At 51.8% G+C, this 57671-nt stretch carries 47 protein-coding genes; 21 read left to right on the forward strand and 26 right to left on the reverse strand.

Annotated features, from left to right (window positions below; genetic code table 11):
* Nucleotides 1-131: 131 nt before the first annotated feature.
* Complete coding sequence (gene hemA, locus GJJ30_RS06590) at nt 132-1445, reverse strand: glutamyl-tRNA reductase (protein WP_154174344.1); 1314 nt, start codon at nt 1443-1445, stop codon at nt 132-134.
* A 324-nt stretch (nt 1446-1769) separates the two neighbouring features.
* Here hemA and GJJ30_RS06595 point away from each other — a divergent pair, with 324 nt between their 5' ends.
* Nucleotides 1770-3008 carry a sensor histidine kinase gene (locus tag GJJ30_RS06595; RefSeq protein WP_154174345.1) on the forward strand — a complete coding sequence of 413 codons (1239 nt, stop codon included), beginning with the start codon at nt 1770-1772 and terminating at the stop codon, nt 3006-3008.
* 30 nt (nt 3009-3038) lie between these two features.
* On the opposite strand, the gene GJJ30_RS06600 is transcribed toward GJJ30_RS06595, so the two are convergent.
* Nucleotides 3039-3563, reverse strand: coding sequence for a hypothetical protein (locus GJJ30_RS06600; RefSeq protein ID WP_154174346.1), 525 nt, complete (start codon nt 3561-3563; stop codon nt 3039-3041).
* A gap of 47 nt (nt 3564-3610) precedes the next feature.
* Between GJJ30_RS06600 and GJJ30_RS06605 the strand changes: the two genes are divergently transcribed.
* The gene (locus GJJ30_RS06605) at nt 3611-4729 is read left to right on the forward strand and encodes a LuxE/PaaK family acyltransferase (RefSeq protein WP_154174347.1); all 1119 of its coding nucleotides are present in this window, start codon (nt 3611-3613) and stop codon (nt 4727-4729) included.
* Here GJJ30_RS06605 and GJJ30_RS06610 read toward each other — a convergent pair.
* Complete coding sequence (locus GJJ30_RS06610; protein WP_154174348.1) at nt 4726-5877, reverse strand: sigma-54-dependent transcriptional regulator; 1152 nt, start codon at nt 5875-5877, stop codon at nt 4726-4728. The genes GJJ30_RS06605 and GJJ30_RS06610 overlap by 4 nt on opposite strands.
* A 402-nt stretch (nt 5878-6279) precedes the next feature.
* On the opposite strand from GJJ30_RS06610, the gene GJJ30_RS06615 reads away from it, so the two are divergent.
* The gene (locus tag GJJ30_RS06615) at nt 6280-9459 is read left to right on the forward strand and encodes a SusC/RagA family TonB-linked outer membrane protein (RefSeq protein WP_154174349.1); all 3180 of its coding nucleotides are present in this window, start codon (nt 6280-6282) and stop codon (nt 9457-9459) included.
* Nucleotides 9460-9499: 40 nt separating this feature from the next.
* Nucleotides 9500-11032, forward strand: coding sequence for a SusD/RagB family nutrient-binding outer membrane lipoprotein (locus tag GJJ30_RS06620; protein WP_154174350.1), 1533 nt, complete (start codon nt 9500-9502; stop codon nt 11030-11032).
* Between the two features lie 63 nt (nt 11033-11095).
* On the opposite strand, the gene GJJ30_RS06625 is transcribed toward GJJ30_RS06620, so the two are convergent.
* Both GJJ30_RS06625 and GJJ30_RS06630 read right to left on the reverse strand, forming a co-directional pair.
* Nucleotides 11096-12094 carry a pyruvate dehydrogenase complex E1 component subunit beta gene (locus tag GJJ30_RS06625; protein WP_310588207.1) on the reverse strand — a complete coding sequence of 333 codons (999 nt, stop codon included), beginning with the start codon at nt 12092-12094 and terminating at the stop codon, nt 11096-11098.
* A 58-nt stretch (nt 12095-12152) separates the two neighbouring features.
* Complete coding sequence (locus GJJ30_RS06630) at nt 12153-13550, reverse strand: cytochrome P450 (protein WP_154174352.1); 1398 nt, start codon at nt 13548-13550, stop codon at nt 12153-12155.
* A gap of 146 nt (nt 13551-13696) precedes the next feature.
* Here GJJ30_RS06630 and purH point away from each other — a divergent pair, with 146 nt between their 5' ends.
* The 4 genes from purH (at nt 13697) to GJJ30_RS06650 (ending at nt 16872) form a co-directional block, all read left to right on the forward strand.
* On the forward strand, nt 13697-15211 hold the full coding sequence (gene purH, locus GJJ30_RS06635; protein WP_154174353.1) for a bifunctional phosphoribosylaminoimidazolecarboxamide formyltransferase/IMP cyclohydrolase: 1515 nt from the start codon (nt 13697-13699) through the stop codon (nt 15209-15211).
* Nucleotide 15212: 1 nt separating this feature from the next.
* Entirely contained in the window at nt 15213-15947 is a 735-nt protein-coding gene (locus GJJ30_RS06640; RefSeq protein WP_154174354.1) for a lysophospholipid acyltransferase family protein, read from the forward strand.
* A gap of 8 nt (nt 15948-15955) precedes the next feature.
* Complete coding sequence (gene gatC, locus GJJ30_RS06645; protein WP_154174355.1) at nt 15956-16243, forward strand: Asp-tRNA(Asn)/Glu-tRNA(Gln) amidotransferase subunit GatC; 288 nt, start codon at nt 15956-15958, stop codon at nt 16241-16243.
* A gap of 101 nt (nt 16244-16344) precedes the next feature.
* Nucleotides 16345-16872, forward strand: coding sequence for an SRPBCC family protein (locus GJJ30_RS06650; protein WP_154174356.1), 528 nt, complete (start codon nt 16345-16347; stop codon nt 16870-16872).
* A 24-nt stretch (nt 16873-16896) separates the two neighbouring features.
* Here the strand turns inward: GJJ30_RS06650 and folK are convergent, their stop codons facing one another.
* From folK to GJJ30_RS06670, 4 genes are all read right to left on the reverse strand, one after another.
* Entirely contained in the window at nt 16897-17382 is a 486-nt protein-coding gene (gene folK, locus GJJ30_RS06655; protein ID WP_154174357.1) for a 2-amino-4-hydroxy-6-hydroxymethyldihydropteridine diphosphokinase, read from the reverse strand.
* A 9-nt stretch (nt 17383-17391) separates the two neighbouring features.
* The gene (locus tag GJJ30_RS06660; RefSeq protein WP_154174358.1) at nt 17392-18438 is read right to left on the reverse strand and encodes an AAA family ATPase; all 1047 of its coding nucleotides are present in this window, start codon (nt 18436-18438) and stop codon (nt 17392-17394) included.
* Nucleotides 18439-18541: 103 nt separating this feature from the next.
* Nucleotides 18542-19324, reverse strand: coding sequence for a TspO-related membrane protein (locus GJJ30_RS06665; RefSeq protein WP_154174359.1), 783 nt, complete (start codon nt 19322-19324; stop codon nt 18542-18544).
* 138 nt (nt 19325-19462) lie between these two features.
* On the reverse strand, nt 19463-21451 hold the full coding sequence (locus tag GJJ30_RS06670) for a CHU_0125 family OmpA-like outer membrane integrity protein (RefSeq protein ID WP_205880537.1): 1989 nt from the start codon (nt 21449-21451) through the stop codon (nt 19463-19465).
* A gap of 388 nt (nt 21452-21839) precedes the next feature.
* Between GJJ30_RS06670 and GJJ30_RS06675 the strand changes: the two genes are divergently transcribed.
* Complete coding sequence (locus GJJ30_RS06675) at nt 21840-23366, forward strand: oligosaccharide flippase family protein (protein WP_154174360.1); 1527 nt, start codon at nt 21840-21842, stop codon at nt 23364-23366.
* A gap of 252 nt (nt 23367-23618) precedes the next feature.
* Here the strand turns inward: GJJ30_RS06675 and GJJ30_RS06680 are convergent, their stop codons facing one another.
* The 3 genes from GJJ30_RS06680 to GJJ30_RS06690 all read right to left on the reverse strand — a co-directional run bounded on the left by GJJ30_RS06680 (nt 23619) and on the right by GJJ30_RS06690 (nt 27491).
* Nucleotides 23619-25862 carry a sensor histidine kinase gene (locus GJJ30_RS06680; RefSeq protein ID WP_154174361.1) on the reverse strand — a complete coding sequence of 748 codons (2244 nt, stop codon included), beginning with the start codon at nt 25860-25862 and terminating at the stop codon, nt 23619-23621.
* Between the two features lie 27 nt (nt 25863-25889).
* The gene (locus GJJ30_RS06685; protein WP_154174362.1) at nt 25890-26636 is read right to left on the reverse strand and encodes an ABC transporter ATP-binding protein; all 747 of its coding nucleotides are present in this window, start codon (nt 26634-26636) and stop codon (nt 25890-25892) included.
* A 126-nt stretch (nt 26637-26762) separates the two neighbouring features.
* Nucleotides 26763-27491, reverse strand: a complete 729-nt coding sequence (locus GJJ30_RS06690; RefSeq protein ID WP_154174363.1) for an MlaE family ABC transporter permease — start codon at nt 27489-27491, stop codon at nt 26763-26765.
* Nucleotides 27492-27637: 146 nt separating this feature from the next.
* Between GJJ30_RS06690 and GJJ30_RS06695 the strand changes: the two genes are divergently transcribed.
* A complete protein-coding gene (locus tag GJJ30_RS06695) occupies nt 27638-28378 on the forward strand; it encodes an SDR family oxidoreductase (protein ID WP_154174364.1) in 741 nt (246 codons plus the stop codon).
* 146 nt (nt 28379-28524) lie between these two features.
* Nucleotides 28525-29439: an ROK family protein gene (locus GJJ30_RS06700; RefSeq protein ID WP_154174365.1), complete on the forward strand. Its 915-nt coding sequence runs from the start codon at nt 28525-28527 to the stop codon at nt 29437-29439.
* Between the two features lie 112 nt (nt 29440-29551).
* On the opposite strand, the gene murB is transcribed toward GJJ30_RS06700, so the two are convergent.
* Nucleotides 29552-30577 carry a UDP-N-acetylmuramate dehydrogenase gene (murB, locus tag GJJ30_RS06705; RefSeq protein WP_154174366.1) on the reverse strand — a complete coding sequence of 342 codons (1026 nt, stop codon included), beginning with the start codon at nt 30575-30577 and terminating at the stop codon, nt 29552-29554.
* A 132-nt stretch (nt 30578-30709) separates the two neighbouring features.
* Here murB and GJJ30_RS06710 point away from each other — a divergent pair, with 132 nt between their 5' ends.
* Together GJJ30_RS06710 and gmd are read left to right on the forward strand one after the other, a co-directional pair.
* Nucleotides 30710-31309, forward strand: coding sequence for an SPOR domain-containing protein (locus GJJ30_RS06710; RefSeq protein WP_154174367.1), 600 nt, complete (start codon nt 30710-30712; stop codon nt 31307-31309).
* Between the two features lie 42 nt (nt 31310-31351).
* Nucleotides 31352-32464: a GDP-mannose 4,6-dehydratase gene (gmd, locus tag GJJ30_RS06715; protein ID WP_154174368.1), complete on the forward strand. Its 1113-nt coding sequence runs from the start codon at nt 31352-31354 to the stop codon at nt 32462-32464.
* Between the two features lie 146 nt (nt 32465-32610).
* Here gmd and GJJ30_RS06720 read toward each other — a convergent pair whose 3' ends face one another.
* The 5 genes from GJJ30_RS06720 to GJJ30_RS06740 form a co-directional block, all read right to left on the reverse strand.
* Nucleotides 32611-34140 (reverse strand): Do family serine endopeptidase, encoded by a 1530-nt coding sequence (locus GJJ30_RS06720; protein ID WP_154174369.1) that lies wholly within the window; start codon nt 34138-34140, stop codon nt 32611-32613.
* A 386-nt stretch (nt 34141-34526) separates the two neighbouring features.
* Complete coding sequence (locus tag GJJ30_RS06725; RefSeq protein WP_154174370.1) at nt 34527-37178, reverse strand: ABC transporter permease; 2652 nt, start codon at nt 37176-37178, stop codon at nt 34527-34529.
* A gap of 181 nt (nt 37179-37359) precedes the next feature.
* Nucleotides 37360-38136 (reverse strand): ribonuclease III, encoded by a 777-nt coding sequence (rnc, locus tag GJJ30_RS06730; protein ID WP_124874953.1) that lies wholly within the window; start codon nt 38134-38136, stop codon nt 37360-37362.
* A gap of 9 nt (nt 38137-38145) precedes the next feature.
* Complete coding sequence (gene fabF / locus GJJ30_RS06735; RefSeq protein ID WP_154174371.1) at nt 38146-39399, reverse strand: beta-ketoacyl-ACP synthase II; 1254 nt, start codon at nt 39397-39399, stop codon at nt 38146-38148.
* Nucleotides 39400-39422: 23 nt separating this feature from the next.
* On the reverse strand, nt 39423-39659 hold the full coding sequence (locus GJJ30_RS06740; protein ID WP_038121612.1) for an acyl carrier protein: 237 nt from the start codon (nt 39657-39659) through the stop codon (nt 39423-39425).
* Nucleotides 39660-40061: 402 nt separating this feature from the next.
* Between GJJ30_RS06740 and kdsA the strand changes: the two genes are divergently transcribed.
* The 3 genes from kdsA (at nt 40062) to GJJ30_RS06755 (ending at nt 43010) form a co-directional block, all read left to right on the forward strand.
* Complete coding sequence (gene kdsA, locus GJJ30_RS06745) at nt 40062-40871, forward strand: 3-deoxy-8-phosphooctulonate synthase (protein WP_310588201.1); 810 nt, start codon at nt 40062-40064, stop codon at nt 40869-40871.
* A gap of 58 nt (nt 40872-40929) precedes the next feature.
* A complete protein-coding gene (kduI, locus tag GJJ30_RS06750; protein WP_154174373.1) occupies nt 40930-41760 on the forward strand; it encodes a 5-dehydro-4-deoxy-D-glucuronate isomerase in 831 nt (276 codons plus the stop codon).
* A 227-nt stretch (nt 41761-41987) separates the two neighbouring features.
* Nucleotides 41988-43010 carry a phytanoyl-CoA dioxygenase family protein gene (locus tag GJJ30_RS06755; protein ID WP_154174374.1) on the forward strand — a complete coding sequence of 341 codons (1023 nt, stop codon included), beginning with the start codon at nt 41988-41990 and terminating at the stop codon, nt 43008-43010.
* 93 nt (nt 43011-43103) lie between these two features.
* Here GJJ30_RS06755 and GJJ30_RS06760 read toward each other — a convergent pair whose 3' ends face one another.
* From GJJ30_RS06760 to GJJ30_RS06770, 3 genes are all read right to left on the reverse strand, one after another.
* Nucleotides 43104-43859, reverse strand: a complete 756-nt coding sequence (locus tag GJJ30_RS06760) for a head GIN domain-containing protein (RefSeq protein WP_154174375.1) — start codon at nt 43857-43859, stop codon at nt 43104-43106.
* A gap of 161 nt (nt 43860-44020) precedes the next feature.
* Nucleotides 44021-46579: a PspC domain-containing protein gene (locus tag GJJ30_RS06765; protein WP_154174376.1), complete on the reverse strand. Its 2559-nt coding sequence runs from the start codon at nt 46577-46579 to the stop codon at nt 44021-44023.
* A 38-nt stretch (nt 46580-46617) separates the two neighbouring features.
* Entirely contained in the window at nt 46618-47040 is a 423-nt protein-coding gene (locus GJJ30_RS06770; protein WP_229312994.1) for a PadR family transcriptional regulator, read from the reverse strand.
* 295 nt (nt 47041-47335) lie between these two features.
* Between GJJ30_RS06770 and porU2 the strand changes: the two genes are divergently transcribed.
* The gene (porU2, locus tag GJJ30_RS06775; protein ID WP_154174377.1) at nt 47336-50728 is read left to right on the forward strand and encodes a putative type IX secretion system sortase PorU2; all 3393 of its coding nucleotides are present in this window, start codon (nt 47336-47338) and stop codon (nt 50726-50728) included.
* Here porU2 and GJJ30_RS06780 read toward each other — a convergent pair whose 3' ends face one another.
* The 4 genes from GJJ30_RS06780 to GJJ30_RS06795 all read right to left on the reverse strand — a co-directional run bounded on the left by GJJ30_RS06780 (nt 50729) and on the right by GJJ30_RS06795 (nt 53177).
* Nucleotides 50729-51391 carry a thiamine diphosphokinase gene (locus GJJ30_RS06780; protein ID WP_154174378.1) on the reverse strand — a complete coding sequence of 221 codons (663 nt, stop codon included), beginning with the start codon at nt 51389-51391 and terminating at the stop codon, nt 50729-50731.
* A gap of 42 nt (nt 51392-51433) precedes the next feature.
* Complete coding sequence (locus GJJ30_RS06785) at nt 51434-52063, reverse strand: NTP transferase domain-containing protein (RefSeq protein ID WP_154174379.1); 630 nt, start codon at nt 52061-52063, stop codon at nt 51434-51436.
* Nucleotides 52041-52511 carry a cyclic pyranopterin monophosphate synthase MoaC gene (gene moaC, locus GJJ30_RS06790; RefSeq protein WP_154174380.1) on the reverse strand — a complete coding sequence of 157 codons (471 nt, stop codon included), beginning with the start codon at nt 52509-52511 and terminating at the stop codon, nt 52041-52043. Before moaC ends, GJJ30_RS06785 begins: the two co-directional genes overlap by 23 nt.
* A 78-nt stretch (nt 52512-52589) precedes the next feature.
* Nucleotides 52590-53177 (reverse strand): Maf family protein, encoded by a 588-nt coding sequence (locus GJJ30_RS06795; RefSeq protein ID WP_154174381.1) that lies wholly within the window; start codon nt 53175-53177, stop codon nt 52590-52592.
* 85 nt (nt 53178-53262) lie between these two features.
* Between GJJ30_RS06795 and GJJ30_RS06800 the strand changes: the two genes are divergently transcribed.
* From GJJ30_RS06800 to GJJ30_RS06815, 4 genes are all read left to right on the forward strand, one after another.
* Nucleotides 53263-53790 carry a GNAT family N-acetyltransferase gene (locus tag GJJ30_RS06800; RefSeq protein ID WP_154174382.1) on the forward strand — a complete coding sequence of 176 codons (528 nt, stop codon included), beginning with the start codon at nt 53263-53265 and terminating at the stop codon, nt 53788-53790.
* Nucleotides 53791-53848: 58 nt separating this feature from the next.
* Entirely contained in the window at nt 53849-55753 is a 1905-nt protein-coding gene (locus tag GJJ30_RS06805) for a BamA/TamA family outer membrane protein (RefSeq protein ID WP_154174383.1), read from the forward strand.
* A gap of 139 nt (nt 55754-55892) precedes the next feature.
* Nucleotides 55893-56354 (forward strand): MarR family winged helix-turn-helix transcriptional regulator, encoded by a 462-nt coding sequence (locus GJJ30_RS06810; protein ID WP_154174384.1) that lies wholly within the window; start codon nt 55893-55895, stop codon nt 56352-56354.
* A gap of 68 nt (nt 56355-56422) precedes the next feature.
* Nucleotides 56423-57100, forward strand: coding sequence for a YceI family protein (locus GJJ30_RS06815; RefSeq protein WP_154174385.1), 678 nt, complete (start codon nt 56423-56425; stop codon nt 57098-57100).
* A gap of 60 nt (nt 57101-57160) precedes the next feature.
* Here GJJ30_RS06815 and GJJ30_RS06820 read toward each other — a convergent pair whose 3' ends face one another.
* Nucleotides 57161-57604, reverse strand: a complete 444-nt coding sequence (locus GJJ30_RS06820; protein WP_154174386.1) for a type I restriction enzyme HsdR N-terminal domain-containing protein — start codon at nt 57602-57604, stop codon at nt 57161-57163.
* Nucleotides 57605-57671: the final 67 nt, after the last annotated feature.

Consider the following 57671-nt stretch of genomic DNA (forward strand, 5'->3'; position numbering starts at 1 on the left):
TCGGGGGCTCACGCTTCAATACACCGCTTGCTACACCCACCCAAAACCGTAAACTGAAAACCATACCCTATAAACGAAAAATCCCAAACCAATTGCTTAGTCTGGGACTCTGGCAAACTATTCATCATAGGTTAGTGAAAATTCTGGGATGCGTCGGTTGGCTGTTTTTCCAGATCAAACAAATCCGTCAGCACGTCGATCAGCGTATCGGCTTCTCCGCGTTTACAGGCAGCTTTAAGTTGCAAAACCGGTGCTTTCATAATTTTCTGCATGATGCTGCGCGTGATTTTTTCCACTTTTTCGGATTCTTCGGCAGTCATGTTTTTCAAATGGCGGGCAATTTCTTCTTTCCGAATCTGCTCCAGCGCATTTTTAAATTTATTGATCGTGGGCGACACGATCATCTCCCGCGACCAGTCGTTAAAATCGTCGATGGATTGATCGATGATCGCTTCAACCTGCGGAATGGACGCCATCCGGCGGCTCAGCGCTTCGTCGGCGCGCGTCCGGATGTGGTCGATGTTATAGAGGAGTAAGCCCGGAACCTGCTCGACGTTGACATCGACGCTCCGGGGAACCGACAAATCAAAGAAATACTTGAACGTCAGGGAGTTCAGGCCCGATAACAGGTCGGCGGTAATGAGCGGTTTTTCAACCAGTACCGACGAGATAATCACATCTGCTTTGGCGATCTCTTCCGTCAGATTGGCAAAATCCGCCACCCGGAATCCGTGTTTTTCCGCCAGCGCATCGGCTTTCGAGCGGGTGCGGTTGCAGAGCGTGATCCGGTTTAGCTTGCGGGCGGCCAGGTTTTCGCAGATATCCGCCCCAATTTCTCCCAAACCAATCACCAACACCGACGGACTGGATGCACCGGCTGCCGCCATATACGGACAACCGCTGGAGCCAACCAGTTCTTCGATCAATTCAACGGCGGCATACGAAACCGAAGCGGCTCCGTCGCGGAAACTGGTTTCCTGGGCAACGCGTTTGTTGGTGAAGAAAATGGTGTGCATCAGGCGGTGCAGAAAAGGCCCCGCCATATCGAGGTCGGCCGACCACTGGTAGGCCTGTTTCACCTGATTCGGAATCTGCATGTCGCCCACCACCTGGGAGTGCAAACCGGTACAGACTTCGAAGAGATGCCGGACGGAATCGGCCTGGGTATCAAAAAAGTGAAAATAGGGAAGGTAATCTTCCGTGGAAGTAATTCCTTTTTCGGCGAGCAACAAACGGGCAATTTCCCGGTTCAGATTCTGCGGAGACGAATAATAAACCTCCGTCCGGTTGCAGGTCGAGATAACCAGCGATTCCGACGCGCCGAAAAACTCCCGGAGCTTGATCAGGAATTGCCTGGATTCGTCTTCGTTTAATGCAATTAACTCACGAACCGCCAGGGGAGCGGTTTTATGTGAAAGGCTAATTGATTTAAAGAACTCGTGCATTGTTACTAATCAAAATATGCCCAAAATTACGATACAATTCTCTTACAGAAAACACTGTTGGCACAGATTCAGTTTATCGGATACTTATTTAGAACCGCTATAAACTATTGCAAAGTTCTCTTCTTAATATCCTATTTACAATAATATTCCGTTGAGACGGGATATTAGGACATTGAATTGCGGAAATCGAGCGTTATGACGTAAATTAGATGCGAAGTTACCACCGCAAACGGTCGTGCCGGGATGAGGATTCTCAGCCCGTAACGTGATAATTTTCAGGAGATACGCGAAAAACCGCCGTTGGGTTGCTTCAAACCGGAGTCTATGTTAAAATCACTGGATATATATGGTCAGCGGAACACGCTGAAGATTGTCGTTGCGCTAAATCTGTTGCTGGTGGGTACGGCTTCGTTGCTGTATACCAATCGGTTGGTTGAAAAGCTGGAAGCGCGTGAGGAAAGCAGTGTGAAATTGTACGCGAAGGCCCTGTTTAATGTGTATGAAGTCAATGTCAACGACGACATGACCTTCATGACCGACGAAATTATTTTTGCCAACAAAAAGCACCAGGTTCCGGCGATTGTCGTTGATCAGAACAACAAAATCGTTTTCAGCAATATTGAGTTTCCGAAGGGCACGCCGGATGAAGAAATCCGGCGGGTGGAAGAACTGGAACTGGCCGAAATGAAAAAGGAACACCAGCCGATTGTCGTCGAGAAAGATGGCAAAAGGCAGGGCTACGTGTATTACCACAATTCTTCCATTCTGCTGCAACTGCGGTTTTTTCCGTACGTCCAGCTGGCGGTGATGTTTACCCTCGGTTTTCTGGCGTATCTGGCGTTCAGTTCGGCGCGTCGGGCGGAGCAAAACCGGGTTTGGGTCGGTTTGGCGAAGGAGACCGCTCACCAGTTGGGCACACCGCTGTCGTCGCTGATGGCCTGGGTCGACTATTTCCGCTCCGATCCCGCTATTGATCAGTCCATTGCTGACGAAATCGAGAAAGATGTAAACCGCCTGGAAACCATTGCCACCCGGTTTTCCAGCATCGGTTCCATTCCGACCCTGAAGAATGAAGACCTGGCCGAAACCGTTCAGCTTTTTGTTTCTTACCTGGAAAAGCGGATTTCTACCAAAGTAAGCATGCGGGTTGAAAGTCTCATTCCGGAAGGCAAACAGGTGATGATCAATAAATTATTGTTTGAGTGGGTGATTGAGAATATCTGCAAGAATGCCGTTGACGCCATGAAAGGGGTGGGGAAACTCACCATCCGAATCCTGCCGCTGCCGCGTAATGAGATCGCCATCGACATCACCGATACGGGCAAAGGCATCGGAAAAGCGAATTTACAGCAGGTGTTTAATCCGGGTTACAGTACGAAAAAACGGGGTTGGGGCCTGGGACTGACGCTGGCGAAGCGGATTATTGAAGAATACCACGACGGGCGGCTTTTTGTCAAAAGCTCCGAAGTGGGTAAGGGAACCACATTCCGGATTTTGCTGCGGGATACGGTCGTAAGCGAAGAACCGGTTCTGGAAGAGAATAAAACCGTAAAAAGTGCCTGATCCGCGCGGATGAGGCACTTTTTACAACGATTAGTTCAGTGGTATTGAAATGGTATCGGTTTCCACCACGTTGCTGACGTTCAGTTTCCGGTCGCGGATGCGAACCGCAAATTTGACGGGAACCATCTTGGTGTTGCGTGAACGCAGAAAGCTTTGGGAAAAGTCCAGCTTTCCCTCCAGCGGACTATTCTTGTTGTCAGTTTTCAGTCGCGGAAAAAACAGTTTATTCAAAACCACCAGGTCCACAAACTCGAATTTACCGTTAACAAATTTGTAGGTCTTCAACTCGTAGTTTCCCCATTGGCGATAGCTTGCCGAGTCTTTTGTCCGTTCCTCCACCGACAAACCCAGGTCACCGTCGCCGTCCTGAAACCGCACCGAAATGACGACCGAATCCTTGGGAATCTGGGAAAAATCGTCGAAAGCCGGATACGACGTAACCGTGGGTGAACTGATGGCGGGCGTATTATTAAAATCCGGGGGCTCAATACACCCAATCACCAGGGCTGAAATCCCGAAAAAAAACAACCCTTGCTGAATAAATCGCGTAGACATTGTGTTAACAGACTATCGTTACTAAGGTATTTATTCGGCTTACGTTCATGAATAAGCCCATTTTTTCAATCCATTTGTCGCCTTCAATCATTCGCAATGACCTCCGGAACCGTATTGTCCGGTTACAATCAGAAAACCGCTTCGCGTTTGATGCGATCGCGCTGGATGTTTTCCGGTATCAGGCCCATTTCAATCCCATTTATCGGGAATACCTGCGGCACCTGAAGGTTGAGCCTGAAAAGATACGAACCATCGATCAAATTCCGTTTCTGCCGATCGGTTTTTTCAAGCAGCACCCGATTCTGACGCATTCGTCCGAAACTGAAAAACCGCTTACGGATCGATTGTTAACCTTCGAAAGTAGTGGTACGACCGGGGCTGTCACCAGCCGCCATTTCGTTCCGGACCCGGCCTGGTACGATGTCATCAGTCAGCAAATCTTTGAGCAGATTTACGGACCACTCGACCGTTTCCACGTTCTGGCCTTGTTACCGTCTTACCTTGAACGAAATAACTCGTCGTTGGTGTATATGGTTCAGCGGTTTATTGAAAAATCGGGCTCCGATTTGTCCGGTTTTTTCCTGCACAATACCGACGATCTGACGGCCACGCTGCAACGGCTGGCGGCCCATCCCGAACCCGATCGCAAGGTGCTCCTGATCGGCGTTACGTTTGCGCTGCTCGACTGGGCCGAGTCCGATACCGACTTTTCGTTTCTGAAGCAACTGCCGGAACTGATCGTCATGGAAACCGGTGGGATGAAAGGACGGCGGCAGGAATTGCTCCGCGAAGAAGTGCACGAGTTGCTGATTAACCGCCTGGGTGTTGCCGCCATTCATTCGGAATATGGGATGACCGAATTGCTTTCCCAGGCTTACTCAACCGGCGCGGGGATTTTCCAGACCTCACCTACGCTCCGCATTCGGCTCCGCGATGTGAATGACCCGTTCTACATGTATCCACTTCCCGATAAAACCGCCTTTTCGGAGCGGCCGGTGCGGTTGACGGGGGGCATCAACGTCATCGATCTGGCCAATCTGGATTCCTGTAGCTTCATTGAAACGCAGGATTTGGGGCAATACGAAAAAGGTACGCCCGATGCCTTTCGGGTCATCGGGCGGTTTGATAACTCAGATATTCGAGGATGTAACCTAATGGTGCTTTAAGCGTACAATTCTACATCATTCCGATTTATTTCGTCCCCACAAAGAATAACCAATCGTTCGACCACGTTCCGGAGTTCGCGGACATTACCGGTCCAGGGCAACGACTGGAGATAGTTCATCGCATCCGGCGTAATTTCTTTGGATTGCGCCCCGTATTCCTCCGCAATGTCGTGGAGAAACTTTTCCGCCAGCAGCGGAATGTCTTCGCGCCGGTCGGCCAGCGGTGGTACGTGGATGCGGATTACGCTCAGCCGGTGGAACAAATCTTCCCGGAAGGTACCTTCCTGAATCTCTTTGCGCAGGTCTTTGTTGGTTGCCGCAATGACCCGGACGTTGATTTTTATCTCTTTGTCACCGCCCACGCGGGTAATTTTACTTTCCTGCAAAGCCCGCAATACCTTGGCCTGAGCCGACAAACTCATGTCGCCGATTTCGTCCAGAAACAGCGTACCGCCATCGGCTTGTTCAAACTTGCCGGATCGCCGGGCTGCGGCACCCGTAAAGGCCCCCTTTTCGTGGCCAAACAACTCACTTTCAATTAATTCGCTCGGAATAGCGGCACAGTTGACTTCGATCAGCGGCATGGCGGCCCGGCTTCCTTTTTCGTGGATCTGTTTGGCAACCATCTCTTTTCCCGACCCGTTGGCGCCTGTAATCAGAACGCGGGCTTCGGTGGGGGCAACACGATCGATCGTATCCTTCACCCGACGGATCGGGTCGGAATCGCCTACGATCTCGTTGAGCTTGTAGATCCGCCGTTTCAGGGTTTTGGTTTCCATCACCAGCTTTGCCTTTTCGATGGCGTTGCGAACCGTAACCAGCAGCCGGTTCAGGTCGGGCGGTTTGATAATAAAGTCAAAGGCGCCCCGTTTGGTGGCTTCTACGGCATTTTCAACATTTCCGTAGGCCGAAATCATGATGAACTGGGTTCCCCGACCGACCTCGGCCGCTTTCAGAAGCAGCTCCAGGCCGTCCATCTTGGGCATTTTGATGTCACAAAGCGCTACATCATAGCTGTACTGTTTGATCAGTTCCAGCCCTTCTTCACCATCCTTGGCTTCATCAACTTCATAGCCTTCATATTCCAGAATATCGCGAAGCGCATCCCGGATACTTTTTTCATCATCAATGATGATTAATCTCGCCATAAACCAGTGTTACTTAATCAATAATTCCGGTTACATGTCCGGAAAACAACTCATATAAACCTGAATTTTAATGGAAAGTAATAGAAAGACATTTCAATAAGCAAGGTTATGTCTTTTTTTTTAAATGAATTAGACAAACTTTCATATAAATGTATTTCGGAAGGGGTTTTACGGTAAAAAATGCCTATAGGAGCCAGCAAAAAAATTATACTATAAGAATGAATAAAATCACAAAATGAATGGTTTAGTGAAAAATATATAAAAATTGCCTTGTAATATCCTAAAAGTTAGTGCATCTTAGGAAAGTTGATAATTTGGGAGTGATTCCGGGTATATTCAATAATATCTTACTCTTTTACCATTTTACTCTTTTACCATCTTTATTTTTTAATCCATCTCTTTATGCAGTATTCTACTTTTCTACGTAGTTTCCTGGCCGTGTGGCTTGTCGCTTTTCTGGCTGTGGGGGCTCAGGCACAAGACCGAAAGGTTACTGGAACTGTCCTTTCGGGTAAAGATCAAATACCCATTGCCGGGGCTTCTGTTCTGATCAAAAACACCACGCTGGGAACCAACACCGATGCGAATGGTAAATTCAGTATCAACGCTCCGGCCAACGCCGTCCTGATTTTTAGCTCCATCGGTTTTCAGGGCCGGGAAGTGCCCATTGGCAACCAAACCGTCCTGAACGTCACGCTGGATGAAGGTTCGCAGAGCCTGAACGAAGTGGTTGTAACCGCACTCGGGATCAAAAAAGAAGCCAAACGGCTGGGCTACGCAACGGCCAACGTCAGCTCCGAACAAATCACGACCAACCGGACCGTCAATTTTGTGAATGCACTACAGGGCAAGATCGCCGGGGTGAACATTACCAGTCTGGGGACGGGCGCGGCCGGAACGAGTAAAATCCGGATTCGGGGTCAATCCTCTTTTTCCGGACAAAACAACCCGCTGATTGTGGTCAATGGCGTGCCGATTGATAACACCAACTTTGGTCAGAACAACGGGAACACGGGGAGCGACGGTTCGATTGGAAACCGGGGCTCCAATTATTCCGACGGCGGTGACGGTCTTTCGTCCATCAACCCGGACGATATCGAAGGGATGACGGTTTTGAAAGGAGGAACAGCAGCGGCTCTTTACGGCTCGCGGGCGAAAGACGGTGTCATCATGATTACGACCAAAACCAAAGGCAGCGGCCAGGGAATTGGCGTGGTGTACAACACCAATTTTACGACCGATTCCCCGCTGGACTTTACGGATTACCAGTACGAATACGGTCAGGGCGAATACGGTGTTCGGCCTACGGCTCCCAACCCAACGTCGGGCGTATGGAGTTTCGGTGAGAAGTTTCAGCCGGGTATGACGCAGGTCCTTTTTGGCGGAATTACGGTTCCGTACCAGCCGGTTCGCAACCGGATTAAAGGGTTTTACCGCACCGGCTCGACCTGGACCAACTCCGTATCGATGTCGTCGGGAAGCGACAGGGGCGGTTTTAACCTGTCGGTTTCCAACACGGATAACAAAGGCATTACGCCGAATAACAGCTTCAACCGGAAAACCATCAACCTCGGCTTTAGCTACAACCTTTCGTCCAAACTGACGGTGACGGGAACCCTCAACTACTCCAACGAGTACAATAAAAATCCGCCCCAGATTGCGCAGCAGGACAACAGTACGCCGACGGTTATTTACACTCTGGCGAACTCGATGCCGCTCGATGTGCTGGAAGCCAACCAGATCAATCCGGCCACCGGCAACGAGTTTCTGTGGTCACGGTTTCAGAACCGGACGAATCCGTACTTCGTCATGACCCAGAAATTTGAAAACATCCGGCGCGACCGGCTGTTTGGCAACCTGACGGCCCGCTACAATTTTACGGATTGGCTGTATCTGCAAGGCCGGGTAGGGCAGGACTTCTGGGCGCGTGACCAGGATTATAACTTCCCGACGGGTCAGGCTTCGCTGGCAGCGGCTCCGGCCGGTTTTGTCAACGGGAACTACGTGCAGGAAGCCCGCCGTTTTCGCGAGCTCAACACCGATTTCCTGATTGGGGTGAACCGCACGTTTGGCAAATTCGGAATCGACGTAACTGCGGGTGGAAACCAGTTGTATCGCCGGAGCGACCTGAACAGTGTACTGGTAACGGATTTCATCGTGCGCGGGCTTTATATCCCGCAAAACGGCCGCGTGAAAGATCCGACCTACGGCTTGAGCGAACGGAAAGTGAACTCGCTGTATGGAGCCGCCGAATTTTCGTTCAACAACTTCCTCTACCTGAACGTGACGGCCCGGAACGACTGGTTCTCGACCCTGGCGCCGGGCAACCGCAGCGTGTTGTATCCGTCCATTACGGGTAGCTTTGTTTTCTCCCAGGCTTTCGATAACCTGCCGACCTGGCTGAATTTTGGTAAACTGCGGGGTGCCTACGCCGAAGTCGGTAGCGATGGCGACGTAGCGCCGTATTCCAACAACCTGTTCTACAGTGTCGGTGCGAACCTGTTCCCGAACCCGGCGGGTCTGGGCCAGCCGGTTGGTAACATCACGTCGAATACCGTTCCCAGTGCGACCCTGAAACCCAGCCGCACGGCGGAAGCCGAAGTGGGTCTGGAGTTGAAAATGTTCAATAACCGGGTGGGGCTGGATCTGGCGTTCTACAATAAGATAACCAGCGACCAGATTGTGGCGGCCCAGTCGTCCGATGCATCCGGTTATACCAATACCCTGATTAACAGTGGACAAAGTCGCAACCGGGGCCTTGAAGCCCTGATCAAAGTATCGCCTTTCCGCACGAAAGACTTCTCCTGGGACATTACCCTGAACGGTTCGTATAACCAGACCAAACTGCTCCGGTTGCTGACCGACGTTGCCGGCGAACAGATTGTGGTCGGGAACGGGATTTACGTTGGAGACCTCCGTCATGTGGTTGGGCAGCCGCTGGCCCAGTTATACACCTTCGGGTACGTACGAGATGCGCAGGGACGGACGGTTTACGGGGGCGATGGCCTGCCGATCCGGACGCCGGCACCCGTTGCTTTCGGATCAGCGTTGCCGAAATACATGGGCGGTATTACCAACTCGTTCACCTACAAAGGCATCAATGTATCGTTCCTGATCGACTTTAAACTGGGTGGCAAGATGATTTCGGGTACGAACCTCAATGCGTTCCGCCACGGCTTACAGAAAGAAACGCTGGTGGGTCGGGGAGAAGCCGATAACAAAATGGTGGGCGTGGGCGTGAATGAAAAAGGCGAAGTCAACACCGTCCGGGCGTTCGTGCAGGATTACTACTCGGTCGGACGCTCCAAGAGTCTGGGTGAGCAGGTGGTTTACGATGCCGGTTTCTGGAAACTGCGTCAGATCTCGATTGGTTACGATTTTACAAAAATGCTCCCGGGCAATCTGTTTATCAAAGGCATTCGGCTGAACGCGGTGGCTAACAACGTCGCCATTCTGAAGAAATGGGTACCCAATATCGATCCTGAACAATTCGGATTTAGTTCCGACAACCTGGTTGGTCTGGAATCGACGGGCTTGCCCACGACGCGCAGTATTGGTTTCAACCTCAATGTTCGATTCTAAAAACCGTAGGCGGTTTACGGTATACCATAAATTGAAATTCATGAAAAAGATTCTCTTATATATTCCGCTGATTGCCCTATTGATCGGTGTCAGCAGTTGCGAAAAAGGGTTCGACGAGATTAACATCAACCCCACGGCAGCAACCTCCCTGAATCCGCTTTTTACGTTCAATAACGCCATGATCAATACCACCTTCCCCGGTTCGACGATGGTATTTGAGCATCCGATTGTGCAACAGGTGTTTTCGCCGAACTCCGGGGTACTGGCGGGCGGAAACTTTAACGTCGACAACCGGGGGCCCACCGGCCCCAACACGGGAATCTGGCAGCGATATTACCGGGATGCCATCCGGTACCTGGTGGATGTGGTGGCCAAGACGAAAGATGATCCCAACCGCACGAACCTGTACCACATGGCCCGGATCTGGAAAGCGTATGCGTTTATGGTGTTGACCGACACTTACGGCGACATTCCGTATAAAGAAGCCGGTCAGGGTTTTCTGGCCGCCAATGTGACGCCCAAATACGACACCCAGCAGAGCATTTACGATGACATCATCAAGGAGTTGACGGAAGCATCGGCGGCTCTGGATGCCGCTAAACCGACCGAAGCCGGAGATATCATCTACGGCGGTAACATCGCGAAATGGAAGAAATTTGGCTACTCGATTCTGTTACGGGCCGGTATGCGGCTGACCAAAGTAAATCCAACGCTGGCGCAGGCTACGGTGGTGAAAGCTGTCGCGGGCGGGGTGATTACCACGAATGCTGACAACGGAATGGTTCGCAACAACGCCAATTTCCAGAACCCGGTCGGAACGATGCTGAACTCGACGGAAGCGGCTAACTTATATCTGACCCGGTATTTTGTAAACTATCTCACAACGAATGCCGATCCCCGGCTGGCGTCGATTGCGGTCCGGTATGTGGGGGCCAAAAGTGGAGCCGAGCAAACGGCCGCCAAAGCCAACCGCGATCCGGCCGTTCAGATCGGAATGCCGATGGGCTTCGACAATGGCACCATCCCGGCGCAGGCCACTGCGGATAAATTGGCGAGCTTCTACGATTATTCCCAACTGGATCGGACGCGTCTGGCGAAACTGGATGCGCCAACGTTTATGGTGACGGCGGCTCAGACGAATCTGCTCCTGGCCGAAGCCGTACAACGGGGCTGGATCACGGGGAGTGCGGCCGACTATTACGCAGCGGGGGTAACGGCTCATATGCAGCAATTGGGCGATGTCGACGCAGCGTCGGCGGTTCCGGCGGCCGCAATCACGGCTTATCTGCAGAAAAATCCCTATGTGGCCGCCAACGGGCTGGAAATGATCAATACGCAGTACTGGGTAGCGTCGCTGCTGAATGGCCCGGAGGTTTTCGCCAATTTCCGGCGGAGCGGTTTTCCGAAACTGACGCCGAACCCGTATCCCGGCAAAGAAATCAAGGGGAATTTTATCAACCGGATTACTTACCCGGATTCTGAACTGTCGGTCAATAAGGCCAACCAGGCAGAAGCACTCAGTCGACAAGGGCCTGACAATCAGGATACCCGCGTCTGGTGGGACAAACAGTAACTCAATTCAATAAAAAAACCGGGAGGAAGCTCCCGGTTTTTTTATGCCTTAATAAATCTGAACTTATTTTTTGTACATCACCGCATCTACAGCCTGCAGGGTCCGTTTTACGTTCGGCAGAATAACCTCAATCAGCGTCGGGGCGTAGGGCAGCGGCAAATCCAGGCTGTTGACCCGAATCACCGGCGCATCCAGGTAATCGAACGCGTTGCGCTGAATGTTGTACGTCAGTTCCGACGAAATAGCGGCCAGCGGCCAGGCTTCCTCGACCACTACACAGCGGTTGGTTTTCTTCACGGAATTGATGATCGTCGCGTAATCGATTGGACGAACCGAACGCAGGTCGATCACCTCCGCCGAAATGCCTTTCTGGGCCAGTTCATCAGCGGCTTGCAGCGCCACTTTCATGAATTTACCGAATGACACAATCGTTACATCGTTGCCTTCGCGCTTGATATCGGCTTTGCCAATCGGAATCAGGTATTCTTCTTCCGGAACCTGGCCTTTGTCGCCGTACATCAATTCCGATTCCATGAAAATAACCGGATCGTCGTCGCGGATCGCTGATTTCAGCAAACCTTTGGCATCATACGGGTTCGATGGAACGACCACTTTCAGACCGGATGTGTTGGCAAACCAGTTTTCGAAGTTTTGCGAGTGTTGCGACGACAGCATCCCGGCGTTTCCCGTTGGCCCCCGAAACACAATCGGGTTGGAATATTGCCCGCCCGACATCGACATAATTTTGGCCGAACCGTTGATAATCTGGTCAATGGCCACCAGCGAAAAGTTAAACGTCATGAATTCGACGATGGGCCGCAAACCGTTCATGGCTGCGCCAACGCCAATACCCCCAAAACCCAATTCGGCAATGGGCGTATCGATCACCCGCTCCGGGCCAAACTCGTCGAGCATACCCTGACTGACTTTGTACGCTCCATTATATTCAGCCACTTCTTCGCCCATCAGAAAGACCTTCTCGTCCCGGCGCATTTCTTCAACCATGGCTTCGCGTAGGGCCTCGCGGAATTGTATTTCTCTCATCGTGTGTGAGTTAGTTATTGTCTGCTTATAAAAACGGTCAAAAATAGGCAAAACAGGCTAAAAGTACAATTCGATCTCACGACACGGGCGATCCGGCCTTCCGACGCGCCTGAACCCGCAACCGTAAACCGCCTTTCGGACGCAGCGTAATGCCCGGTTCCGGTTCCACGGTTTTCGAATCGGCGGGCCGAAAATCAAATTCCCGGATCAGGAGCGTCAGCACGATCTGCATTTCCATCATCGCAAAATTATTGCCGATACACAGCCTTGGCCCGCCCCCAAACGGCAGGTACGCGTACGTCGGCCGGTTTTTAACCCGCTCAGGCAGAAAATGTTCGGGATCGAACGCTTCCGGTTTTTCCCAGTAACGCGGGTCGCGGTGGAGCAGATACGGGCAAATCAGCATGCCATCGGCTTTCGGAACCTCGACGCGGTAGTCACCAAACTGGTCGGAATGCAGCGGCTGGCGACCAAAAATCCACGCGGGCGGATACAGCCGCATCGTTTCCTGAATCACCTGGGTTGTATACGTCAGTTCGCGCAGCGTCTCCATCGTCGGCAGATCGGTCGGCCCCAGCACCCGGTTTATTTCTTCCCTAAGTTTTTCGGTAACATTTGGATGATTGGCCAGCAGGTAAAACGCCCACGACAGCGCGTTGGCGGTGGTTTCGTGGCCCGCCATAAAAATGGTCGTCACCTCGTCGCGCAGTTGCTGATTAGTCATCTGCTCACCGGTTTCGTCGTCGCGGGTTTCCATCAGCATGCCCAGCAAATCGTCGTGCCGGGTTTCGGCCGGTTCGCGCCGACGCTGTTCGATGATTTCATAAATGATTGCCTCCGTTTTCCGAACCGCCCGGCGGTAGCGGATGGTGCGGGGCGTGGGCCAGTTCCGCGTTGCCGGGAAGAAATTAAAAATCTCCTTGTAAGCGGTTTGAATAATGATCGTGATGGCCTCCGAAACGTTCTCCAGGTGGTTTTTCACGTCCGAACTGAACAGCGAGCGCGTCACGACGGCCAGCGCCAGTTGCATCATTTCTTCCGAAATCAGCAGCGGTTCGCTCAGGTCCCGGTTTTTCCAGTTGGCCATTAATCCGGCGGTTTCGCGGTTCATGCCCTCTACGAGCAAGGCCAGTCGTTGTTTATGAAAAGCCGGTTGGGCCAGTCGGCGCTGGCGTCGCCAGAAATCGCCTTCGCTGTTGAGCAACCCATTACCCAAAAACATCTTCAGGACGTCGTAAGCTGCGCTTTTGACGTAATTCCTGTTATTTTCCTGAAGAATGTGTTTGGCGTCTTCGGGCGTCAATGTCAGTGTGATCAACCGACCCACGGCGTCGAACTGCACCAGCCGGTCGTAGTTTTTCTGCAATCCGGTCAGAAACGCCAGCGGGTCGCGGGCGAAATCGAGCGTGCTTCCGAGGAAAGGAAGCCCTTTCAGTTTCGGAATGGGTTTCGTGGGTTTTTCATCCGTAACCATACCTCATATTGGAAAGAATTTTATAAAGTTACAAACTGATTCCCAATCAAAACTCTCCGTTCTGAACCTTTCGGTTATCTTTGCAGGCAATTCATCTAATCTGCCAAACCTGCAAGGTCTTTAAGACCTTACAGGTTTTAATCACTATGTCGAAGACCATTCAATCTGCGCTTATTTCAGTTTTTTACAAAGACGGGCTGGAGCCGCTGGTTCGTCTCCTGCACCAGAACGGTGTTTTGTTGTATTCAACGGGTGGAACCCAGACGTTTATCGAGCAACTGGGCATTCCGGTGACGGCCGTGGAAGACATAACCGGTTATCCGTCCATTTTTGGGGGGCGCGTTAAAACGCTGCATCCGGTGGTTTTTGGCGGAATTCTCTACCGCCGGAATCTGGCCGAAGACGTGGCCCAGGCCAGCCGCCACGACATCAACCCGATCGACCTGGTCGTCGTTGATCTGTATCCGTTTGAAGAAACCGTCGCTTCGGGCGCTTCCGACGAAGACATTATCGAGAAGATTGACATTGGCGGTATTTCGCTCATCCGGGCGGCTGCCAAAAATTACGAAGACGTCCTGATCGTTTCATCGCGCGGCCAATATGCCGATGTGGTGAATTTGTTGACGGAAAAAGAAGGCGCTACGGATCTGGAAGACCGTCGGCGGTTTGCCAAAGAAGCCTTCGCCATGACGTCGTCCTACGACACGGCCATTCATAATTATTTTGCGGGATCGGTTGCGAGCGATGATTTCCGCCAGCTTCCGGCCCAATCGCTGCGGTACGGCGAAAATCCGCACCAGCAGGCGACTTTCTACGGCGACCTCAACGCCCTGTTCGATCAGTTAAACGGCAAAGAATTATCCTACAACAACCTGGTCGATGTCGACGCCTGCGTCAGCCTGATCGACGAGTTTACGGATACGACATTTGCCATCATCAAACACACGAATGCCTGCGGAGTGGCCACGGCCCCCACGGCGAAGGACGCATACCTGAACGCGCTGGCCTGCGACCCGGTTTCGGCCTTTGGCGGGGTGATTATTACCAACGCAACGGTCGATCTGTCAACCGCCGAAGAACTCAATAAATTGTTCATGGAAATCCTGATTGCGCCGGATTTTGATGAAGATGCGCTGAGCTTACTCAGCTCGAAGAAAAACCGGATCCTGCTGAGACGCAAACCGGTCGAATTCAGCCCGAAAATGTTCAAAACACTGCTGAACGGGGTGCTGGAACAGGATAAAGACAATCAGGTCGAAACCGTCGAACAATTCAAAACCGTTACGGAAAAAGCGCCCACCGAAGGCGAATTACGGGCGTTGGAATTTGCGCTCAAGATCTGCAAACACACCAAATCGAACACGATTGTGCTGGCGAACGACGGTCAGTTGCTGGCGAGTGGTGTCGGGCAGACCAGCCGCGTCGATGCGCTGAAGCAGGCCATTGAAAAAGCCCGGACGTTCGGCTTCGATCTGAAAGGCGCAGTGATGGCGTCGGATGCGTTTTTCCCGTTCTCCGACTGCGTGGAAATCGCGGGCGAAGCGGGCATTTCGGCAGTGGTGCAACCCGGCGGTTCCATCCGCGACAAAGACAGTATCGACGCGTGTAACCAGCGCGGGATGGCTATGGTGACCACCGGCGTCCGGCATTTCAAACATTAATATGCTCTACACAATCTGGTGCGGTTTCTGGTTTCTGGCACTTTTCATTGTGCTGTTTCCCTTTATGTTCATTTTTCTGCAACGGGAAGAATGGAAACCCTACGCGCACAAGGTCAACTACGTCTGGGGCCGGTTATTTTTCTGGATCATTGGCATGCCGATTCGGGTCGACTACCGGTTTCGGCCCGATCCGAAGCAGACGTACGTCTTTTGCGCGAACCACTTTTCGTATCTCGATATCGCCGTGATGGGCGTCATTATCCGGAATTATTACGCCTTTGTGGGCAAGAGCGAAGTGAAACGCGCGCCGTTGTTCGGGTATATGTTTGCCAAACTGCACATTCAGGTGGACCGGAGCCAGGCCAATAGCCGGGCCTACTCGCTCTCGAAAGGAATCCGGACGTTGAAAGGCGGACGGAGCATCATGATTTTCCCGGAGGGCGGCATCAAGGCCAAACAGCCGCCCAAAATGTTCCATCCGTTCAAAGATGGCGCTTTTACGATGGCAGTTCAGCAACAGGTGCCGATTGTGCCGATTTCGCTGCTGAATAATTACCAGATTTTTCCGGACAAGAAGAAACTTCGGATGTACTGGCGCCCCATTCGGGCGGTGGTACATCCGCCCATCGAAACAAAGGGACTGACACAGGCCGACATCGAACGGCTGAAAGACGAAACGTACCGGACCATCGACGAAACGCTGATGAACCAGCCGAGCCGCGTTGCCATGAATTAATTGAGCCTATGAAAGTCGATCACGAAACCTTACATAAAATAGCGCACCTCGCCCGGCTGGAAGTGCGGCCCGAGGAGGAACAGCCGCTGATTGAGAGCCTGAACGAAGTGCTGACGTGGATGGAGCAGCTCAACGAAATCGATACCACCGGCGTGGAGCCGCTGACCCACATTTCGGCGGAACTCAACGCGCTGCGCGAGGACGTTGTCGGGCATCAGCTCCCGCGCGATCAGGCGCTGGAAAACGCGCCGGAAAAAACCGATGCGTATTTTCAGGTACCCAAAGTTATCGAGTAAAACCGCCAAAACCGTTGCCGAAAATTTAGGTCGGAGATCGTCTTTTCCTACGGACTAATGCTTACATTAGGTACCGAAACTCACCTTCCTTTTTGGCAACTATGAAAATCCTGAAAATCGTCGGTATCGTCCTGATGGCACTGATACTGATCGTCTTAGGCCTTGGCCTCGTCATCTCCAAAGAGTACGCCGTCGAACGTTCGGTGGTCATCAACAAACCCCGCACCGAAGTCTTCCCGCTGGTCAGCACACTCCGCAATCAGGAAAAATGGTCGCCCTGGCTTGACTACGATCCGCAGGCCAAAGTGACCTACGCCGGTACCGATGGCGCGGTGGGTTCAACCTATGCCTGGGACGGCAACGATGACATTGGTAAGGGTGAGCAGGAAATCAAGGAGATTGCCCCGGGCGAAATGGTGCACAACGAAGTGCGTTTTGAAAAACCGTTTGCGTCGGTCGGGCAGGTTTATTTCGTATTGGCCGATGAAGGAGATGCGACAAAAGTAACCTGGAAAATGACGGGCGAACAGGTTTATCCGATGAATGTCATGTCGCTTTTCATGGACGGAATGCTCGGCAAAGAGTTTGACAAAGGCTTAATTAAATTGAAAACACTGGCCGAAAAATAACACAAATCCCATCGCAAAAACCGCTTAAGGAGCCAGCTTCCTCACCGCGCCCAGATCCGGGCATTCGGCCAATAATTGGCGGTTGGTTTTGTGAAAAACCGGATGCACGAACTCCGGCGCAATTTCCGCCAGCGGAACCAGCGTAAACCGCCGTTCGTGGAGAAACGGATGTGGAACCGTCAGCGTTTCGCTGTTCAGGACGGTTTCATCGACGTAAAGCAGGTCAATGTCGATCACGCGGCTGCCCCATTTTTCGCGCCGAACGCGGCCCAGGCGGTTTTCGATGGCCTGCGTTTTTTCCAGCATTTCTTCCGCCGGAAAAACGCTCAGCACTTTCAACACCTGATTCAGAAATGCCGGTTGATCCGTCACACCCCAGGCTGCGGTTTCGTAGAGCGCTGACTGCTGTAAAACCGGTCCCAGATCGACCTGAATCGCTTCGAGTGCGCGTTGCAGCGTAGCTTCCCGATCGCCCAGATTGGCCCCCAGCAGCAGATAAACCGTGTGCATCGTCATGGATTAGAAACCAATCGTGCGGTTTTCTTTTTTGGCAAAATGAACCTCTTCCTCCAGGTGATAAATGTCGGCCAGCGTCATCGGTTTTTCCGTGCGGAATTCGAGTTGGCGTTCGTCGAGCAGGCGATTGGCTTTCTCGACGGCCAGTTCGCCAAATTCGTAGCGTGCGATCAGCCGACCTTTCCGGAGCAAAGCCGGGTCGAGTCGTTTGATGTCGGTATTGAATGTGCAGATAATCTGGATGGCCAGGCAGTCGGCCAGCAAACCGTCGGTCAGGTTTAGCAGGTTCGAAACGGCGGCATTTCGAACGTCGGTTTCGCGATCCATCAACACCTGCTCGGCTTCTTCAATGACCAGAATCGAGTTGCGCTGTTCGAGCAGAAACGGAATAAAACCGGGCTGCGTCATCACTTCCACCAACTGGGGCGGCAACACCAGCACCTGCTTGGAAAGCTGCGTGGTCAGGTGACGAATGAGATTGGTTTTGCCCGTTCCCGGTTTGCCGTGCAGAATGATCAAGCCTTTTTCGCCGTTGGTATTCAGGCGGTTAATCAATTTGTCGTAGACCGGCAGCAGATCGTCGTTGTAATGTTTTTCCAGCTCAAGGGGCAGTAACTTCAACTGGGTTTCTTCCACCACCAGCTCGTTATACTGTTGCGTAATGAGTCCGACCTTGCCCAGCGAATTATCCGGGTCCGGAATTTTATAGGCATCTAGCCCCGCTAAAACCCGCTCGAGAATTTCACGACTGGCATACCCGCCCACCAGCGAATACGCCTTCATGGCGGGCAAATAATGCAGCCGGAGCAGAACGCCCGCCGGATGCGACCAGAACGAGTGTTCCTCCTGTTTGGTAAACAATTCCGTGCGCTCGTGAACCTTGACAAATTGCTGGTTGAGCAGGAAATCAGGTAGGGTTAATTCAAACTGATGGCGGCAGATGAGCTGATTCGGGAAGACGCCAAACTGTTGAACAAAATAATAAACGTTGGGAAAATCGTCGTCGTCGGGCGAAAATTTAAAGAGGTCGGCTGGCAGTTTCCAAGACATTCCGTAAAAATCGGTGAATGCCCGCAAACGAACAAAAAAACCGGTACGATTTATTAACTGAGCCCTGTCAGGTTTTCAAAACCTGACAGGGCTTTGGCAGTTCTTAGTTAAACGAAGGAGTCGGATGGGAAGGTGATTGAGGCCGTTGAAAAAAGCTGACGAGCCACACAATGGCCGCTATAATCGCACCAATTGTTGCCACGAGCGATACCGACCCGTTGCCCTGTTGCCCGACGGCGATGGCGGCATACGCCCAGACGAATACCAGTAAATACGAAAAAATTCGCATCCGGCTAAAGACGAATAAGCCGATGGCCAGCCCAACGGCAATCAAAATTTGCGCCCAGACCGGCCCGCTGATGCCCCAGCCATTCCAGCCACTCGATTCCAGCCAGACGCAAACGTTGGCAATCGTGGCTACGGTTACCCAGCCAAAATACAAGCCAAACGGAACACGGGCCAGCCATTTTTCGGCGGCTGGCACTTCCGGCGCATTCAACCGAAGGCCAAGATTAATGCTGTACAACGTATATAAAATACCGGAAATGAACAGGACGGAAACAAAAAGCCATTCATTCTGGAAAATCGGTAACCACAAACTGTTGAACAAACCGTTCAGCATCACCAGCGGGCCAACCGCCCGAAAACGCGGATTGGTTCGCTGCGACGGCAGCGCCTGATACACTGCAAAACCGAGTAAGCCCAGGTAAATGACACCCCAGATCGAAAAGGCAAAACCGGCCGGGGTGAAGTCGGTGAAGTGTTTGTCGGACACCTGCGCATTGGTCTGTCCGCCGAACGGCAGGGCGTTCGACAGGTAATTCATCACAATGGTCGAAACGATGGTGAAAACGACGAGAAATTGCCGGAGTTTATCGCTTTTCATACGTTAAAAAAGTTTACGGTTTACGGATTTCCGTTTACGGTGGCTGGCGCAAGCAAAAAACGAATGCGTCAGCCACCGTAAACGGAAAACTGTAAACCGTAAACTTAAATTTTAACCCGTTGTTCGAAATGCCCGGTTCTAGAAACTCAGAATCTTGAACTCCGTTCGGCGGTTGCGCTGGTGCTCGTCTTCGGTTTTGGCGTTTTTAACAATGAGCTGCGTTTCGCCGTAGCCTTTGGCAATCATGCGCTCGGCGTCAATGCCTTTGGAAACGATGTAATCGACGGCGGCTTTGGCCCGGTTTTGCGACAGGCGCATGTTGTAGGCGTCGGCAGCCCGGACGTCGGTATGCGAACTGAGCTCAATTTTCAGGGTCGGATTGTCTTTCAGGATCGTCACGAGCTTGTCCAGTTCCTCCGCAGCGTCGGGGCGGATGGCGTATTTATCCAGGTCGTAATAGATATTCTCGAGTACGAACGTTTTGCCCAGCGAAACTTTGTCGAGCAAAACCGGTACGTCGAACGTCGTATCCGTTTCGGCTTTTTTCAGGAAAATTGGCGGAATACTCCGGCCCTGCATCGTAAACTGCTCACGTTTGGTCAGATAGCCGGGGCGTTCCACCAAAACCGTGTAATCTTTTCCTTCCTTCAGCGGGTATTTCCCGAACGTGCCCGGTTTGCCCGTCACGGCTTCCGCAATCGGCACTTCTACGCCATCTTCGATAATCCGCACCTTCGCGGAATCCAGCGGAGCCTGCGGTGACGCATTTTCCGAAACCGTACCGGCGATAAAATACCGCACGCGCTTGGGCGCTTCGGCGGGGGGCGTCGAGGCCAGTGGCGGTTTGTTGGGGTTCGATTCGGAATCGTCGAAGAAGTAAATATCGTCGTCGCCCTTGCCGCCTTCGCGGTTCGACGCAAAATAACCTTTCTCGTTATCGATCAGCACCAGTCCGAAATCATCCGCCGGGGAGTTGATCGGAACGCCGAGGTTTTCGACGGAAATAATGCCCTGCGAACGGGTAGCCACGAAAATATCGAGCTTGCCCAAACCCGGATGGCCGTCGGAAGCAAAATAGAGTTTCCCATCTTCGGCCACGTACGGGAACATTTCGTCGCCCGGCGTGTTGATGTCGCGGCCCATATTGACCGGGCGGCTAAACCGGCCCGATGCGTCCATGTTGGTGCGGTAGAGGTCGATGCCGCCCACACTTCCGGCGCGGTTTGACGCAAAATAGAGCGTTTTACCGTCGGCCGAAAAAGCCGGGCTGCCGTCCCAAGCCGTCGAATCGCTGATGGGCAGACGCAGCGGATCGCTCCAGGTATTGCCGTTTAACCGGCTGATATACAGATCGACGTCCAAACCGCCTTTGCGTTTGCCGTTGTTTCCGCGGGCGAAAATCATGATTTTTCCATCTTTCGAAAACGCGGGCGTTCCTTCGTTGGCGTCTTCCTTGAAGATGTTCGGGCTGAATTTCTCCGGATTATTACCGGTTTCGTCGGGCTTCTGCGCCAGCTTGATTTTATAAATACCGGTCATCGGCTGACCGTTGTTCTTGTAGACTTTCTCTTTGCGCGATGAGGTGAAAATCAGTTCGTCTCCGCGCAAAACCGGGGCGTATTCCGAACCCGGCGAGTTGAGCGCGCCGATGTTTTTGGGTTGAAACGCAATTTTCTTCTGGCTGATCAGGTCAATCGCCCGCAGCGTTTCGGCTTCGCGCCGGGCTTTTTCCAGATTGACTTTGCTGGATGGTTTGGTGGCAACGTACTGATCCAGTTGCGCCAGCGCTTCGGGGTATTTGCCCTGGGCTTTCAGTGCGTAGGCGTAATACATTTTAGCATTAACCTCCGTAATACCGGCTTCAATGGCTTTCTGGTAAAAGGGTGCCGCTTGCGGAAACCGGTTCGACAGGCGGTAGGATTCGGCCAGCAAATAGTTCAGGCGGGCCACATCGGTGACGCCTTTGCCATTGGCGGCTTTCTGTAAATTCTCGATGGCCAGGTTGTATTCGCCTTGTTCGAACTGTCGAACGCCTTTTTTATATACCTGCATGGCAGAGTTGCATCCAGCCAGCCCGATGGCCAACCCCAGCGCCACCAGCAGGGAATAGGAGGTACTGATTTTCATATACTTACTATAACAGTAGACTGTGTTCGTTGCCAAGTTAACGATTTATCGCTTGGCTATGTATTTTAACGAAGAGAAGTTGATTTTATTGGCGGAAAACCGGACCCAAAAACCGGCTGGACGGAAACGAAAAAATCCCGCCGGTGGTCGGCAGGATTTTGTTGAAAGACGCAATTGAATAGTAAACGCCCGGGCTTGGCAAAAAGTTTACGACCTGAAAAATTATGGTATTATTTTTCAGAATAATCGCTGGTCTCATTTTCCTCGTGGAACAAACGCCAGAAAGCCGGTTTTTCGCCAAAAAAACGCTTCGAACCAAATCAGTCAGTCACTACAAAAACTCGGAAGGGTATTGTCGGAAAACCTATCTTTGCGGGAACGAAATCGTATGAGTGCATTTAAAAAATTGGCGAGCGATACCGCGCTGTATGGGATCAGTACCATTCTGGGGCGGATGTTGTATTGGTTGATGGTGCCTTTGCACACCCGGGTTTTTCCACGCCCGGAAGAATTGTCCTCGAATGTGGAGTTGTTTTCGTACGTACCGGTTTTGCTGCTGCTGTATACGTTCAGCCTGGAGACGGCCTTTTTTCGGTATGCGGCCCGGCAAAAAGAAGACCGGCAAAAGGTCTTTAATGAAACCTTAAGCATTGTTCTCACCGCGAGTATTCTGGTAACGGCTTTGATTGCGGTTTTGTCGCCCCAGCTTGCAGACTGGCTGGATTATCCCGGTCAGCAGAAATTCATTACCTGGGTTGCATTGATTGTAGCGACGGATGCCATCGTGTCGATTCCGTTTGCGCGGCTGCGGATCGAGAACAAGGCCCGGCAGTTCGTGAAAGCCAAATTGATCAACATTTCCGTCAATGTGCTTTTGAACGTCTTTTTTCTAATCATCTGCCCGCAGATTTACAACGGCGAATACCTGCTGTTTCTGCAACCCGTCGTGGATTTGTTCTACGATCCGACCATTGGCCCCGGCTACATTTTTCTCGCGAATCTGATTTCCAATCTGGTGTATTTCCCACTGCTGCTGAAAACGTTTGCGGGCTTCCGGTTTCAACTCGACAAACCGCAGGTACGGCTGTTGCTGGCGTATTCGTTTCCGCTGATGCTGACGGCGCTGGCGGGCAACGTCAATATGCTGACCGACCGCTGGTTTCTGCGCCCGCTGTTGCCGGAAGGATTTTATCCGGGCCTGACCTCGGAAGACGCGCTTGGGATTTACGGCAACTGCTACAAACTTTCGGTTTTTATGGCGCTGGCTATTCAGTCGTTCAAGTTCGCGGCCGATCCGTTCTTTTTCTCCCGCGCCGAAGACAAAAACGCGCCCGGTTTGCTGGCCGAAGTCAACAAATGGTTCATTATCGTTTGCGTCCTGATCTGGGTCGGGATCAGTTTGAATCTCGACTGGATTGGTTTGTTTATCGGAAAAACCTACCGGCAGGGGCTGGGCGTCGTGCCGATTCTGCTGCTGGCCAACCTGGTGCTGGGCGTTTATTACAACATTGCCTTCTGGTTTAAACTGAGCGATAAAACCGCTTACGGAACGCTGATCACCGCCATCGGGGCAGGGGTTACGGTTTTGCTGAACTTGCTGCTGATTCCGATTATGGGCTATATGGGCTGCGCGGTGGCCTATCTGGTGTCGAGTGTGGTGATGTGTGTCACCTGTTACGTGTTCGGTGAAAAGCATTATCCGGTTCCGTACGACGTTTCTTCCGCGCTGATTTACCTGTTCAGTGGCGGTTTATTGATCTACATCGCTTCGCAAATCGAAATTTCCAACCTCTGGGTTTCCATTCCCTACCATTTTGTGCTGTTCGCTCTCTACGTCGGAACCATGCTGGTGATCGAACGAAAAACATTTGCCCCGCTGCTGGTGAAAGTTCGGAATCGGAGAAGAGCTGTTTAGAAAGAATGATAAATAGTAAGAGACCGTCTAAATTTTATAATTTTCCTTTTCCGCTTTGCCCCCAACCCTCTTTAGGGGGCTTTAATCGGCATTTAAAAGCCCCCTTTAGGGGGTTGGGGGCAAAGCGGAAAGAGAAAATCTGAATTTTAGACAGTCTCTAAATGATGAATAGTAAATGTAAAAGGGCCGAATTGGAAACTACTCTTACATTAATCATTCATCATTTACTATTTATTATTCCTTTTAAACTGTTCATCTGCCACCCGGTAAAACGATAATAAACTCCGAGCCTTTTCCGGGCTGGCTTTCAACCGTTAGCGTTCCGTTGTGGCCTTTGGCGATGATGTCGTAGCTCAGTGAAAGGCCCAAACCGGTGCCTTCGCCGGTGGGTTTTGTCGTGAAAAAAGGCTGGAACAGTTTTTCTTTTACGGCATCGGTCATTCCCAGACCGTTGTCGATCACCCGGATTTCGACCTGACGACCAGTGGTTTTTGTCTGGACCTTGACCTCCGGTCGAAACGACTCCGATGCGGTTTTCTGTTTGGCCTGAACGGCGTAAAAGGCGTTGTTGAACAGGTTGAGCAAAACGCGTCCGATTTCCTGCGGCACCATTTCCACCAAACCGACTTGGGGATCCAGGTCCGTTACTAACGGGCAATTGAAGGAAGTGTCTTTCGCCCGCAAACCGTGGTAAGCCAGCCGCAGGTATTCGTCGCAGAGGGCATTGAGATTCGTGGCCTGCCGATCGCCCGAACTGCTGCGGGAATGCGCGAGCATATTTTTGACAATCTGGCTGGCCCGGCCACCGTGCAGGGCAATTTTCTGGAGATTCTGCTTTAAATCCCCCAGCAGTTCCTTTTCCAGTTCGACGTCGCGATCCGGTTTTTGCTGTTCATCTTCGAGTTCGGTTACCAGTTCGGTGCTAACCTCCGAGAAGTTGTTGACAAAGTTCAAGGGGTTCTGAATCTCGTGCGCAATTCCGGCGGTCAGTTCGCCCAGCGACGCCAGTTTTTCTTTGTGAATGAGTTGATTTTGAGTTGCTTTCAACTCTTCGAGCGAAGTTTTCAACTGGGCCGTTCGCTCTTCCACCTGTTGTTCCAGCCGTTCGTTCTGGCTGGCGATGATGCGATTTCGCTCGATTTCGCGCTCTTTTTCGAGTTGTTCCTTTTCGATGGCCTGTTGCGCCACCCGTTTGCGGGCCAGGTTGTAGCGGTTGAGCAGGGCACCGGAGAAGAAAATGATGAGCCAGGCGAAACACGCGCTTTCGATATATCCAAAATTGTACCACTGCCATTGGGGAGTAGTAATCTTAAAGAAGAGCCCCAGCAGGTGAGTTGATAGCGTGTAAAGCCAGAACAGAAATAAGGGCGTCGTGGCAATCAGCGCATAACGGGCGTCGAGCGAGCCACGCCGGAGCATTTTCAGCATACCAATTGCCAGTAAAACATAGACGACCCGGATCAGGATTTCGATTGTAACGAGCACATCCGACGGCGGCAGTGACGGGAATCGGTACATGATGAATTGGACTCCGTTGGCCAACGCGGTGAGAATGAGAAAGAACGTGATGGCCTTGTTTAAGCGGGGCAGAGTCGAAGCGAGCGGGATGAATTTCCGAATCGACTGAATGAAAAAGAAGTAGAAAATAATGAAGAAAAAGATGCTGATCGACTTAAATAAGTAGGGATACTCCGGAAAGAGCGCCAATTGCAGGTTGAACCCGTTGCGTTCGAAAATGAAAAAAAACAGGCAAATCGCGAAATAGAGATAGACCCGATCTTTGATGGCGAAAAAAATGTAAAGGTTATAACTGACCGCCAGAAGAAGAATGCCGATCATGATTCCTTCAAAGAAATACTGTTCCCATTCGCGGTCGACCCGGAAAGATTTGTAAACGGAGTGAATGCGGTTTTCTTCGGTCTGGAGCTGGGGCGAAAGATAAGTGAGCGGTGAACGCCAGAACGGATTTTCGGAACGCTGATAGAATGTAATCTCCTGGCCGGGAGACAGTTGGAAGAAAAACCGGAACCGTTCGACATCCGAATTATGGACCGGAAGCTGGCTTTGCGGAATGAGTTCGCCGGTTCGCTGGTATTGCCAGCGGCCGCCGGGCATTGATGCGTACAGATCAAAATAGCTACTATTGAAGTCACACAGATGCAACTTCAGATCATGGTCGAGTGCATTTTTGATCCGCATGCGAAGCCAGCAAACGTGGGATTTCCGGTTGGGGTTGTAGTACGAATCAAAATGAAAAGCCGTACTGCGCTGTACTTCCTCGAACGTCAAAGTGCCAGCGCGATCTTCCAGAACCTGAAAGTGGGTTGTGTCAAGTCTGAAAAAACCGGAATCCGTCTTGATCTCAAAAACCGGTGGCCAGGCTTGCTGGGCAAAACCGCTGAATGTCAGGGAAATGAATAATGAACAATGAATAACGAATAATGAATAACGAACCGGCCACGTCAGGTATCCATTCCGGGCCGCTGGGCGATTCATTGTTAATTGTTCATTATTCATTGTTCATTAAGCCTTGGTGTCCCGCAGCAGTTTGTTCGCGTAAATAAACTCGTTGAGTTCCGGCACATTCGAGCTGGTAATGGTCGAACTGCTGCCTTCCCACAATTTTTTGCCCTGATAGAGAAACATGATTTTTTCGCCGATTTCCATCATCGAGTTCATGTCGTGGGTGATAACAACGGTCGTGATCTGAAATTCGTCGGTAATTTCCCGAATCAACTCGTCGATTTTGATGGACGTCAGCGGGTCAAGGCCGGAGTTGGGTTCGTCGCAAAACAGGTACTTGGGGTTCATCACGATGGCCCGGGCAATGCCGACGCGCTTTTTCATCCCGCCACTGATTTCCGAGGGCATGCGGTCCGCAGCGGCTTCGAGCCCCACCCGTTGCAGACAGAACCGGGCCCGGTCGATTTTCTCGGCAGATCCCATGTCGGTCAGCATGTCGAGCGGAAAACCAACATTTTCCAGAACGGTTTTGGAATCGAACAACGCCCCGCCCTGAAACAAAACGCCCATTTCGCGCCGGATCGCCTTCTGCGTATCTTCGTCACCGATCAGAAAATCGCGGCCGTTGTAGAGCACCTGACCTTCTTCGGGTTTGACGAGGCCGATCATGCACTTCAGCAACACACTTTTGCCGGTTCCGCTGCCACCGATGATCAAACTCGTGTCGCCGGGCATGAACTTTCCTGAAACGCCCGCCAGAATCGTTCGGTCCCCGAAAGTTTTCTGTATGTTTTTAATCTCGATCATGAGTGAGATTGAGTCAGTTGTTTCGCGGAGTTGAGCGGAGTAAAAGCGGAGTTTAGCAGAGAAAAAATAGAAAGAATACTCCGCTTAACTCTTTTTACTCCGCTCAACTCCGCGAAATAATCTCTTTTACAACAATAACTGCGCTAATAGAAAGTCGGCGGCCAGGACGGCGATGCAACTGTTGGTCACGGCGGCCGTTGATGCCTGCCCCACTTCCAGGGCGCCCCCCGATGTATAATAGCCTTTAAACGACGAAATGGTTGAAATCAGAAACGCAAACACCACCGATTTAATCAAGGCAAACGTGATGCTGAACGGTTTGAAGTCGGAGCGCAAACCGCTCACGTAATCTTCAGGCGTGATGATGTCGGCGGCTGTTCCGGCGATGTAGCCACCGTAAATGGACAGAAAGCCCGCCAGAATCACCAGCATCGGAAACATGATCATCGAAGCCAGCACTTTGGGCAGCACCAGATACGAACTGGAATTGATTCCCATAACTTCCAGTGCATCAATCTGTTCAGTAATTCGCATGGTTCCTAAACCGCCCGCGATGTTGGAGCCGACTTTCCCCGATAGCACCACGCAGGTAATGGTGGGGGCCAGTTCGAGAATGGTGCTGTCGCGGACAATCACCGCAATGATGGAGAGCGGCACCAGCGGGCTGACCAGGTTATACGCCGTCTGCACGCAGGTTACCGCCCCGATGAAGGTCGAAACGATGGAGACGATGAAGACGGAATTGATGCCGATTTGTACACACTCTTCCAGAACCAGCCGGGTATACACCCCCAATTTTTCGCGATTCCGGAATAGCGAACCTAAGAAGATAAAATAACGTCCAAGATGATGCATGAGCACAAATAACAACAAAACTACCGTAAAGATAGAACGGTTTTGTGCGTATCTTGCCAAAAAACCTGAAAGAGTCGATAGTCATTAATGAACAATCGTGCGTATTCTACACGATGGGCAGGGGCTAATGACGATGAATTGATTCTATGAATCCATTATTGGTAGTCACTGGCGGCACAAAAGGCATCGGTCGGGCCGTGGTTGAACGTTTTGCGGAAGGCGGTTTTGATGTAGTCGTATGTGCCCGCAACGAAAACGATTTAAGGCAGTTAAAGCACGAAATTGAGGAATCGGTCGCGGAGGTTCTGGAAGGGTTTGACGATGCGGTGATCCCAACCATTTTTCCGTTTGCGGCCGACCTTGCGCAACGCACCGACGTTAATCTCCTGATCGATTTTATCCGCTCGCTGGCGCGCCCGGTCAGCGCCTTGGTCAACAATGTGGGCATTTTTCTGCCGGGGCAAATCCATAACGAACCGGAAGGAACGTTCGAGTTGACGATGAATCTGAACGTGGCCAGTATTTATTACCTGACCCGCGGGCTGATTGGCAATATGATGAAGCAGCGGCACGGCCACATTTTCATGATGGGATCAACGGCCAGCGTAACGGCTTATCCGAACGGCGGTTCGTACTGCATTTCCAAGTTTGCGCTGCTGGGTATGGCCAAAGAATTGCGGGAAGAAATGAAACCGTACGGCGTTAAGGTGACGACCCTGCTGCCCGGGGCCACGTATACGGACAGCTGGGCTGCTTCCGGTTTGCCCGAAGCCCGGTTTATGCAGGCCGCCGACGTTGCCGAGGTAATCTGGTCTGCCTATAATTTATCGGCGGGAGCGGTTGTCGAAGAAATTTTGCTCAGACCGCAGTTGGGAGACATTAAATAAAATGAATAATTAACAATGAATAATGAAGTCGTTCTGGCTTGTTCATTGTTAATTATTCATTACTCAATCAAATCTTCCTTTGTATCTTGCGCCCTCATCGACAAAAATGAGATAGAAAAGTACATTTCAAACATAAAACTCCAGTAATGGAATCAGTTCAATATTTGGGTATTGACGTCGGCGGTACGAATGTCAAAATGGGGGTTGTTGACGCACAAAGCGGCAATATTACCAATTTCTACAGCCATGATACGGCCAGCTGGCGCGAATCAGGGCATTTTGTCGAACAATTCGCCGACGCCATCGCGCTCCAACTGTATGAACACAAGGAGATTAAGAAAGTAGGGATCGGGCTTCCCGGAATGATTAACCGGGAGAGAACCGTCCCGCTCGAGATTACGGCCATCCCCGAATTAAACGGGGTTCCGATGGTTGAAACCCTCAATAAACGGTTTCCTGACGTACAGTTTTTTCTGGAAAACGACGCCAATGCCGCAGCACTCGGCGAATTTTATTTTGCCGACGATACGATCGACGAAAATTATATCTTTATCACCCTCGGAACGGGCGTCGGTGGGGCGGCTATCATCAATAAAAAAGTGTTCCTCGGGGGCGATGGTAACGCCATGGAACCCGGGCATTTGCCGTCGCGTAACAACCGTGTGCTCGAACGCAACATCGGTAAAAAAGAGTTGCTGGATTTAGCCAATGACATGCGTCAGGAGTTTGAAGGAGCAACCCAACTGGCGAATGACGGAAGCATTTCGACCACCAGTCTGGTAGCCGCAGCCGCGGTTGGCGACGAACTGGCGCTGAAAATCTGGTCGGAAGTGGGCGAAATGCTCGGCGACGGTCTGGTGGCGCTCATCCGGGTGCTGGACATCAAGCAAATCCTGATTGGGGGCGGCCTGTCGGCTTCGTACGATTACATTCTGCCCGCTGTTCAGAAACAACTCGACTTCTGGCTGACGCCTTATTACCAGAACGGCCTGTCGCTCAAACGTGCCACGCTGGGCAATGACGCGGGCCTGTTAGGCGCGGCCTCGCTGTGTTTTGAGTAAATGGTTTTGATTGCTGAATGGTTAAAAATGGTTGGATGGTTATTAATCCAGGAGCCGTTTTTAACCATTCAATCATGTTTAGCCATCCAACCATTTAACCCATCCAGCCATTTTACACAATATTCACTTCCGGATTCAGCCGGATGCCGAACTTGTCTTCAACGGATTGCTGCACTTTGCTGGCCAAACTAAGGATTTCGGAACCCGTAGCGCCACCGTGGTTAACCAGCACGAGCGCCTGTTTGGAATGAACGCCCGCGTTACCGACATGCTTGCCCTTCCAGCCGCATTGCTCGATGAGCCAGCCCGCCGGAACTTTCATCGTCAGGTCGCCGGTCGGAAAACCGGGCATGGCTGGATACTCGGTTTTCAAGGTTTCAAACTGATCTTTTGAGATCTCCGGGTTTTTGAAGAAACTGCCCGCGTTACCAATCTCGGCCGGATTGGGCAGTTTGCTCCTCCGGATGCGGATAACGGCATCGCTAATTGCCTTGATACTCAGCTTGTCTTCCGAAATGCCCATCGTCGCCAGCGTTTCGCGGATGGCGCCGTAGTCGATGTGAAAAACCGGTTGTTTATTCAGGCGAAACGTCACGTTGCTGATGATGTATTGCCCTTTGGCTTCGTGCTTGAAAACGCTTTCGCGGTAGCCAAACCGGCATTCGGCGTGGTTAAAAATCCGGGTTTCGCCCGTTCGGATGTCAACCGCTTCCAGGTGATCGAAAACCTGCTCGATTTCCACGCCGTATGCGCCAATGTTCTGCATCGGTGCCGCACCCGTCGTGCCCGGAATCAGCGATAGATTTTCAATCCCGGCATAGCCATTCTGAACGCAGAACAGCACCAACTGGTGCCAGTTGACGCCCGCACCGGCTTTTACAAAAACATGCGATGCATCTTCCCGAAGCACCTCGATTCCCTGAATCGACATTTTAATGACCAGACCCTCAAAATCACGCGTGAACAACAGGTTGCTTCCTCCGCCCAAAATCAGCTTGGGAACTGCCAGAAATTCAGTTAATTGGAAAAGTGTTTGTAATTGCGCGTCGGTGTCGATTTCAACCCAATAGCGGGCTTTCGCGTCGAAGCCAAACGTGTTATAGGATTTCAGCGATACGTGGCTCTGAATATCTAGCATGGGTTGGCGTAATAATGCTACCTCAAAGTAAGTAAAAAGAAGGGAAAACGTTGGTATATCGATAGGATTGCTCAACAAGCTAGCGGGCAGATTGTTGTATAACCAGATTGTTGCTAAATTTGCAGGCAAGGAATGGAAGCACACATCAATAGAATTCGGCTGGATAACGCGCTTATCCTGGTAGTTTTGGTCGGGCTATCGGGCTGGTTCAGTTCGTGTGCGTCGTCGAAAAATACCGGTTCCCGTTCGTCTTCATCGGCGGACTACAATACGTACAATTACGACCTGTCGGCCACCCGACCGACTTTCAGCCCGTCGGCACCCGTAACGACCAAACCGCCCGCAACGGCACCACCAACGCGCCCGGCTCCGGAAAACCGTCGCCCGATGCCGATGGCCGAACCGCTGCACATCAATAAAAAACTTGACGCTATTCTGGATACCATTTCCGTCAAAAACCGCTCGATTCGGTACGCTCAGGGCTACCGTATTCAGGTTTACGTTGGCGAAGAACGCGGGGAAATGGATCGGGTCAAGCGGTTTACCTACCAGAATTTTCCGGAATTGAATCCCTATACAACCTTTCGCCAGCCAACGTATCGGTTAAAAGTGGGGGATTTTATGCGTAGGCTCGATGCGGAGCGGTATCTGGCGCAACTGCGTCAGCAGTTTTCATCGGCAACCCTGCTGCCCGACCGGATCGAAATCCGGCGGAGTCTGTCGGTTAAATAGTAAAATCGAGGTATCATTTATTCGTTGCAATTGCAAATAATTATGAAAAAAGCACTTATTACCGGAGTAACCGGCCAGGACGGCGCCTATTTGGCCGAACTACTTTTATCGAAAGGCTACGAAGTCCACGGGATCAAACGCCGGAGTTCGCTGTTCAATACCCAACGAATTGATAATTTATACGAAGATCCGCACGAAAAAAACGTTCGTTTTAAACTCCATTACGGCGACTTATCCGATTCGACCAACATCATCCGGATTATCCAGGAAGTACAGCCCGACGAAATTTACAACCTCGGGGCTATGTCACACGTGCGGGTGAGTTTTGAGGAACCCGAATACACCGCGCATGTCGACGGGATTGGTACGTTGCGGATTCTGGAGGCCGTCCGTTTGCTCGGATTGACTAAAAAAACCCGGATCTACCAGGCTTCAACTTCTGAATTATACGGCGGTGTGCAGGGCCACGCGCAGTCGGAAACCACGCCGTTCTATCCCCGCTCGCCGTATGCCGTGGCTAAATTGTACGGTTACTGGATTACGGTCAACTACCGGGAAGCGTACGACATGTATGCCTGCAACGGGATTCTGTTTAACCACGAATCACCCCTGCGCGGGGAAACGTTTGTAACCCGCAAAATTACGCGTGCCGTGGCCCGAATTGCGCTCGGGTTGCAGGACAAAGTGTTCATGGGAAATCTGGATGCCCAGCGCGACTGGGGCCACGCAAAGGATTACGTGGAAGCGATGTGGTTAATGCTGCAGCAGGACACGCCGGAAGACTTCGTGATTGCCACCGGCAAAACCACCCACATCCGTGATTTTATCCGGATGGCATTTGCCGAAGTCGGCGTGGAACTGGAATTCAAAGGTGAGGGGGTCAATGAAACCGGTGTGGTCGCCAAATCGACTCATCCGGACTATCAACTCGCCGTGGGCAGCGAGGTGGTTTGCATCGATGAGCGGTATTTCCGGCCGACGGAAGTAGATCTGCTGCTCGGTGATCCGACCAAAGCCATGACCAAACTGGGCTGGAAACCCAAATACGACCTGGCAGCCCTGGTGAAAGAAATGGTAGCTGCAGACATCGAACTGTTCCAGCGCGATCAATTGCTGGAAAAAAGCGGCCACCGCGTGATGAATTATTTCGAGTAAACTTTATCCCTAAATCCCCTGAAGGGGACTTGGACAAGGTTATACCGGATTCAAAAAGTCCCCTTCAGGGGATTTAGGGGTAAAACAAAAACCGCCCGTTCTGTTGGAACGGGCGGTTTTTTTATTGAACAACAACACACTTTTCGTTAAACCGGTACGGCGTAGTAATACATCCGTGAGCTGTTCGGATACATCCCGATCAGCATCAGGCCTTCGCCTTCTTTGGTGGTAGTCAGTGCGGTTTGCAGGTCTTTCACCGAGCGAACCAGCTTGCCGTTGGCTTTCACAATGATGAAGCCTTCTTCGATATCGGTTTCGGACATTTTACCTTCGCGGATTTTTTTCACCCGAACACCGCCATCAACGCCCAGCCGTTTGGCATCCGTTGCGGTCAGTTCTTCGAAATCAGCACCCAGCGAACCCAGGCTGGAGGCAGAATTCGAGGCAGAAATGTTGTCGCTTTTCTTGATGATATCACGGCCGCCGTTGCGGTTGCGCAGTTCGACGCGGAAATCACGCATATCACCATTGCGGTTCACCGTCAGGGCAATGACGTCACCCGGACGACGGCGACCGATGATTTCGCGCATCTGAGCGTCCGAATCCACATCCTGTCCTTCCATTTTCACGATCACGTCACCTTTCTTCAAACCGGCCGTTGCGGAGGCACCACCCGCCACAACTTCGTTGATGTAGATACCACGGCCAATTTTAGAACCCAGTTCCTGCGCTTTCAGGCTGTTCAGCTCAACCGGGATAATGCCCAGGTAACCGCGTTGTACGTTACCGTATTTTACTAAATCAGCCGATACTTTTTTCACCAGTGAAACCGGTACGGCAAAACCATACCCACTGTAGTAACCCGTTGCGGAAGCGATGGCGGAGTTGATACCGACCAGTTCACCACGCAGGTTCACCAGTGCCCCACCGGAGTTACCGGGGTTGATGGCGGCATCCGTTTGGATGAAGGCTTCAACCGGCGCTTCGGGTTTGGCTTCGTTCTGATTGATGTTCTGATCCAGAATACCGATCCGGCGACCTTTGGCACTCACGATACCGGCCGTAACGGTCGATTCCAGATCCAGCGGATAACCTACTGCCAGAACCCATTCGCCGAGTTTCAGCGCGTCGGAATCACCAAGGGTGATCGACGGCAGGTTTTTGGCGTTTACCTGAATAACCGCCAGGTCGGTCAGGGGGTCGGTACCGATTACTTTCGCTTTAAAGCTCCGCTTGTCGGTCAGAATAACTTCCACTTCGTCGGCACCCTGCACCACGTGGTTGTTGGTGACAATGTAGCCGTCCTGGCTAATGATCACCCCTGAACCGGATGCCTGACCGCGTTGACGTTGCGGAGCGCTGTTACCACCCCGGCCAAATTCGTCACCGAAAAAGTCGCGGAAAATATCCGGGATCTGTTGCTGGCGGACAGTGCGGGTAATGGTGGTTTTGATATGAACGACCGCCGGAGTGGTGGCTTCGGCAGCATACGTAAAGTCGCCCGGAGCGCTCTGGGGTCCGGTCAGGGCTGCCAACCGACCCGTGGGAGCGGGCGTTGGCGCCGATTCGTTGAATATGACATCCTGCTTATTCAGTCCTAAGAAATTATAAGCGGCCAGGGTGGCAAAGCTTGATAGCAGAGCGATAATCGCTAAAGTTTTCCAGTTGCTTTTCATGACTTGATTCTAAAATGGGTCGTTTACTGTACTATTGTTGGTACCAGTTCCCCACGATAACGAAATCTACTTTCCCAAAAATTCGCTTTTCTCACGCAATTAACAAATTTTAACAGGCGAATGTTAGTGGACTCGATAACACGATCCGGCTAAAGATAACCGCTGGAAAAAGCGGTTTTTAGCTACCCGGTTTTAGATCTGAAATCAGGGATATGCCGACAAATGGACAACATCCGTACCAGCCCTACTGTTTACACAAATTTATGTCATTATGGCGGGAATGTTTAGCCCTTTTAGAACAAAATATAGTCAGATTGTCACCTGGCTTTCAAAAAAGCCGGATGATGCAGGTCAGACTGACAACATTAAAACGAGGATACGGACCGTTATTCCGTGCGCAACGATTTGACCGGATCCAGCAGGGCGGCTTTGATCGCCTGATAACTGACCGTCAGCAGTGTGATCACCAATGCACTCAAACCGGCCACCGCAAACACCCACCACGCCATGTCGGTGCGGTACTGGTACTTTTCGAGCCAGTTAGTCAGAAGATAATACGCGATGGGGGAGGCAATGCCGAACGAAATGGCCACCAGAACGACGAAATTCTGGGACAGCAGACTCCACAGATTGAAAACCGACGCGCCCAATACCTTGCGCACCCCGATCTCTTTAATGCGCTGGCCAGCCACGAACGACGCCAGGCCGAAAAGCCCCAGGCAGCTAATCAGAATAGCTAAACCGGCAAAAATGCCCGCCAGTTTGCCCACCCGTTCTTCGGCCGCAAACTTGGCGGCATATTCCTGATCGACAAACTTGTACTCGAACGGAACGCCGGTGTTGTATTTTTTGAAAACCTGCTCAATGTTACTCACTGCCTGACTCGCGCTCATCGCCGGGTTTATTTTCAAGGTAACTAAACCGCTTTGCTCGGTGGATAAGTGAAAAATTGACGGTTGAATGGGCGCGTAAGGCGACCGGACAACCATGTCTTTAATGACGCCGATGATTTTATACGGGCGGCCGTCCCAGCGGATAATTTCGCCGACGGGATTCTTGAAGCCGATGTATTTAGCGGCAGTCTGGTTAATGATAAAGGCCGAAGAATCGGTGGAAAACGCGGGCGAAAAATCCCGACCCGCGACGAACTGCCAGCCGATGGTTTTGCCGTAGTCGTGCGATACTTCCACATTCGGAAAATCGACCGAGAGATTCGGATCTTTGCCTTTCCATTCAAAACCGCCGTTGGTTGACCAGACGTCGGTGGTTGGGCTACCCGACCGGGCCATTTCGGTCACGGTTCCGGACTTTTTCAGTTCGTCCCGAACCACATCGAACTGTTTATGAAAACCGGATGAAAGCATTTCGACCGTCACCAGGCCGTCGCGGGTATAGCCGATGGGGCGGTTTTTGGCAAACTGAATCTGGCGAAAAACGATGATGGTGCCAATGATCAACGTAATGGAAACCGTAAACTGGAGCACCACCAGCACCTGACGGGGAATCGTCGCGAAACGCCCGACCCGAAAGGTTCCTTTCAGAACTTTTACCGGCTGGAACGACGACAGGTAAAGCGCCGGATAACTGCCCGCAATCAGGCCTGTAAACACACTGAATCCCAGCCCCAGAAGCCAGAAAGCCGGCTGATTCCACGGAACGGAGATCTGCTTGGCCGCGACCTCGTTGAAGAGCGGCAGAACGAGCTGGACCAGCGCCAGCGACAGCAGAAAACCGAAAGCAACAACCAGCAGCGATTCACTGAAAAACTGACCGATCAATTGTGTGCGCACCGAGCCAACGGCTTTGCGGATGCCCACTTCTTTAGCCCGTTTTTCGGAACGGGCCGTCGAAAGATTCATGAAATTGATGCAGGCCAGCAAAAGGACAAAACCGCCGATCAGGCCAAAAAGCCAGACAAATTCAATGCGTCCGCCGGTGCGAATCCCGTTCTTAAAATCCGAATACAAATGCCACTGACTCATCGGATTCAGAAAAACCGCCGGTTTATACCGCTGCTCTTCTTCACGGATGTTGTCGACTTTGATGTTTTTGATTCTGGCCGATACTTTGTCAATATCCACATGGTCAGCCAGTTGTACGAAAGCCTGAAAACAGTTGCAACGCCACGGGTTGTCCGTTTTCGTTATCCAGGGCTCTTTGATGAGATGCAGCGCCCAGGGAGCCACAAACGTCATTTCGTTGAAACTCGAATTCGCGGGCAGGTCTTCGTAGACGCCTGTCACTTTGACCGACTCATTGTTATCGAGTTTCATGACCTGACCCAGCGGGTCTGCTTCGCCAAAAAACGATTTGGCAACCGATTCCGAGAGTAAAATGGACGCCGGATCGTTCAGGCCCGCGCGGGTTCCCCGGAGCATTTTCAGCGTCAGCATGTCGGGTGCCTGCGGTTCGATGAACAGCCCGGTTTTCGAGAAGGTTTTCTCCCCAACGGTCAAAATATGACGGCTCATCCAGGATGCCATCATGACGTATTTAAAGTCACTGCCGTAGCTTTTTTTTAGTTCGTCACCAATCGGAGACGGCACCGAAACCTGGGTGCCAATGTCGCCGTTGTAGGTTTGATGCTGCATGACCTGCGCAATGCGGTCGTAGTTCTGGTGGTATTTGTCGTACGACAGCTCATCATAAATCCACAAACCGATGAGCATGGCAACCACCATTCCCGTTGCCAGACCCGCGATGTTGATGAACGAATAGACCTTGTTTTTGGCCAGATTCCGAAGGGCGATTTTAAGATAATTGCGTAGCATGTCCGTAGTTGCAGGAGTAGGGTATCGACTCGGTTTTCGTTTAATCGCAAAGGGCTTCATCAAACTGAAGATGTCCCGGACGTAGCGCCAGCGGGCTTTTCGCAGACCGATCAGCGGAATGCGCTGGTAAAACAGTTCGTCCAGATCGCCTTCCAGCTCTTCCACCAGTTCCGGGGCGCAGAAACCGTGCAACAGGCGTTTGGCCCAGCGGGGCGGTTGCTGTCGGTCGGTTTTAGCCAGGCGGTTTTGATCGTCGGTCCCGTTCATTATCAGGTAGCAGGGTATTAGTCCTGTAAATGTATAACAAATGCCTTGCCAACTTGGAAAAACCGCCTTGAAGCGCGATCTGTACGCGTTTACCGACTGATCCTGTCCAGAAACGGACAGCCGATGTACACAAATGGACAGCCTGAAAAGAGGAGGAAATAAAGGAAAGTAAAACCGGTGGTTAGTTGGAAACCGGTTTCATCTGCAATTGCTCACAGGCTTTTTCGGCGGCCGATTGTTCGGCTTTTTTCTTGCTGTAGCCGCTGCCCTGCGCAAACGGTTCGTCGTTGACCGTCACCTGCGAAATGAATTCGCGGAAGTGGTTGTTTCCGCGTTCCGAAATAATAATAAACTCGACTTTTTTGCCTTCGCGCTGCGCCCATTCGATCAGGCGGCTTTTGTAGTTGGCGTTGTTGCTGATCAGCGCTTCGAGGTCGTAATGCCCGAGCAATTCTTTCAGGATAAACCGGCGGGTAAACCGGAAGCCTTTATCCAGGTAAATAGCTCCAACCAACGCTTCGAGGGCGTCGCCGTACATCGACGTGCGGGAAGGCACGATGCCCCGGTTGCGGCTGCCGTCGTATTCGATCAGGTTTTCCAGACCGATTTTGCGCGCAATGCCGTTCAGGGTTTCGCGATTGACGATCCGGGAGCGGATTTCGGTCAGGAAGCCTTCGTCTTTGTACGGGAATTTTTTGAAGAGAAACTCGGCAATCACCATGCCCAAAACCGCATCACCCAGGTATTCCAGCCGTTCATTGGATTCTTTAAAACCCTTGATGGCTGTTTCTTTCGAAGCCGACGTATGCCGGAACGCAAGCTGGTACAAACCAACGTTATTTGGCGCTTCGCCAATGATGTGTTCGACGGAGCGCTTAAATTTTTTGCGTTCGCTGTTTCCAAACCGGAAAAAACTGCGAATAGGCTCGAAAAAGGTGTCGGTTAAAGCGGCTTGCACGCGGCTGTTTCAGGACTCAAGTTTGCGAAATATAACAGAAAAATTGTGACCGCCAAAACCGAATGTATTGCTCAGGGCAACATTGATGGTGCGTTTCTGAGCTTCGTTAAACGTAAAATTCAGTTCCGGGTTAAATTGTTCGTCGTCGGTAAAGTGATTGATGGTGGGTGGAACAATACCGTACTTCATCGCCATCAGGCAGGCAATTGCTTCGATGGCTCCGGCAGCACCCAGCAGGTGACCCGTCATGGACTTGGTCGAACTGATGTTCACCTTGTACGCATGGTCGCCGAAAACCTTCTCAATCGCAACTGCTTCACTAACGTCGCCGAGAGGGGTGGAGGTTCCATGCACATTGATGTAATCGATGGCTTCCGGCCCGATCTGGGCATCGTCGAGCGCATCTTTCATGACATTGATGGCACCCAGGCCTTCCGGGTGGGGCGCCGTAATGTGGTAAGCGTCGGACGACATGCCGCCCCCGATCAGTTCGGCGTAAATTTTGGCACCCCGCGCTTTGGCGTGTTCGTATTCCTCCAGAATAAGAGCCCCGGCACCTTCGCCCAACACAAAACCGTCGCGGTCTTTGTCGAACGGCCGCGAAGCGGTTTCCGGGGAGTCGTTCCGCTCCGAAAGCGCGCGCAGCGCATTGAAACCGCCCACACCGGCTTCGGTTACGGCCGCTTCGGAACCGCCGGAAATGGCGATGTTCAAACGGCCCAGCCGAATAAAGTTGAAGGCATCGATCATGGCGTTGGTGGCCGAAGCGCAGGCCGAAACCGTCACGTAATTGACACCGTGAAAACCGTAGCGAATCGAGAGCATGCCCGATGCACTGTCGGCAATCATTTTCGGAATGAAGAACGGATTATAACGGGGAGAACCATCGCCGGTTGCGTAATTTTTGACTTCGTCTTCAAAGGTTTTCAGACCTCCGATTCCGGAACCCCAGATGACACCGGCTTTATTTAAATCGAGCTGCGTAAGGTCGAGCCCGGCATCCTTGACGGCTTCGTCGGCTACAATGAGCGCATACTGCGCGAAAGGATCCATCTTACGAGCGTCCTGCCGAGGAATAAACTGGTTGATATCCAGATTTTTAACTTCGCAGGCGAATTTTGTCCGAAATTTTTCGGCATTAAATTTAGTAATCGGACCGGCGCCACTTACACCGGCAGATAAGCCGCTCCAGAACTCTTGTACTGTGTTACCAATCGGCGTAAGAGCGCCCAGGCCGGTGATTACTACTCGTTTAAAAGGCATAGAATGAACTACAAATGAAAAGCTTATTTCACATTCTCTTCCAGATACGTGATGGCTTGCCCAACCGTACCGATGTTTTCCGCCTGATCGTCCGGAATAGAGATGTTAAACTCTTTTTCAAATTCCATAATCAGTTCAACTGTGTCGAGCGAATCAGCGCCCAGATCGTTGGTGAAGCTGGCTTCCGGCGTTACCTCCGATTCCTCAACACCCAGTTTTTCAACAATGATTGCTTTTACTTTGTCTGCAATTTCTGACATTTCGGTATGCGTTTGGGGTTCTAAAAACTGTGCAAAGAAAGAGATTAAAAACAGTATTGTCAAATAATTTTTTCTACCGAAAATCGTTTAAAAGGGCTTGGTTTTTTTTGTAAAAAGACAGATTAACAGCCTATTACAAAATAAAATTGTATTTGACAACCGAACCATATTATCCGTAATTGTTCACACAAAAACCGGCCGAATCAGGGTTATTCCATTTCTTCGGAGATAATATCAGGATGTCTGACCGACAATAAACGGTTTAATTTTATTGTCGCCAACCCGGGCGGTGAAATAAACCTGCTGAAAACCGCAAAAGTTATTTTGGAGCCCCATTCGGTAGATTCGGGTCCTTCAAGATAGGTCAATTGTGTAGCTTTGTACGAAAATTTTAAAACGGCTGTGAATATTCCCAAATTGAAACATAGCGGTTCCGGTAACTTCTTTCTGATTGCCGGGCCATGTGCCATTGAAAACCGCCCAATGGCGCTGGATATTGCCGCAAAACTGGTCGATATCACGAATCGGCTGGAAATTCCGTTCCTGTTTAAAGGTTCGTATCGCAAGGCAAACCGCACCAAACTGAACTCGTTTACCGGTATTGGTGACGTTGCTGCGCTGGAAATTCTGAAGGAAGTGGGCGAGACGTTCGACGTTCCGACGGTTACCGATTTCCACGAATCGCACGAAGCCGCAATGGCGGCCCACTACGTAGACGTATTACAAATACCGGCTTTTCTGTGCCGCCAGACCGATATGCTCACTGCGGCTGCCGAAACCGGTAAGGTTGTCAATATCAAAAAAGGACAATTTATGTCGGGCGATTCGATGGCATTTGCGGTCGAAAAAGTGAAATCCGTTAACCCCGATGCAGCGGTTTTTCTGACCGACCGGGGCAATTCGTTCGGCTATGGCGACCTGATTGTCGATTACCGCAATCTGCCGGTGATGCAGGCCCATGGCGTTCCGGTCGTGATGGACTGCACGCACTCGCTGCAACAGCCCAACCAGTCGTCGGGTGTGACGGGCGGCAAACCGGCGCTGATTGCTACGATTGCCAAAGCCGCCATTGCGGTGGGCGCCGACGGCTTGTTCATCGAAACGCACCCCAATCCGTCGGAAGCGAAATCGGATGGCGCTAATATGTTGCCGTTGAATCAGTTGGAAGAATTGCTGGCGAAACTGGTGCGGATCCGGAAAGCAATATCCTGACGACAATCAGTAGAAACAGTCGCCCGGACGCTCTACCACCAAACTATATCTCATAGCCATGCAAACCCGGTACACAACCAACCCCACCGATTTTAAAAACTACGACACCGACCGCATCCGTCGGGATTTTCTCATCGAAAATCTGTTTCAGCCCGATGCATTTGAGTTCGTTTATTCCCATTACGACCGGATGATTGTGGGCGGAATCATGCCCGTTGGCCGTCCGCAAACCTTGCCTACTTACGACGAGCTGAAAGCCGATTTCTTTCTGGAACGGCGCGAGCTGGGAATTATCAACGTCGCCGGTGACGGTACGGTAACCGTTGATGGCCAGGAATTTAAGCTGGCGAAAAAAGATTGCTTATACGTTGGACTGGGTAGTCGGAATGTGGTTTTTACCAGCGATCAGGCCGACCAGCCTGCCAAATTTGCCTTGATTTCAACGCCCGCACACCGCGCCTGTCCGACCGCCAGATTAACCTCTGCCGAAGCCTCGCCGGTTGATCTGGGGGCGCAGGAAACCGCTAACCAGCGAACGATTTATAAGTACATTCATGCCGACGGTCTGCAAAGCAGCCAGCTGGTCATGGGCTTGACGACACTGAAGCCTGGAAGCATCTGGAATACCATGCCGCCCCACGTGCACGACCGCCGGATGGAAGCCTACATTTATTTCGATATTCCTGAGAATCAGCGGGTCTTTCACCTGATGGGTCATCCGCAGGAGACTCGTCACCTGGTGGTTGCCAGCGATCAGGCGATTCTGTCGCCACCCTGGTCGATTCATTCGGGTGCCGGAACCACCAATTACTCGTTTATCTGGGCCATGGCGGGGGAAAATTACACCTTTACCGATATGGATTTTGTCCAATTGACCGCCATTCGGTGAAAGGGTTCGCTGAGGCAGCTGCGTGTTTTAGTTAGAATAGAAGAGTGATAGAGATTTAATTTGTATTTAATAATAAAGTTGATTGAACGGGAAAGCCTGATTATCAGCTAGTAGAGTGTTGTTCACTTAACATATTCGTCGGGTCCGCATGGTGCTGTTATAAAAATGTTACCAGATACAGTTACCTTTGATGGTTACCTTTGCATGTTATTTCGTCACCTGAAACTATGTCCATCGTAAACAAAGCCAGGCAGGCCTATCACAAATTGTTTCCTGCCCCTGTCCTAAAAGATTTTCCAAAAGAGAATTTGCCCTGGATTGACCAGAAAAATCCGGACATTGAAGGATTTGTGAAGCAATTCCCGAAAGCCCTTCAATTACCTTATGATCTGACCGAAAAACTCCATTTTTGGAAGGAAAACGGGTATGTCATTCTGGAGCAGGTTATTTCGGATGATCTGATCGATGCCTACCTTGCCGATGTGCAGGAGCTGATTGAAAAGCACAAAGAATACGACATTACGATTCGGATCGACCGGCCCGAGTATGTCAAGCATCCGGTGATGAAAGTTCGGGATGTGCCGCGCGAAATCATTGAAGGACAGTATATTAAAGTAATGGACTTCCACAATGCATCGGTCGCTGGCAAGAAACTAATGCTGCACAAGGCCATCGTGTCTTTTCTGGAGGCCATCTTTAATGAGAAAGTCGTGGCCATGCAAAGCCTGACTTTCCTGTATGGTTCGCAGCAGGAAACACACCAGGATTTTCCCTATGTTGTTCCGCAGGTTCCCAGCCACCTGGCGGCAGCCTGGATTGCCCTGGAAGATGTGAAACCCGGATCGGGCGAACTGCATTATTACGTCGGTTCCCACAAAATCCAGAAGTTTAACTGGGGGAATGGTATTTTTTTCAATGCAGAATCGACCAAAAATCCGACGGATTTCGGTAAATACCTGAGTGCGGAATGCGAACGTCTGGGTCTGGAGAAAAAGACGCTTTTAATAAAGAAAGGAGATGTGCTGATCTGGCATGCGGCTCTGGCCCACGGTGGTGAACCGATTCTGGATGATAATCTGACCCGTAAATCCTACGTCTGCCACTATTCGTCGGCGCTGGGTTATTTCCGTCATCGTCACGATCTCGTTAACGAACCCATCCGGATCAACATGAACGGTGCCGATGTGTTTGCTGACCCCAAATTGACCTCTTACGAAGATTCGTTTAAACGCGGGGTGAACATTAATTAACCGTTCACGCAGCCGGTTTTATAAAAAAATGCCCGCCAATCCGGCGGGCATTTTTCAAATCTACCAATCTCTATTATAACTTCATGAAGTTCGTTAGTTAGCGCTCTTGATCGAGCTGGCACCGGACGTATTGGAGCGAATGGACGCCGAACCCCGGTAAGTCAGGCTGCTGGCTCCGCTGGCTTCGGCATCGAGCCGGTCGGTGACGTTCATGCGGGCGCTGCTGGCTCCTGATAAGTCTACGGTGGCATTCGCTACTTTCAAATCATAGGCTTTCAGCGTCGTTGCCCCCGAAACTTCCCCTTCCAGCCGCTTGGCCTGGCCGGTCAGTGTCACGTTCGATGCGCCGGAAAGATCGACCATCACCCGTTCGGCGTCGACTTCAATGGTCGAAGTCGATGCGCCGGAAATATCGACGCCGAGTTCCTTGAGGTTCCGGAAACCGGTTACATCGGAACGGGAAGCACCCGAAAAAGAAACACTTTTCAGATCCGGCATGGTTACGTTGACCGTCACTCGTTGCCGGTTACGGTTCCAGCCATTTTTATCTTTATACCGAATCTGTAATTTATTGCTGATCACTTTGGCTTCCAGATCGTCCAGGTCGGAACTACGCCCCGAAGCGGTCACTTTATAACCACTTCCGCGCGAAACGTGAATGGTGAAGGCGCTGCCCAGATCGAGCCGGTTGAAGTCGCTGACGTTGAAAGTACGGGTTTCGTCCTGCACACTCAGGTTACTCATAATTTCCATCAACTGGCTTCCCGAAGGACTGATGGCGGCAACTGATAAAACCGCCACGGATAGCACAAATGGCGTCAATAAGGTGAGGGCAAATGGCCTTTTCATATGCAGATGTTTTGAAGGATTTGCGGTAAAGATGCAACGAATCTCCAAAACGTTGCACCCTCACCGCGTACCCACGGAGTTTAGTCCGTGATTTTATTCAATCAGGTTAGTGGTAAGGATCTTACGGACTAAAGCGGCCGCGGCCGTCCGACCGAAGGTGCTTACTCCTGATTCCGGGGGCCGTTGACGCTGCTGGCTCCGCTGGTTCTGGAGTTCAGATCGGTTACCGTTCCAAACTCGGCATTGCTGGCTCCCGAGGCATTCACATCGGCACGTCCTACGTTCATCGACGTCGCATCGAGTTTGCAGGCTCCCGATAACTGCGCATCCAGGCTGTTGGTACGTCCCCGCAGGGTGGCTTTCGACGCACCCGTCAGGTCCAGATCAAGTTTGTTGGTTTTTACGTCCAGCAATGCTTTGCAGGCGCCGGTCAGGTCCACATCCAGGTTATCGATGTTGTCGAAACCGCTCACGATCGACTGGGTTGCGCCTGAGAAATGGATCGAATTTACGTTCGGCATCGAAACGGTGATGCCGATGCGCTTGCGGTTTTTCCACTTGAAGATTCCTTTGTCGCGGAAATCGACGTGCAGTTCGCCGTTTTCCACCCGAACGCGGAGGTCGTCGATGTCTTCTTCGCGGCCATCGGCCACTACCCGGAACGCTGAATCCTGTTTGATTCGCACGGCAAAGGCACCACCCATGTCAATCTTCGAGAAGTTGGCGGCTTCAAACTGGCGGGTATATTCGCCTTTGTGGTTGAAATCATCACCCAGTTCATTGCGGAGAACTTCGTCGATGGCGTCGTTGGTATCAAAATCCCGTTCGTAATGGTCTTCGTTCAGTTGGCGCGGGCGGTTGAGGGACACCAGACCGTCGGCTTTCGTGAATTTCCAGATGCTGGATTTCATGCGGTCAATTTCCTCATTCCCGAATTCGTTGCGGATGTGCCGGGCAAAAGCTTCGGTCATGCGGAACGGGCGTTCGTAGGGAATATAAACCGTGAGGTCGATGTCCTGATCCCGGAACCGGGCGCCCGACTTGATCTCGTAACTATCATCAAACCGCACCAGCGAGTCTTTCACGGCCCAGTTATAAATCACCGTCTTCGCATTCCGCTGGGCTTCCTGACGGGTTGGACCCTGCGCTTCGTATCGTTTTAGCAATTTCCAGGAAGCTCCATCAATGCCTTCCAGTTCGATCGACGTATGAAAATCACCGTCATGGTTGTCGATATCGTTGATATCGAGCGTCGGAATGGCGGCCGGAAGCTGGATAACTTCGGTTTCTTCGACCACGCCGGTCCGGCTGAACTCACTAACTATCTGCGGAATCGTGGCGGCCAGACCAACCAGACCCAAAAACCAGATGCACAACAGCGTCAGTGAAATGCCCGTAGTAACCAGCGCCCGCTGTGTGATGATCATAATTCCCAGAATGGCCAGACCCAGACCCGGCAGAAAAACCGCTACGAAGGCCGACAAAATCATCGGGGGAGAGATTTCACGCTGAAGCATGTACGGAATGTCACTGCCTCCGAAGTGGATGCCCCGCAACCCGAAAACCGTACCCAATACGCCCAGGGCGCCCATCATGATTGCAAAACCGACCACGACCAGAAACACCCCGGCCAACACCCGTACGATCGATACCGTACCCCGCGCCATCGGACCTAATATACTGGCCAGACCGTTGAAAATACTGGCAATGATGCGAAACGGGAACAGTAAAACTTTGGCTACGGTGCTTTCTTCGGCGGTTTCGTTGATATCAAGGCTGCGCTTGATATTGCTCTCGATGTTCGAGAGCGTAATGGGCTCCCCCTGCATTTCCATCTTTTCGGTTAAGGTATTGGCCGTAGGAGAGATGATCCAGAGAACGAGGTAAGCCAGAAAACCGGTACCAAATAGAAAAATGGTCAGCACAAACAACAGGCGAACCACGCCGGAATCGGTGCCAAAGTAAGCGGCAATACCCGAAGCAACCCCGCCCAGCACTTTGTCGTCCGGATTTCGGTAAAATTTCTTGACACTTTTGTCATCTTCGAGGGTGGTCGAACCCGGAAACGCAATCCACATGGCGATGTACAGGACCACGGTAAAACCGGAAAGGCCGCCAAAAAACTCACCGCCACCACCCATGATGCCGCTGAACGGCGGCAGCGCCAGAATGAGCGTTACGAAAACCAGCCGCACCCAAACCGGGTCGATGTTGAAATAATTGGCAATCCCGGCCGCTACTCCACCGGCGATTTTCCGGCGTAAGTCGCGGTACAGTTTGCGGGGGGCCGTATGGGCGGGGCGCGGAGGCACCGGACCGGTTCCGGCCGAACCACCGGTTTTCTGCTCCCGGCTTTCGCTGGCGGGGCGGGCGGATTCAAACGCCGATTGCGAACGACCGGCGGCTGAAGAACTGGCTCCGATGCTGTCTTCCTCCTCGATCGCTTCAAAATCGGCGACGGTGCCCATCGACTGGATCAATTCGTTGACATCCTCCAGCGTCACCACCTGACGCGGACTGGCCTGTTTTTCGGCGGCTTTGAGCTTGTTGATCAGTTTTTCGGCAATCCGGTTTTCGATGTCGGTGATGATTTCCTGGCTGTCTTCGTAGGTCGAAAAGTAGTGTTGAATCGACGTGAGATAACCCTTTAATTTATCGTAGCCATCCTCCTCGATGTGGAAGATCACTCCGCTTATATTTATACTGATGGTCTTTTTCATGGCAAAAACGCGTGTGAAAGAGTCGTGATGTGTTTAGGTCAGTTTTCCGGAGAAGGTGCGTCGGGATCGTTGTCGACGGCCGGAACCGCTGATTCCACCGTGGTCAATCCGTTGATGGCGGCCTTGTGTTTATCGGTTTTACTGACAATCGAGTTCACCGAATCGGATAGTTCCTGCCACGTTTCGTTCATTCCTTTCAGAGACGCCTGGCCGGTTTCGGTCAGCAGGTAGTACTTACGCGGTGGTCCGGAGGTTGATTCAACCCATTTATAATCGAGCAACCCGGCATTCTTGAGCCGGGTGAGCAGGGGGTAGAGCGTGCCTTCCACGACCATGATGCGGGCAGATGTCAGTTCCTCCAGCATGTCGGAAGCATAAACTTCGCCCCGCGAGATGATGTGCAGAATGCAGAATTCCAGAATCCCCTTCCGCATTTGCACTTGTGCATTTTCAATATTCATATCATTGCATGACGTTTAACTAGTTGACGGTGGTGGGAGCTGATCGGGGTGTTCATTAGGTCCATGTTGTTGTTCATCAGGTGTTGTTTACTTTTTAAAAGTGGTCCAATCAGCTCCTGACCTTTCCAGTTTTGATAGTTCAAAGGTACAAAAAGGTACTATGCAATGCAAGGTACTTTAGAAAATTGTATGAGCCGAAATGATAAGCGGAAGAAATACCCAGATGAATGGCGGATTTGGAGGAAGTTCAGATTAATTTGTAAGTTTATCGAGCCGTACCTTTTTTCATCCCGCCATGCGAACCGTAACGCTGCCTTTTTTGCTCTGTCTGTGTACGCTAAAATTGATTGCACGATCAACTGAAAAAGGAAATGAGTGGATCAATTTTTCCCAGACCTATTACCGAATCCCGCTGACGGAGGCCGGTGTTTATCGGCTGACGACGAGCGATTTACAGAAAGCTGGTATCTCAACGGCGTCCATCAACCCGACTTCGTTACAGTTATTCCGTCGGGGCGTCGAGCAAGCCATTTACGTTGCCGGTGAATCAGACAAGAAACTGGATTCCGGCGATTACCTCGAATTCATCGGTGAGCGAAACGACGGGCAGCAGGATTCGCTGCTGTACCGCCCGATGAGTGCCCAGCCGCATCCGTATTACAGCATGTATTCCGACACAGCGGCTTATTTTCTGACCTGGCGGCTGGACGGAAAACCGGGCAAGCGGATGGCAGTTTTGACCGAAACCGATCCGAACGGGCAGGAACCGGAACCGTACCATCTGGCCGAACAGCTCACGGTTCTGACCCATGAAATCTCCACCAATCAGTCGACGAACGCGCCAGCACCTTTTCCCAGCGCGTATGAACTGTTTTTTGAACAGGGTGAAGGCTATACCGGCCCGCTGCTGAAGAAAGACAGCACCGTCAGTCAGACTTTTTTACTCGACGGCTGGGTGCGAACGGCATTGCAAAAAATCGAAATGGAAGTGTTGCTGAACGGGCGGGATAATACGTCGCATTTGTTGGATGTGTTTGCGGGAAAAACCGCTCCGGCGCAATCGCCAGCGGCAACGACCCGGTTTGAGTGGTTTGATATTTCCAAAGTAGCTTTCGACATTTCCCCGACGGACATTTCGGCGTCCAATGAGCTGGTTCTTTCAACGCGCTCGCGCGGCCCGTTTGAAACCGACCGGTATTCTGTCAGCTACTATCGGCTCCGGTATCCGCAATCGTTCAGTCTGGCCAATCTTTCCCGGCGGACGTTCAACCTGCTGCCTAATCCGAAGGGAAAATCCTACATCGAATTCACCGAAGCGCCCGCTGATCCGCTGATCTACGACCTGACCGATCCGGTTCAGCCGCGCCGGTTGGCAACAACGCGCGATGGTTCTGTTCTGAAACTGCTGGTTCCGGAAACCGCCGTTTCGCGTCGGCTGCTGGTGAGCGCCGTCACCCTGACGCCGACCCGGTTGGAGCGTACGGTTTTCCGGAAGATCGATCCAGCGAAACATAATTACCTGATCTTGAGCCACGAAGCTTTGATGAAACCGGTGGGCAACGTGCCCGATCCCGTCAGGGAGTATGCGGGCTACCGGGCGTCGCCAGCGGGCGGGAGCCACGATACGCTGGTCGTTACGATGAAGCAGTTGATCAATCAGTTCAGTTACGGCGAACGGACTCCGCTGGCCATCCGGCGGTTTGCGGATTACATGCTGACGGGAAAAACCGCATCCCGCGATACCACGAAATACATGCTGCTGATCGGGCGCGCCAACGCCTATTACCCGAATCGGACCAGTCCCGATCAATATTACCGGGATCTGGTTTTAACGATTGGGAACGTGCCCGCTTCTGACCTGCTGCTGACCGAAGGACTGGCGGGTTACCCCGAAAATGTACCGGCCATTCCGACCGGGCGAATCAACACGCTCAGCCCGCAGGAGATTCTGGTCTACCTCGCAAAAGTGAAGGAATTTGAACGCGTTCCGGTGAATGAACCCTGGCGGAAGGAGATTCTGCACCTGAGCGGAGGACGTTCGGCCTATGAACTGTCGACCTTCCGCCGGATTCTGGATCAGGCCAGTGAAACCGCCCGGCAGCAGTACGTTGGCGCGAATGTTATTCTTCGATCAAAACAAACCGACGAGCCCGTGGAGCGCGTCGACGTCAGTAATATCGTCAATTCCGGAGTTTCCATGATGACGTTTTTCGGGCATTCGTCGCCCATTGTAACCGATCTGGATTTTGGGTATGCGTCGAAACCAGCCTACGGTTTTCGCAACAAGGGGCGTTATCCGCTGCTGTTTTTCAACGGCTGCGGAGTCGGAAATATCTTTTTTGGAGCCACTAATAACCTCTCCACCGATTGGTTGCTGGCGCCCGACAAGGGAGCGATTGCGATTCTGGCCCACAGCGGCTCGGGTTTTTCCGGTCCGCTCGAAACCTACACCCGGCAGTTCTACCAAACGTTATTCGCCGATAGCGCCTTTCTGAATCAACCCATTGGCCTGGTTCAGCAGGAAACCACCCGGCAGGTGCTGGCGGCTTACAACGGCGCGTACGACATCTCGAATGCCCACCAGATGGTGTTGCAGGGCGACCCGGTTTTGCGGCTGTTCCCGGTTCAAAAACCGGATTTTAGCCTCAATTCGTCCGGGGTTTTTCAGCGAAGTTCGCAAAAAGATTCGGTGCGGCTTGGCGTTGTGGTGACCAATGCCGGGCGTTTCGATGCCGGGCAGCGGGTGGGGCTGGCCATCCGGCAGCGACTGGACGACGGAACGATGCGTTCTTATGGCACGAAAATGCACGCGGCCATTGCCTACCGGGATACCCTTTATTACGCCTTCAAACCCGAGTCGCTTTCCAGCGCCGGCCCGGCCAAAACGCCGAACCGGTTTGAGATTGCGGTTGATCCGGATCTGCAAATCGATGAGTCTGACGAAACCAATAACGTGTTGGTTTTTGACCTGAAAACCGGTATGGACGGGTATACGGTCGTGTTGCCGGATTCCGGCCAGCGGTTTCCCCTGGACCGGTTGAATCCGCAGCTGGACGTGACATTTGATGGTATTTTGCTGCAGAATGGCGCGCTGGTTTCGGCGAATCCGTTGATTCGGCTGGTCTTGCAGGACGAAGATCCGTATCGAATTCGGCAGGATACCGTCGGAATTGATGTCTTTCTGAAAAAACCGTGTGCCACCTGCGATCTCGAACGCGTTACGCTGAACAGCCCGGACGTCAGCTGGAAACCGGCCCAATCAGACAACCGGTTTGTGCTGGATTATCAGCCGAAAAATCTGGCCGACGGCAACTATGTTTTGCAGGTTTACGCGGCCGATGTCAGCGGAAACCGGGCCGGGCCGAAGCCCTACGAAATTCAGTTTCGGGTGAAAACCGACGACAGTTTGTCAGTCGTGCAGGCCACGCCCAATCCGGTTTTGACCCACACCCGGTTTCGCTTTACGGTTTCCGGCCAGGAACCGCCGGGCGACGGTCAGATTCTGATTCGGAACCTGAATGGTCAGCTCGTTCGGACAATCCGGCAGTCCGTGCGCGTTGGCGAAAATTTCTTTCTGTGGGATGGCACCGATCAGGGTGGGGTGCAACTGCCCAACGGCCTGTATCTGTTTCAGTTAACGTTGGAAGATGGCCGCCGGAAAACCGGAAAAGTTGTTCTGCATCGCTGATCAATCCCAGCATTCCATCAGCAGCAAATCCCCCGTTCGGTACTGAATCCGGACAAAACCGTCTTCGGCGGCTTCGTTGCTGTTGCCGGTCCGGTAGCCCAGCGTCAGGGCCTCATCATTTAAATTGTACTTCAGGCCTTCGGTAACAATGCCGTCGACCGTGCCGACCGGGATGAGGGAAATCGGCGTCCCTTTGGCGTACCATTTTTCGAATGCCCCAACCAGGGGCGTAATTTTCGAATGATCATCGACCATGACAATCTTGATGCGGTTTTTATGCCGGACCATATTGGTCATGTTGGAAATCGAGTGGTCGGCGCGTCGCCCGGTGGCCCACACGATGTTGACGGCCGGAAAACCGCGTTCGATCAAAAAAGCGATGCCTTTGTCCAGATCGGTATTGGCCTGGTCGGGCGTGTGAATGATTTCAATCGGGTATTGCCGCTGACGAATCAATTCAAAATCAGGCTGATAGTCGAAGTCTCCCAGCAAAACATCCACTTTTATTTCCAGATCCAGCACGCGCCAGATTGCTTTGTCCAGCACCACCACGAACGGATTCCATTCGAGCAATTGCCCCAGCAGATCCGGGTCGCAGCTTTCGCCGTTGGCAATCAACAAAGCCGGTTCCTGTTTGTCGCGAACGATGTGGTGGGAAGACATAAGGGAGGTATGAATTATGGGTTATGAATGATGGACGCTGAATTAGGAGGGGTGTTTTCCGGTTTGTAAATGTTGGCGGATCACGGCCCTATCGTCGGGGGTGTTGGCATTGATTAATTCCCGGACGTTGTCAATTTCTACCAACTCAATGTCGTTCGTCATCAGGATGGTTCGGGGAAATGGTGCTCCGGCTTCGATCGCCCGTAAAATCGCCGGGTAGGCCGCCGGTTCCCAGATGCAAATAGAGGGGTCGGGAAACCGGTGGTCGCTGTCCCAGAAAACCGTTGCCATTTTATCCGGGTTGCGGTTTTCGACCAGCTTCCGGATCGATTGTTCGGATAACAGCGGCAAATCACAGACCACCGCCAGCCAGGCATGATGAGCGGATTGCTGCTGGAACGCAGTTAAAATACCGACCAATGGACCGGCCACCGACGCCTGATCTTCAATCAACTTAAACCGGCCAACGGCCCATTGGTTTGCCTGCTCCGCGTTGACCGACACAAAAACGTCGTCGCAATAGGGACTCAGTAAATCGTGCAGGTATTCAAACTGCGGTTTTCCGTGGTAGTCGATGGTACTTTTGTCCACACCCATGCGCGTGCTGCGGCCACCGGCCAGCACCAGACCCAGCAGGGCAGGAGTCGGCTCAGGCGGTTTTGTGGAAGTCATGCTTGCCACCGGTTTTGTCTAACAACCGGGTTTCTTTGATCACAATATCGTGCGAAAACGCCTTGCACATGTCGTAAACCGTCAGAGCGGCCACCGACGCGCCCACCAGCGCTTCCATTTCCACCCCGGTTTTGGCTTCAAGGGCAGTGGTGCATTCGATTATGACTTCGTTGCCTTCGGCCACAATCGTGAACTTGCAGCTATCCAGCCCGAGCGGATGGCAGAGCGGAATCAGGTCGGAGGTGCGTTTGGCGGCCATTGTTCCGGCAATGATTGCGGTTTGAAAAACCGGGCCTTTTTTCGTCTGAATCTCCTGACCCTGCAAATGCTGCATAATATCGTCGTTCAGGACCACAACGCTCCGGGCGCGGGCCACCCGGCGGGTAATGGCTTTGTCGCCGACATCCACCATCGACGGATTGCCTTTTGAATCTAAGTGGGAAAACATATAAAGATTCTAAATGATGAATGATGAACGATGGATGATGAATTGAGCGCATCCGCATAATTCATCATCCATCGTTCATTATTTAGGGTTAACTCTCAACTCATAACTCCTGAGGGCCTGGTAGACGCGGTGGACGGGGAGGCCCATGACGGTGTAGAACGAACCTTCGATGCGCTGGATGCCGATCATGCCGATGGGTTCCTGCACGCCGTAGGCACCGGCTTTGTCGAACGGGCGGTATTTTTCCACGTACGACCGGATTTCGTAGTCATCAAGCGGATTGAAAATCACCGTCGCAACGTCGGTAAACGAAACGGTTTCCTCGGCTGATAGCAGGCAAACGCCGGTCATGACCTGGTGCGCGCGGCCCGAAAGCCGCCGGAGCATGGCCACGGCTTCGTCGGCGTCGGACGGTTTATTCAGAATATCGGTATCCACCACCACAATCGTATCGGCGCACAAAACCAGCTGGTCGCCCAGATCGGCACGAAATTGGTCGACTTTCTGACGGGCCAGAAACGACGGAACGTCGGCAACGGGCATATCCGCCGGGAAGTCTTCATCGGTTGGTCGAACGTCGACGCGGAACGTGCAGCCCATTTCCCGCATGAGTTGTTGTCGGCGGGGTGAATTGGAAGCCAGCACCAGGGGGCGGGTCAATTGCATGGATTTTTGAAATATTATTTGTATACTTTAAACGCTTAACTGGAAAGAAGCATCTTTTTACCGCAAACATAACAACTAAACCGTCTTGAAAACAGACTTTCAGATCCGAACCGCTACGCCGGAGGATGCCGTTGCGCTGACTGAACTGTCGATCCGCACGATGCGGGAAGCTTTCGGGCCGCCACACAATCCGGCGGAACTGGTGGAAGCGTATATTGAAGAGACCTTTTCGGTGGAGAAAATCCGGCGGGAGTTGCTGGACTCCAAAGCGACTTTTTTATTGACTATCGGCCCGGACCAGGAGGTGGTCGGCTACGCAAAAATGCGCCGAAACCGCCCTCCCCGGCAGCTCAGTGGTCAACATGCCATCGAAATTCAGCGTTTATATGTATCGGATCGGCAAATCGGGAAAGGATTGGGGCGAAATTTGATGGAAAGTTGTCTGAATCTGGCCCGGCATGAAGGGTACCAAACCGTCTGGCTGGGTGTGTGGGAACGAAACAAACGGGCGATTGCCTTTTACGAAAAAACCGGTTTTCAGCGGTGTGGCTGGCATTATTTCCAGTTTGGCGACGAACGGCAGCGGGATTATTGGATGAAAAAAGAAGTTTAGTCGCGTGAAACAATTGCTACGTCGTCAGATCCATTTCGGTAACACGCCATTCGCTCGAATGAGCTGGCTGGCCGGATTGTGGCTTCTGCTGACGGTTTCGGTTGCGGTTGCGCAGAAAATTAAAATCCCCGTTCCCGACACCCGCAGCGATACGCTCACCCTGACGGATTCGATTTCAAAAGGCATTCGCGACCAGAAACAGATCGAGCGGGACAGTCTGTTTTACGTCAAGCTGAAAAACCGGATGTTTAAACACCGCGTGACGCGGGAACTCCACAAGCTGCTGTTTCACGATAATTACAACAGCCGGATCAAAACCGGTGATGTCAACGAAATTGAAGTCAATCCGTTCGTGCAGTACCAGGGCCGCGTGATCAATAAAATCTACGTTCGGCGGCTGGGTGTTTTTGGCCCCAGCGTTTACGATACGCTGCGCCGGCCGCGAAGCTGGCTGGAAAGAACCGCTAACCAGCTTCATGCAGACACGCGGGAGGGCGTCATCCGGCGGTCGTTTCTGCTGTTCGAGGAGGGTGATCGTGTCAGTCCGGACACGCTGCGCGACAACGAACGGCTGCTGCGGAGCTCCAATGTGTTTCACGATGCCCGGATCATTGTTGTGCCTCACGGCGGGAGCCGCGGTTTTGTCGATGTGTACGTCATTACGCAGGACGTCTGGTCGCTGGTGCCATCGGGGAGTGTGGGCGCTTTAAACCGGTTTGACCTGCGGCTCGATCAGCGAAACTTTCGCGGCCTTGCGCACACCTTTAGCAATCAGATCGCCTACAACGGCACGGACCCTTTTCAGAAACTCGAATACCGGGGGCGGTATATCGTTCCTTACATTGGCAAAACCTTTTTTACGGGGCAGGCCGATCTGATTGAGACCCGGGATCTGAAGCAATATTCCCTCCGGTTTTACCGCCCGTTTCTGACCCCGGATACCAAATGGGCCGGGTCGGCCGAACTGAGCTACAACCGGTTTCCCCGCTACGTGGTTTTTTCGGAAGATACCGCGCGACTTACCCGCCTGGGCTATTATTACAACGACATCTGGGCCGGTTATGCGTTCAAACCATTCTTCAGTTTTCTGGGCGAAGGCGACGACCGGACGCGGCTGGTCATCGCGGCCCGGTTTACGCGGCTGGCCTTTACCTCCCGCCCGGAGGTGCGGGCCGATACCAATCAGTTGTTTCAGAATACCAATGCCACCCTGTTCAGCATCGGTTTGTCGCGTCGCCGTTACGTGCGTGACGTCCTGATTTACGGTTTTGGGCGGACGGAAGACGTTCCGTACGGGAGCCTGGCGTCGATTGTGGCGGGGTATGACAACGCCGAGCTTGGGCAGCGTAAGTATCTGGGATTCAAGTATTCGAAAGCCCACTATCTGGAATCGTTCGGCTATTTGTATGGCGCATTGAGCATCGGTAGTTACCTGCGCAGCAAAACCCAGGTGGAGCAGGGAGTGCTTACCCTGGAGTCGAGTTATTTTACGCCCCTTCGAACAACGAACTGGGGCAACTGGCGGCATTTCATCAACTTCCGTTATACAATGGGCGCCGAACGGTTTAACAATGAGTACATTACGCTCAGTGGCCGCGACCGGCTTGGAATTAACAATGACAATTTGCGCGGAACCCGGTTGTTACTCACCAATATTGAAAACCTGCTTTTTTCGCGTTTGAACATTGTCGGTTTTCGGGTAGCCATCGTCACGTTCGCCAACCTCGGTCTGGTGAGTTACCAAACCCGAAAACTGTTTCAGGGGCCTCTGTATCAGGGGTATGGCGTGGCTTTCCGGCTGCGGAACGAAAACCTGACGTTTAACAGTTTTCAGATACGAATCGCCTGGTATCCGAATATTCCAGGGAATGCCGCTCCCTTCCGGCCCGCCTTTGAAGGCGTCCCTACGGCCCGTTTTCGCGACTTTGACACCTCGGCCCCGGAAATTATTCCATACCGCTGAAACTTTTTTTGGTTATAGTGTTGTTACATTAAATGTATAGACATTATATTTGTAACGTTAAATGGAAATGGGAATTAGAGGTTAAATAGTTATTTTGCAACTGAACCGACAAAGCCGTTCCCTTTTAGCCCTAATGACAATGCCAATCGAAAATGACATAAAACAAACCACCTCGTTCAGGTCGCCCTATCATCGGATGACGGTAAACCTGATGTATACCAACGGCTGGGTATGCGACGAGCAGATGTATCTATTGAAGCCGTATGGGTTAACCATTCAGCAATACAATGTGCTGCGTATTTTGCGCGGGCAGTACCCCAATCCGGTTAAAGTAGCGGACATTACCGAGCGGATGCTGGATAAAATGTCGAATGCATCGCGTTTGGTCGATAAATTGCTGGCTAAAGAATTAGCCCAGCGTACCGAATGCCCGAATGATCGCCGGGCCGTCGATGTGGTGATTACGGAAAAAGGACTGGAGCTGCTGAAAATCATGGATCAGCATCAGAATCAGTGGGAAACGCGGTTTCATAACCTGACCGAAGCCGAAGCCGACGAACTGAACCGCCTGCTGGACAAACTCCGCGGATCGACCGAATAGAATTACCAGTTTTTTAAGTTTATAAGTTAATCAATTTACAACCAACCAACTTCCCTCAAGTTAATCTCATGTACAAGCAAATTTTAGTAGGATTCGTGGCCGCAACCGTGGCACTGAGTAATCCCGTAGCAGCAAACGGAACGTCTGATCGTGGTACTGACAAAAATGCCAAAAAGAACGTCGCCAAAACGACGACCTACAACATCGACGTCGACAAAAGTGTATTGACCTGGAATGGTAAAAAAGTAACCGGCGAACACACCGGCCCGGTAAAAGCCGAAAAAGGGTATTTGACCCTGAGTGGCAACCAGTTGAAAGGCGGTGTCGTATCGATCGACCTGCGGACTATCACCAGCACCGACCTCAAAGACAACAAGGAATACCACGACAAGCTGATCAATCACCTGAAATCAGACGATTTCTTCTCGGTTGAAAAACACCCGGTTGCGACCTTTAAAATTACCAAAGTAAAACCGGTGAACGGAAATGTATCGGATGTAACCGGTGACCTGACCATCAAGGGAATTACGAATCCCGTCACTTTCCCGGTAACGGTTGCGGTTTCCGGCAACACGCTGAATGCCACCGGTAAAGCGACCATCAACCGCGCGAAATTCGATATCCGCTACGGTTCGAAATCCTTCTTCGATAACCTCGGCGACAAAGTGATCTACGACGATTTTACCGTTGATCTGAACATTGTTGCCACTGCCGACAACGCTTCATCAGCCGTTAAGACTAAATAAGTTCTTAGTCTGCTTTTGATCAAAACCGCACCTCCGGCAACGGAGGGCGGTTTTAATTTTTTAGGCAAATCGGGGTAGATCGTCCAGAAAATCAACGGTTTGGAGCTGGTAATCGACGCAGCAGCAGAAGTGCGTCAGGCCATTGGTGACCACGATGTAGGGTGCCTGGTGAACGTGGTTGTAGCGCGCAATCTGATCGAACACCTGCTGAGTGACGGTCACCTGGGGAGCTTTGCATTCCACCAGCAAAAACGGTTTCCCCAGCCGGTCGAACACCAGAATGTCCGTGCGTTTCCGGAGCTGATTCAGTTTCAAACCTCCTTCCGACCGGATCAGTGCTTTCGGATAGCCATACTGGTTCAGCAGCAGATGCACGACGTGTTGCCGGACCCATTCTTCCGGGGTGATCAGCACATACTTTTTCCGCAACACATCGAAAATGTAGGGTTTCCCTTCGATCTGCTTCGTATTGTAATCAAAAACCGGTAGGTTTAGCGATTCCATTCTCCAAAAATAAGGAATCTGGCGGATTAACGAACCAATCCGTCCTCCTTCGGTTCATTCATCACGC

Origin of the sequence: Larkinella terrae (assembly GCF_009668025.1) — a bacterium.
Classification (GTDB): Bacteria; Bacteroidota; Bacteroidia; order Cytophagales; family Spirosomataceae; genus Larkinella; species Larkinella terrae.

What these genes read in the sequence shown, in the direction of transcription:
- GJJ30_RS06780 (WP_154174378.1), bottom strand. Translation starts at nt 51,391, where the DNA reads ATGTCTTCCCACCACATCGTTCGCGACAAACAGGAACCGGCTTTGTTG.
- GJJ30_RS06640 (WP_154174354.1), top strand. Translation starts at nt 15,213, where the DNA reads ATGCTCTACACAATCTGGTGCGGTTTCTGGTTTCTGGCACTTTTCATT.
- gmd (WP_154174368.1), top strand. Translation starts at nt 31,352, where the DNA reads ATGAAAAAAGCACTTATTACCGGAGTAACCGGCCAGGACGGCGCCTAT.
- GJJ30_RS06720 (WP_154174369.1), bottom strand. Translation starts at nt 34,140, where the DNA reads ATGAAAAGCAACTGGAAAACTTTAGCGATTATCGCTCTGCTATCAAGC.
- GJJ30_RS06690 (WP_154174363.1), bottom strand. Translation starts at nt 27,491, where the DNA reads ATGCATCATCTTGGACGTTATTTTATCTTCTTAGGTTCGCTATTCCGG.
- porU2 (WP_154174377.1), top strand. Translation starts at nt 47,336, where the DNA reads ATGCGAACCGTAACGCTGCCTTTTTTGCTCTGTCTGTGTACGCTAAAA.
- GJJ30_RS06770 (WP_229312994.1), bottom strand. Translation starts at nt 47,040, where the DNA reads ATGAATATTGAAAATGCACAAGTGCAAATGCGGAAGGGGATTCTGGAA.
- purH (WP_154174353.1), top strand. Translation starts at nt 13,697, where the DNA reads ATGTCGAAGACCATTCAATCTGCGCTTATTTCAGTTTTTTACAAAGAC.
- kduI (WP_154174373.1), top strand. Translation starts at nt 40,930, where the DNA reads ATGCAAACCCGGTACACAACCAACCCCACCGATTTTAAAAACTACGAC.
- GJJ30_RS06700 (WP_154174365.1), top strand. Translation starts at nt 28,525, where the DNA reads ATGGAATCAGTTCAATATTTGGGTATTGACGTCGGCGGTACGAATGTC.
- fabF (WP_154174371.1), bottom strand. Translation starts at nt 39,399, where the DNA reads ATGCCTTTTAAACGAGTAGTAATCACCGGCCTGGGCGCTCTTACGCCG.
- GJJ30_RS06615 (WP_154174349.1), top strand. Translation starts at nt 6,280, where the DNA reads ATGCAGTATTCTACTTTTCTACGTAGTTTCCTGGCCGTGTGGCTTGTC.
- GJJ30_RS06630 (WP_154174352.1), bottom strand. Translation starts at nt 13,550, where the DNA reads ATGGTTACGGATGAAAAACCCACGAAACCCATTCCGAAACTGAAAGGG.
- GJJ30_RS06680 (WP_154174361.1), bottom strand. Translation starts at nt 25,862, where the DNA reads ATGAATCGCCCAGCGGCCCGGAATGGATACCTGACGTGGCCGGTTCGT.
- GJJ30_RS06810 (WP_154174384.1), top strand. Translation starts at nt 55,893, where the DNA reads ATGCCAATCGAAAATGACATAAAACAAACCACCTCGTTCAGGTCGCCC.
- GJJ30_RS06760 (WP_154174375.1), bottom strand. Translation starts at nt 43,859, where the DNA reads ATGAAAAGGCCATTTGCCCTCACCTTATTGACGCCATTTGTGCTATCC.
- GJJ30_RS06795 (WP_154174381.1), bottom strand. Translation starts at nt 53,177, where the DNA reads ATGCAATTGACCCGCCCCCTGGTGCTGGCTTCCAATTCACCCCGCCGA.
- GJJ30_RS06610 (WP_154174348.1), bottom strand. Translation starts at nt 5,877, where the DNA reads ATGGCGAGATTAATCATCATTGATGATGAAAAAAGTATCCGGGATGCG.
- GJJ30_RS06595 (WP_154174345.1), top strand. Translation starts at nt 1,770, where the DNA reads ATGTTAAAATCACTGGATATATATGGTCAGCGGAACACGCTGAAGATT.
- GJJ30_RS06670 (WP_205880537.1), bottom strand. Translation starts at nt 21,451, where the DNA reads ATGAAAATCAGTACCTCCTATTCCCTGCTGGTGGCGCTGGGGTTGGCC.
- GJJ30_RS06675 (WP_154174360.1), top strand. Translation starts at nt 21,840, where the DNA reads ATGAGTGCATTTAAAAAATTGGCGAGCGATACCGCGCTGTATGGGATC.
- GJJ30_RS06605 (WP_154174347.1), top strand. Translation starts at nt 3,611, where the DNA reads ATGAATAAGCCCATTTTTTCAATCCATTTGTCGCCTTCAATCATTCGC.
- GJJ30_RS06685 (WP_154174362.1), bottom strand. Translation starts at nt 26,636, where the DNA reads ATGATCGAGATTAAAAACATACAGAAAACTTTCGGGGACCGAACGATT.
- hemA (WP_154174344.1), bottom strand. Translation starts at nt 1,445, where the DNA reads ATGCACGAGTTCTTTAAATCAATTAGCCTTTCACATAAAACCGCTCCC.
- GJJ30_RS06820 (WP_154174386.1), bottom strand. Translation starts at nt 57,604, where the DNA reads ATGGAATCGCTAAACCTACCGGTTTTTGATTACAATACGAAGCAGATC.
- GJJ30_RS06710 (WP_154174367.1), top strand. Translation starts at nt 30,710, where the DNA reads ATGGAAGCACACATCAATAGAATTCGGCTGGATAACGCGCTTATCCTG.
- GJJ30_RS06660 (WP_154174358.1), bottom strand. Translation starts at nt 18,438, where the DNA reads ATGTCTTGGAAACTGCCAGCCGACCTCTTTAAATTTTCGCCCGACGAC.
- GJJ30_RS06665 (WP_154174359.1), bottom strand. Translation starts at nt 19,324, where the DNA reads ATGAAAAGCGATAAACTCCGGCAATTTCTCGTCGTTTTCACCATCGTT.
- GJJ30_RS06695 (WP_154174364.1), top strand. Translation starts at nt 27,638, where the DNA reads ATGAATCCATTATTGGTAGTCACTGGCGGCACAAAAGGCATCGGTCGG.
- GJJ30_RS06740 (WP_038121612.1), bottom strand. Translation starts at nt 39,659, where the DNA reads ATGTCAGAAATTGCAGACAAAGTAAAAGCAATCATTGTTGAAAAACTG.
- GJJ30_RS06620 (WP_154174350.1), top strand. Translation starts at nt 9,500, where the DNA reads ATGAAAAAGATTCTCTTATATATTCCGCTGATTGCCCTATTGATCGGT.
- GJJ30_RS06755 (WP_154174374.1), top strand. Translation starts at nt 41,988, where the DNA reads ATGTCCATCGTAAACAAAGCCAGGCAGGCCTATCACAAATTGTTTCCT.
- GJJ30_RS06650 (WP_154174356.1), top strand. Translation starts at nt 16,345, where the DNA reads ATGAAAATCCTGAAAATCGTCGGTATCGTCCTGATGGCACTGATACTG.
- folK (WP_154174357.1), bottom strand. Translation starts at nt 17,382, where the DNA reads ATGCACACGGTTTATCTGCTGCTGGGGGCCAATCTGGGCGATCGGGAA.
- GJJ30_RS06805 (WP_154174383.1), top strand. Translation starts at nt 53,849, where the DNA reads ATGAGCTGGCTGGCCGGATTGTGGCTTCTGCTGACGGTTTCGGTTGCG.
- GJJ30_RS06785 (WP_154174379.1), bottom strand. Translation starts at nt 52,063, where the DNA reads ATGACTTCCACAAAACCGCCTGAGCCGACTCCTGCCCTGCTGGGTCTG.
- murB (WP_154174366.1), bottom strand. Translation starts at nt 30,577, where the DNA reads ATGCTAGATATTCAGAGCCACGTATCGCTGAAATCCTATAACACGTTT.
- GJJ30_RS06765 (WP_154174376.1), bottom strand. Translation starts at nt 46,579, where the DNA reads ATGAAAAAGACCATCAGTATAAATATAAGCGGAGTGATCTTCCACATC.
- GJJ30_RS06725 (WP_154174370.1), bottom strand. Translation starts at nt 37,178, where the DNA reads ATGAACGGGACCGACGATCAAAACCGCCTGGCTAAAACCGACCGACAG.
- GJJ30_RS06600 (WP_154174346.1), bottom strand. Translation starts at nt 3,563, where the DNA reads ATGTCTACGCGATTTATTCAGCAAGGGTTGTTTTTTTTCGGGATTTCA.
- moaC (WP_154174380.1), bottom strand. Translation starts at nt 52,511, where the DNA reads ATGTTTTCCCACTTAGATTCAAAAGGCAATCCGTCGATGGTGGATGTC.
- gatC (WP_154174355.1), top strand. Translation starts at nt 15,956, where the DNA reads ATGAAAGTCGATCACGAAACCTTACATAAAATAGCGCACCTCGCCCGG.
- GJJ30_RS06815 (WP_154174385.1), top strand. Translation starts at nt 56,423, where the DNA reads ATGTACAAGCAAATTTTAGTAGGATTCGTGGCCGCAACCGTGGCACTG.